The sequence below is a fragment of the Polaribacter sejongensis genome (assembly GCF_038024065.1).
GTDB classification, from domain to species: Bacteria; Bacteroidota; Bacteroidia; order Flavobacteriales; family Flavobacteriaceae; genus Polaribacter; species Polaribacter sejongensis.
Genome location: NZ_CP150667.1, coordinates 1,499,461 through 1,552,500, shown reverse-complemented (window position 1 = coordinate 1,552,500; position 53,040 = coordinate 1,499,461). Strand labels below are relative to the sequence as shown.

The 53,040-nt window shown below is 30.4% G+C and carries 40 protein-coding genes (2 of these 40 cut by a window edge); 13 read left to right on the top strand and 27 right to left on the bottom strand.

What is annotated here, in order from left to right; genetic code table 11:
* The 4 genes from WHD08_RS06515 to WHD08_RS06500 form a co-directional block, all read right to left on the bottom strand.
* Positions 1-735 carry the 5' portion of a hypothetical protein gene (locus WHD08_RS06515; protein ID WP_165729999.1) on the bottom strand. Its footprint begins 132 nt before the window's first position, so the window shows 735 of its 867 coding nt (coding positions 1-735); its start codon is at positions 733-735; the stop codon falls past the left edge of the window.
* A 32-nt stretch (positions 736-767) separates the two neighbouring features.
* Entirely contained in the window at positions 768-2,639 is a 1,872-nt protein-coding gene (locus WHD08_RS06510; protein WP_208888783.1) for a SusD/RagB family nutrient-binding outer membrane lipoprotein, read from the bottom strand.
* A gap of 5 nt (positions 2,640-2,644) precedes the next feature.
* Positions 2,645-5,725: a SusC/RagA family TonB-linked outer membrane protein gene (locus WHD08_RS06505; protein ID WP_165730003.1), complete on the bottom strand. Its 3,081-nt coding sequence runs from the start codon at positions 5,723-5,725 to the stop codon at positions 2,645-2,647.
* Positions 5,726-6,502: 777 nt separating this feature from the next.
* Entirely contained in the window at positions 6,503-8,506 is a 2,004-nt protein-coding gene (locus WHD08_RS06500; RefSeq protein WP_165730005.1) for a BCCT family transporter, read from the bottom strand.
* 489 nt (positions 8,507-8,995) lie between these two features.
* Between WHD08_RS06500 and porQ the strand changes: the two genes are divergently transcribed.
* On the top strand, positions 8,996-10,018 hold the full coding sequence (gene porQ / locus WHD08_RS06495; protein ID WP_208888784.1) for a type IX secretion system protein PorQ: 1,023 nt from the start codon (positions 8,996-8,998) through the stop codon (positions 10,016-10,018).
* A gap of 1 nt (position 10,019) precedes the next feature.
* The gene (cmk, locus tag WHD08_RS06490) at positions 10,020-10,712 is read left to right on the top strand and encodes a (d)CMP kinase (RefSeq protein ID WP_208888785.1); all 693 of its coding nucleotides are present in this window, start codon (positions 10,020-10,022) and stop codon (positions 10,710-10,712) included.
* 156 nt (positions 10,713-10,868) lie between these two features.
* On the opposite strand, the gene WHD08_RS06485 is transcribed toward cmk, so the two are convergent.
* Positions 10,869-11,498, bottom strand: a complete 630-nt coding sequence (locus WHD08_RS06485) for a 7-carboxy-7-deazaguanine synthase QueE (RefSeq protein WP_208888786.1) — start codon at positions 11,496-11,498, stop codon at positions 10,869-10,871.
* A gap of 242 nt (positions 11,499-11,740) precedes the next feature.
* Here WHD08_RS06485 and rpsA point away from each other — a divergent pair, with 242 nt between their 5' ends.
* On the top strand, positions 11,741-13,552 hold the full coding sequence (rpsA, locus tag WHD08_RS06480) for a 30S ribosomal protein S1 (RefSeq protein ID WP_165730013.1): 1,812 nt from the start codon (positions 11,741-11,743) through the stop codon (positions 13,550-13,552).
* Between the two features lie 380 nt (positions 13,553-13,932).
* Here the strand turns inward: rpsA and WHD08_RS06475 are convergent, their stop codons facing one another.
* The 4 genes from WHD08_RS06475 to WHD08_RS06460 form a co-directional block, all read right to left on the bottom strand.
* Positions 13,933-15,471 (bottom strand): PepSY-associated TM helix domain-containing protein, encoded by a 1,539-nt coding sequence (locus WHD08_RS06475; protein ID WP_208888787.1) that lies wholly within the window; start codon positions 15,469-15,471, stop codon positions 13,933-13,935.
* A 2-nt stretch (positions 15,472-15,473) separates the two neighbouring features.
* Positions 15,474-15,773, bottom strand: a complete 300-nt coding sequence (locus tag WHD08_RS06470) for a hypothetical protein (RefSeq protein ID WP_165730017.1) — start codon at positions 15,771-15,773, stop codon at positions 15,474-15,476.
* 405 nt (positions 15,774-16,178) lie between these two features.
* Entirely contained in the window at positions 16,179-16,895 is a 717-nt protein-coding gene (locus tag WHD08_RS06465) for a DUF4198 domain-containing protein (protein ID WP_165730019.1), read from the bottom strand.
* A gap of 83 nt (positions 16,896-16,978) precedes the next feature.
* Positions 16,979-19,375, bottom strand: coding sequence for a TonB-dependent receptor (locus WHD08_RS06460; protein WP_208888788.1), 2,397 nt, complete (start codon positions 19,373-19,375; stop codon positions 16,979-16,981).
* 75 nt (positions 19,376-19,450) lie between these two features.
* Here WHD08_RS06460 and WHD08_RS06455 point away from each other — a divergent pair, with 75 nt between their 5' ends.
* The 3 genes from WHD08_RS06455 (at position 19,451) to WHD08_RS06445 (ending at position 22,789) form a co-directional block, all read left to right on the top strand.
* Positions 19,451-20,458 (top strand): helix-turn-helix transcriptional regulator, encoded by a 1,008-nt coding sequence (locus WHD08_RS06455; RefSeq protein WP_165730023.1) that lies wholly within the window; start codon positions 19,451-19,453, stop codon positions 20,456-20,458.
* Between the two features lie 74 nt (positions 20,459-20,532).
* Entirely contained in the window at positions 20,533-21,924 is a 1,392-nt protein-coding gene (gene glmM / locus WHD08_RS06450; RefSeq protein ID WP_208888790.1) for a phosphoglucosamine mutase, read from the top strand.
* 40 nt (positions 21,925-21,964) lie between these two features.
* The gene (locus tag WHD08_RS06445) at positions 21,965-22,789 is read left to right on the top strand and encodes a hypothetical protein (protein ID WP_422894400.1); all 825 of its coding nucleotides are present in this window, start codon (positions 21,965-21,967) and stop codon (positions 22,787-22,789) included.
* Positions 22,790-22,820: 31 nt separating this feature from the next.
* Here the strand turns inward: WHD08_RS06445 and WHD08_RS06440 are convergent, their stop codons facing one another.
* Positions 22,821-23,711, bottom strand: coding sequence for a lysophospholipid acyltransferase family protein (locus WHD08_RS06440; RefSeq protein ID WP_208888791.1), 891 nt, complete (start codon positions 23,709-23,711; stop codon positions 22,821-22,823).
* An 11-nt stretch (positions 23,712-23,722) separates the two neighbouring features.
* Positions 23,723-24,616 carry a lysophospholipid acyltransferase family protein gene (locus WHD08_RS06435; RefSeq protein WP_165730029.1) on the bottom strand — a complete coding sequence of 298 codons (894 nt, stop codon included), beginning with the start codon at positions 24,614-24,616 and terminating at the stop codon, positions 23,723-23,725.
* Positions 24,617-24,701: 85 nt separating this feature from the next.
* Between WHD08_RS06435 and WHD08_RS06430 the strand changes: the two genes are divergently transcribed.
* The 3 genes from WHD08_RS06430 (at position 24,702) to WHD08_RS06420 (ending at position 27,229) form a co-directional block, all read left to right on the top strand.
* A complete protein-coding gene (locus WHD08_RS06430) occupies positions 24,702-25,358 on the top strand; it encodes a rhomboid family intramembrane serine protease (RefSeq protein WP_165730031.1) in 657 nt (218 codons plus the stop codon).
* 182 nt (positions 25,359-25,540) lie between these two features.
* Positions 25,541-26,086 carry a Smr/MutS family protein gene (locus tag WHD08_RS06425; RefSeq protein ID WP_208888792.1) on the top strand — a complete coding sequence of 182 codons (546 nt, stop codon included), beginning with the start codon at positions 25,541-25,543 and terminating at the stop codon, positions 26,084-26,086.
* A gap of 9 nt (positions 26,087-26,095) precedes the next feature.
* Positions 26,096-27,229: a cysteine desulfurase family protein gene (locus WHD08_RS06420; RefSeq protein ID WP_208888793.1), complete on the top strand. Its 1,134-nt coding sequence runs from the start codon at positions 26,096-26,098 to the stop codon at positions 27,227-27,229.
* Positions 27,230-27,262: 33 nt separating this feature from the next.
* On the opposite strand, the gene WHD08_RS06415 is transcribed toward WHD08_RS06420, so the two are convergent.
* From WHD08_RS06415 to dnaN, 12 genes are all read right to left on the bottom strand, one after another.
* Positions 27,263-27,847, bottom strand: coding sequence for a transposase (locus WHD08_RS06415; RefSeq protein WP_208888794.1), 585 nt, complete (start codon positions 27,845-27,847; stop codon positions 27,263-27,265).
* 92 nt (positions 27,848-27,939) lie between these two features.
* Positions 27,940-29,478, bottom strand: a complete 1,539-nt coding sequence (locus WHD08_RS06410) for a hypothetical protein (protein WP_208888795.1) — start codon at positions 29,476-29,478, stop codon at positions 27,940-27,942.
* 10 nt (positions 29,479-29,488) lie between these two features.
* A complete protein-coding gene (locus tag WHD08_RS06405; RefSeq protein WP_208888796.1) occupies positions 29,489-31,780 on the bottom strand; it encodes an FdhF/YdeP family oxidoreductase in 2,292 nt (763 codons plus the stop codon).
* On the bottom strand, positions 31,773-32,582 hold the full coding sequence (gene fdhD, locus WHD08_RS06400) for a formate dehydrogenase accessory sulfurtransferase FdhD (RefSeq protein ID WP_208888797.1): 810 nt from the start codon (positions 32,580-32,582) through the stop codon (positions 31,773-31,775). Before fdhD ends, WHD08_RS06405 begins: the two co-directional genes overlap by 8 nt.
* A 205-nt stretch (positions 32,583-32,787) precedes the next feature.
* Positions 32,788-33,972 carry a class I SAM-dependent methyltransferase gene (locus tag WHD08_RS06395; protein WP_165730045.1) on the bottom strand — a complete coding sequence of 395 codons (1,185 nt, stop codon included), beginning with the start codon at positions 33,970-33,972 and terminating at the stop codon, positions 32,788-32,790.
* A gap of 6 nt (positions 33,973-33,978) precedes the next feature.
* Entirely contained in the window at positions 33,979-35,061 is a 1,083-nt protein-coding gene (locus WHD08_RS06390; protein ID WP_208888798.1) for an AI-2E family transporter, read from the bottom strand.
* Entirely contained in the window at positions 35,061-36,344 is a 1,284-nt protein-coding gene (locus tag WHD08_RS06385; protein ID WP_208888799.1) for a hypothetical protein, read from the bottom strand. Before WHD08_RS06385 ends, WHD08_RS06390 begins: the two co-directional genes overlap by 1 nt.
* A gap of 85 nt (positions 36,345-36,429) precedes the next feature.
* A complete protein-coding gene (locus tag WHD08_RS06380) occupies positions 36,430-37,299 on the bottom strand; it encodes an RluA family pseudouridine synthase (RefSeq protein WP_208888800.1) in 870 nt (289 codons plus the stop codon).
* Positions 37,300-37,413: 114 nt separating this feature from the next.
* Positions 37,414-37,836 (bottom strand): VOC family protein, encoded by a 423-nt coding sequence (locus WHD08_RS06375; RefSeq protein ID WP_208888801.1) that lies wholly within the window; start codon positions 37,834-37,836, stop codon positions 37,414-37,416.
* A 130-nt stretch (positions 37,837-37,966) separates the two neighbouring features.
* Positions 37,967-39,658, bottom strand: coding sequence for a gamma-glutamyltransferase (ggt, locus tag WHD08_RS06370; RefSeq protein WP_208888802.1), 1,692 nt, complete (start codon positions 39,656-39,658; stop codon positions 37,967-37,969).
* A 135-nt stretch (positions 39,659-39,793) separates the two neighbouring features.
* Entirely contained in the window at positions 39,794-40,411 is a 618-nt protein-coding gene (locus tag WHD08_RS06365; RefSeq protein WP_422894395.1) for an ACP phosphodiesterase, read from the bottom strand.
* Positions 40,412-40,579: 168 nt separating this feature from the next.
* The gene (dnaN, locus tag WHD08_RS06360; RefSeq protein ID WP_165730063.1) at positions 40,580-41,698 is read right to left on the bottom strand and encodes a DNA polymerase III subunit beta; all 1,119 of its coding nucleotides are present in this window, start codon (positions 41,696-41,698) and stop codon (positions 40,580-40,582) included.
* A 264-nt stretch (positions 41,699-41,962) separates the two neighbouring features.
* Between dnaN and WHD08_RS06355 the strand changes: the two genes are divergently transcribed.
* The 3 genes from WHD08_RS06355 (at position 41,963) to WHD08_RS06345 (ending at position 47,738) form a co-directional block, all read left to right on the top strand.
* On the top strand, positions 41,963-44,458 hold the full coding sequence (locus WHD08_RS06355; RefSeq protein WP_208888803.1) for a PIG-L family deacetylase: 2,496 nt from the start codon (positions 41,963-41,965) through the stop codon (positions 44,456-44,458).
* Between the two features lie 339 nt (positions 44,459-44,797).
* Positions 44,798-46,684: a sodium:solute symporter gene (locus WHD08_RS06350; RefSeq protein ID WP_208888804.1), complete on the top strand. Its 1,887-nt coding sequence runs from the start codon at positions 44,798-44,800 to the stop codon at positions 46,682-46,684.
* Between the two features lie 82 nt (positions 46,685-46,766).
* Positions 46,767-47,738, top strand: coding sequence for a Gfo/Idh/MocA family protein (locus WHD08_RS06345; protein ID WP_208888805.1), 972 nt, complete (start codon positions 46,767-46,769; stop codon positions 47,736-47,738).
* A gap of 47 nt (positions 47,739-47,785) precedes the next feature.
* Here the strand turns inward: WHD08_RS06345 and WHD08_RS06340 are convergent, their stop codons facing one another.
* The 4 genes from WHD08_RS06340 to WHD08_RS06325 all read right to left on the bottom strand — a co-directional run bounded on the left by WHD08_RS06340 (position 47,786) and on the right by WHD08_RS06325 (position 52,095).
* Positions 47,786-48,457 carry a 3'-5' exonuclease gene (locus tag WHD08_RS06340; RefSeq protein WP_208888806.1) on the bottom strand — a complete coding sequence of 224 codons (672 nt, stop codon included), beginning with the start codon at positions 48,455-48,457 and terminating at the stop codon, positions 47,786-47,788.
* Positions 48,458-48,459: 2 nt separating this feature from the next.
* Positions 48,460-50,376, bottom strand: a complete 1,917-nt coding sequence (locus WHD08_RS06335) for a DUF294 nucleotidyltransferase-like domain-containing protein (RefSeq protein WP_208888807.1) — start codon at positions 50,374-50,376, stop codon at positions 48,460-48,462.
* Positions 50,373-50,921, bottom strand: a complete 549-nt coding sequence (locus tag WHD08_RS06330) for an NUDIX hydrolase (protein WP_208888808.1) — start codon at positions 50,919-50,921, stop codon at positions 50,373-50,375. Before WHD08_RS06330 ends, WHD08_RS06335 begins: the two co-directional genes overlap by 4 nt.
* 85 nt (positions 50,922-51,006) lie before the next feature.
* A complete protein-coding gene (locus tag WHD08_RS06325) occupies positions 51,007-52,095 on the bottom strand; it encodes a M42 family metallopeptidase (RefSeq protein WP_208888809.1) in 1,089 nt (362 codons plus the stop codon).
* A gap of 298 nt (positions 52,096-52,393) precedes the next feature.
* Here WHD08_RS06325 and WHD08_RS06320 point away from each other — a divergent pair, with 298 nt between their 5' ends.
* A protein-coding gene (locus WHD08_RS06320; protein ID WP_208888810.1) for an ABC transporter ATP-binding protein crosses the window boundary here: on the top strand, positions 52,394-53,040 show its 5' portion. Its footprint extends 241 nt past the window's final position; the window shows 647 of its 888 coding nt (coding positions 1-647); its start codon is at positions 52,394-52,396; its stop codon lies beyond the right edge, outside the window.

Sequence of the window (53,040 nt, the reverse complement as noted above, 5' to 3'; positions counted from 1 at the left end):
AAAAACTTGTAAGCTACCTTGATCAGATCCATCATCTCCAATTACTCTAATGCGGTAATAGTTATATCCATAACCAGAAGATATTTCTATTCGTTTATTTACTGTTACTGGTTCCCATCCTGTTGCTTCTCCAAATAAAACTGGTTCTCCAACATTAAACCATTCACTTCTTTCTCCGGTATCGTTATCTAAAATATATTGATACTGATACTGAAGTCTTAGTGTTGTGGGTACCCCTGGGGTTTCATAAAGTGAATTATGAAATTTAATCCATGTTGTTTCACCTGTGTTTTCTGTAGTTATTTTTGGGTATTCTCCATAATCTACTATAGTTGGGTCTTTATCAAAATCATGCACAATTAGAGTCGTTTTTCCTGCTGGCATTTCAATATTCTTGTCATAGACTAATGTTAAATCATCTACAGCTCCTATATATAGTTTTAGATTTATTAATCCAGATTCTGTAGTATAAAATTTACCACCCGTAGAAGATCTAGGTATAAAGCTATTAATAGGTAATGAATAAGTTTCATTGCTTAATAACTCATCATTTAATTCGATCCTATTTATAGTGCTTGCGGTTCCACTTGCTAGGGGAACTACATAATGTATTTGGAATTGTGCTGTTGTTTCGGTATCAATTTCTGTTGTGTCATATTCTACAACGTGTTCTTCACAGGCTGTAATTAAAAATACACAAACCAGAAAGAGTCCTATTTTAGTTATATTTTTCATGTTTTTTAGATTTCTTAAGTTGAACATATACTTTATTGAGGTAAATCTCCTGGATAGACAAACCATGGAATTGACGTGTGATAATTCTCTGCTGTTCCTGAAATAGGTTTAAGTATTTCTAAAGAAGGTATATTCCACATATATTCTGAATTGAATCGTGGTCTTATTCGGTAACTTGGTGAACCTTCATTTTGTGTGTAATAAGATCCTTTTCTTCCTTCTACTTGTGCAGGTGCTAAATAAAAACCTTTATAAACTTTAGTATCGTCGGTGTCTTTTTTCTGATCTACTAGTGCATGTACAAATCCATTACCTGTGCTAGGAACATCTCCTGAATACTCAATATCATAATTATATTTACGCATATCCACCCAAGCTTCTGAAGCTCCCCATGGGTATAAAGAAACCCATTTTTGCATCATAATATGTGATAATGTAAATTCGTTTAATGGTAATGCTCCAGCATAAGGTCCGTTTAAGTACTCTGATGCAAGTGAATTAAAAACACTTGTTGTAATTTTGTCACCTCCACTAGCACTTCCTTCACTTCCTGTACTTATATAACGAGCTGTTGTTTGCATATCTGCACTAACACCTCTTTTGAAAGCTTCAAAAGCATCTGTTTTTTGACCCAACTTCCAATAGGTTTCTGCTAAACAAAATTGAATTTCAGAGTATGTGGTTAATATATATGGTGCATCATCTCTATAAATCCATCTACCAGTACCATCATGAACTGTACCTTGGTATTGAGAAGATAAGGTTCTTCCGTAAAATGATGGAGCTTGTCCTATAGGTCCTGTACTACCAGTAAATGAACCTCCATAATATTGATACGCTTTTATACTGTCTGTATTATTTAAATTTAAATATGTTGGATTACTTTCTGTAGCCAATTTAACTGCAACTCTAGGATCATAATGACCTAATTCATTTGTTAAGGTATCAGTTATAATTTGTTTATCTGCAAGTTCAACCGGATGATAATAATTTGTAGTATTTATAATATGAATTTTATCTCCTGTTGCATCCTCATATTTAGGAACTGTACCTGTAAATACTTGTACTGCATAATCATGTTGAAAATAGCTGTAACTTAAATTACCTCTTGCCGTTCCCCAAAAATTATTATAGCTACTGTATGGTGCAGATTGTGATCCACCACCTACTGAAACAGTAGCATCATCACTAGGACTTTGGAAAGATTTACCTGCTGCAGTAATTAATTCTTGAGCATATGTTCCTGAAAAGTCTGATTTATTACTTAAAGAAGCTAAATTACGGACAATAATTGCGTATGAAAATTTCTTCCACATTTCTTTATCACCACCATAAATAAAATCATTATTAGTTAATTTATCACCATATGATTGATCGTCAGTTTTTTCTAACATTTCAATAGCTTCATAAGCCCATTCACGAACTTGAGTGTAGACATCTTTTTGATAATCATAATCATGCTGTAGTAAACTAGGTACAAATGCATCATTCATTGGTACTTCTCCATGAACTTTTGTCAATAAATCCCAACTGTAAGCTTTCATTGCTAAACCAATTCCTGCTAAGGTCCAATCTTCTGCTTCTATAGATTGATTGATTAAGTTTTCTAGATTTTGACCTTGACTCCAATAAGTCATTCTCCAAATTTCTCCTCCAGCATCGCTTCCTAAATTATAGTAATTGCTAGCAAAACTTGTGTAACTACTTGTACCCATCATTTGTGTCATCGGAGCAATTGCTCTTAGATCATAATAAATACCTTGGTATTGTTGGGTAATTCCTGCTAGGTATAAATATCCTTCTACTTCAGCAGGTGCATCTATATTATTATTTACATCGAGATATTCTTCACAGCTAGTAAAACTGAAAAAAGCTATAAGTATGTATATTAATTTATTTTTCATGATTTTTAATTTAAGGTTAAACTGATTCCTACTGAATAGCTACGAGGATTTGGAATAGACCAAATATCAATACCTTCACCACCCGTACCTCCTGCAGCTGCAGAAACTGAGTTACCCACAGCATCAATACCTGAATAATTTGTCCAAGTAAATAAGTCGTTTGCTACAAAATATAGGTTCACTTGAGAAAAAAGTTTAGATTTATTAAGTAATTCTTCATCTAGACGGTAAGAAAAACGTAATTCTTGCATACGTAAATAGTTTACATCTTTTTCTAGCCAATCTTCGTCTCCTCCTGAAAATATAGAAGAGCCATACATACTATAATCTACTGCTATTGTATTTTGAGTTGGGTTAGCTGAATTCTCATTACCATCTTGAATAACACCATTAAATATTTGTGGACCACTTTCTCTTAAGTCTACTGATTCCCAACTATTACCTCTATACATCATATCTCGTTTTGTACCATTTACAACAGTAGCTCCTAGACGTCCTGCAAATAAACTAGATAATCTAAAGTTTTTATATTTAAAACTAGTACTCATTCCAAAACGTAATTTTGGTTCTCTGTCTCCAATAATAGACCATTCACTAGCAGTGATAGGCAATCCTGTAGTTGGACTAATTAATATATCACCATTATCATTTCGTTCGTATGCTCTACCTGTTATAGTTGAAATTGATTCACCTTGCATAATACCATTTCGGATGTTTCCAGAAGTCCAAGTATAGGCATTATAATATTCTGTTACATTTTCTGGTAGAGAAACAACTTCTGAAGTTCCTTGAGATCCATTGATACCAAAATTCCAAGTAAAGTCATTATTTCTTATAATATCAACATCAATATTTGCTTCCCATCCTTTTGTTTTAAATGTACCTACATTTAATGTGTTTAATACAAATCCTGTTGCATAACTTAATCTAAAACCCCTTACTATCTGATCTGAATTTTCTGTTGTAAAATAAGTGAAACTTGTTTTTACTCTATTTTTAAACAAACCTAAGTCTATACCAATTTCATTTGCAGTTGTAATTTCTGGCTTAAGTTCTGGATTAGGACCAGTGTAACCATATTTGAAGCCTCCACCTGTTAAATTAGTTTTTTCTAATTGTGGGTCTATTTGTAAAGGACTTGCATCTTTACCTACTTGAGCCCATGAACCACGTAGTTTAAAATGATTTATAGTTTCATTATCTTTTAAGAAATTTAAATCAGATACAATTAAAGCTCCTTCTACAGCAGGATAGAAATAACTGTTGTTTTCTACAGGCAATGTTGAGGACCAGTCATTTCTTGCTCTTAAAGTAATAAAAGCTAAATTATTATATCCAAATTCGAATGAACCAGAAATTCCTTGTACTCGTCTTGTAGTATTTCTTTGGCTAGATGTTTGAGTTAAAGGATCTGTGTTGTTGATAGACTGAAAATCTGTTGCAATAAAATTACTACCATAACTACTAGTTCTAGTTACTCCATTTTCTACTTGGTGATATCCTAATTGACCTGAAAATGAAAATTTGTCGTCAAAATATGTATTACTATAACCACCAAGGATATTAATTGTTGGATCAGAAAAATTTGACTGAGTTATGTTATAACTACCTTCACCAGCATTATCATACGCATAATAAGGATGCGTAGATGTTACATAGGTTTGCATACCAACATCCCAACCAACTTGCGCTCTAACAAATGTGTTTTTCATTGGCGTCATATTCAAAGAAATATTACTGATAAATCTATCTGATTCATCATAATACTTATTGTTATTCATTCCAAAAAGAGGATTTAATAAATCTACATCAAGGTAATAATCAGGTGTTCTCATATGGCTACCGTCTTCAGCTAGATAATTACTCATATCATCTACTCTAGGCCATAACATAGCGCGATATAACGGACCTGAAGTACCTGTTCTAACCTTGTTGTTTTCTGTATTGGTATATTGCAAAGCTCCTTCAAAAGTTAACCAATCTGTAACTTCTGCTTTACCAGATAAACTTAAATTAGTTCTTTTGTATTTAGTAGTTTTTACAACACCAGTTTCGTTTAATTGCGAAAAACTACCACGAATAGTTGCTTTATCAGATCCTCCGTCTACAGAAACATTGTATCGTTGTTGAACACCTGTTTGAAGTATTGCATCAAGATTATCATAAACCTTTGTGTCTTCTGGATACAACCCTCCAAATTTACTTGTGTAATAGTAGTTTGTTGTTCCTTTAGCTCCGTTAGAATATTTGTCTTGCATTTCTGGATAACCATATGCGTTACTAAATTTTAGAAAATTACTAAATCGAACAGTTCCTTTACCAGCAGTACCTTTTTTAGTGGTAATAATAATTGCTCCGTTAGATGCATCTGAACCGTATAATGCCGCAGCACCAGCTCCTTTTAAAATTGTTATAGATTCTACATCATCAGGGTTAAAATCGTTACCTCTAGAAGAAAAGTCCATGTCACGTACAGAGAATTCTCCACCAGCCATTCCGCTCGGATCAAAAGTAGAGTTGTTCATAGGAATACCATCCACTACATAAAGCGGTTGATTATTACCAGATATAGAGGTAATATTTCTAAGAACCACATTGGTAGAGGCACCAGGATTTCCACTTGTAGATCCTACATTAAGACCAGCAACTCGACCTGCTAATGCGGTAATAAAATTTTCTCTACCAGAATCTTCAATAGTTTTTCCATCAACATGCTGAACTGAAGAACCGATACTACGTTTTACACGTTTTAAACCAAATTCTGCAGTTATAACAACTTCACCAAGAACAGAAGTGTCTTCTTCTAAAACTACCTTGGCAGTTGTGCTATTAACAACAACTTCTTTTTTTTGAAAACCAATAGAAGAGAAAACTAGCGTTTTACCTTTTGCAACTGATATATTATAATTTCCATAAAAATCAGTAGATGTTCCTTTATTACTCCCTTTAATTACAATAGTAACCCCTGGTAAAGGCGTATCAATTTTATCAACAACGGTACCTTTCACAACTATGTTTTGTGAAAATAGTACGGAAAATGAAGTTGTAAAAAAAACCAGAAGTGTTACTTTAATTTTTTTAGTCATAGTTATTATTATTGATTAGTTAAGACAAACTTAACATTTTATTACAATAATCTTGCATTTTATTTATTTTTTTTGCGTCATTTTTGCGTTTTTACTGCATTTTTGTAGTTATTTACTGTTGCTTTATTGCGGTATTTTATTTTTATTATATCTAAATATAAAGTATTGTTAATTTTATATACCTGTTTTTATGAATAATATTGATGATTGTTTATAATTGCATTTAGATAAAAAAAATATTTTTTTTATCTTTTCTTAAACGCTCAAGTTGGTGGGGAAGAAGTATATTCTCTTTTATTATTTCAAATTTTTTGAAATAAGTAGAAAATCATATAGTAAATATTACTTTTAGAATGGGAGTGATTATTGAAGCGGTAAAATGATGTCGTTAGAAAACACTTTAGAAATGAAATTTTTATTATTTTCTAATAAATAGAATATCAAGTTTAATAGTATATTCCTCTTTTACTTAAAAAAAGAAAATATGTTACTTAACATTGTTATTACTTATATAGAATTAGCGTTAAATAAGGTTATATTTTAAATATTCAGCTTTTAGACTGTGGTTTTATAAGAAAAAAGTGATTTCTAAAGCTAGATTTTTTATTTTCTTAAACTTATGATAGCCGAATATCTCTTAATAAGGTTTATATGGCTATTACTCACAAAACCTTTGAATGGTTTCGTGAGTAATAGTCATTGTTATGTCGATATTATTGTTTTGACTTCAGTATTTAAAGAGATGCATTTGTTTTAAAAGATGAATATCTCACAGATTTATTTTTTATTAGCATTACTGCTAATAAACATTTCATTTTTTTCTTCGGAAATAATAGCTAAAAGTCTTTCGTAATGTTTTAATACATCAGAAATTAGTTCATCTTTAGTAAAAAGACGTACGTCATATCCTTTTCTATAATCACCAAAATAAGTTATAGGAAGGTATGAACAATCTTCTTCAAATCCTCCAAGGTTGTCTTCATCAATTAAATATTGAGAAACTAATTTTGATTGATTTTTTACACCGTATACAAAATTATTAACGACATCATACTTAATTTCGATTTCTACACTTTTGGGTTTTTCGGAAAAATGAACAGTTGCTTCAATTCCATTATTTACAAATTCTTGATGAAGTTCTTTAAAGGCTGGTTTAACCGTGTTTTCAATAAATTCATCAACAGATTTTTGGTCATCGTATGAAATAATTTGTTTTAAACGTTCTTTCCAAAATAAACCAGACCAAGGGGTTACTTGAAAATCACGTTTGTAATAATCATTATCTATAGCGAGTGCTTTTACAAGGCTCACCACAAATAAAAGAATAATTATAGAAAACGGTAGTGCTGTAATAAGCGTCATGCTTTGTAAGGCTTCAAGCCCTCCAGCATTTAACAAAAATAGGGCTAGAACAGCAAGTAGAATTCCCCATCCTGCAGTTTGCCATTTGGGTGAATTTTGTGAGTTCTTACTAGAGATACTATTCATTACAAACATACCTGAATCTGCAGATGTTACAAAGAAAATAAGAATGATAGAAATAGCTAACAAACTAATTACCTTAGTGAATGGAAGGTATTCTAAAAAATTAAACATCAAGGCATCAGGATTACTAGATAATTCACTAAGTAGTCCATTTGCGACATTAATATCAAACCAAATAGCGCTATTTCCGAATACAGACATCCAAATAAAATTGAATAATGTTGGTATGATTAATACTGCTGAAATAAACTCTCGTATAGTTCTTCCTTTCGAGATTTTAGCAATAAAAAGGCCTACATAAGGAGACCAAGAAATCCACCATGCCCAGTAAAGTATGGTCCAATCGTAAAACCAGGGCAGTGTTTCTTCTTCATAAATATGTGTATTAAATGTTAGTTTAAAAAAGTTATGAATATAACTTCCCATTCCTTCAGTAAAACTACTTATTATATAAACAGTTGGGCCTAGAAATAAAACAAATAATAATAAAATAACAACACTAATAATATTAATATTACTCAGTATTTTAACACCTTTATCTACTCCAGTTACTGCAGAAATAATGGAAATAGAAACCAATACGCCTACTATTATAATCTGATACATAAAACTACTCTCGGGTACTATGTTTAGGGTTTCTAATCCGGAATTGATTTGAACAACACCAAATCCAAGTGTGGTTGTTATTCCAAAAAAGGTACTGCAAAGAGCGAATACGTCAATTGCATTTCCCCATTTTCCTTTAACCTTATCTTTCAGTATTGGATATAAACAGCTTCGTAATGAAAGTGGAAGTTTGTATCTATATGCGAAGTAGGATAATGATAATCCTACAGTACCATAAATAGCCCAGGCATGAATTCCCCAATGGAAAAAAGTATATAACTGAGCATTTTTTGCAGGACTAATAGTACTGTTGCCCATTAATACTTCATTGGAGTAATGTTGCATAGGTTCTGCTACACTAAAATACATTAACCCAATTCCCATACCAGCGGAAAATAGCATTGAAACCCATGAAAAGAAAGAATAGTCTGGCTTGCTATCGTTACTTCCTAGCTTAATATTTCCATACTTACTAAACATTAAATAAACCAAGAAAATAACAAATATGGTAACACACCAAACGTATACCCAGTTAAAGTTAACAAATATGAAGTTTTTAACCTTATTCAGGAGGGTTTCTGTAAATTCAGGAAAAATAGCAGAAATTAGACAAATGGAAATTATAAAAATCAGACTAGGTATAGTTACGCCTTTATCTAAAGTGGTTTTGGATCTAAAAGAATTACTCATATTGTAGTTTTCTTAAAATATATAGGTTGATTAATTTAGTGGTCTGTTTAATACTGTTTTCAAGAGGTAAACTTTAATTTGTAGTCAAGATAAAGCTAATAAGAAACAATAAATGTAGAAAAACAGTTGTATCGACAAAATTACAATAAAAATAATGAATCTAAAGGATTTCGATAGCCAATGGCCTTTGTATCTAATATGTATTCAGAATAAGCGGAAGATTCAATTTTATACTTTTTGAAGTGCCTTTTTAAGACAAAACCATGTATAATTATATTTTTAGAAAATAGGAGGTAGGAACTTATTAGCTTTATATGTCTGTTGAATCTTAATATTAATTATGATGAAATTATAAATATTTCTCAAGAATAATATTCAGGATTATTTTATAATGACATTTATATGAAAATATTTTATAGTTTTAAATAGTAATTTTTATGATGCTACTACGTTATAAAGTATATTTGTAAATTGAAACTAAATTAGTTAATGATAAAATTATTTTTTATTTCTATTTTATTTTTTTCTATCTCCTTAACTGCTCAAGTTGGAGGAGAAGAAGTGTATCAGTTTTTAAATATTTCTACTTCTGCGAGACAAGTAGCTTTAGGTGGTGAAGTTTTAACACTTTTAGATGATGTTAACCAGCCAATTTGGAATCCTTCTGTGATAAGTGTTGAAATTGATAATAAATTATCTGCAAATTACACGAGTTACTTAGCTGGTATAAACATTGGTTCTTTAGCATTTGCAAAAACTATTTCTAGAAGATTTGGAACGATACACGGAAGTATTAAATATATTGATTATGGTTCTTTAATAGGAGCTGATGAGGAAGGAAATGAAACAGGTAATTTTAATGCTAGTGATATTGCAGTTTCAGCGGGGTATGCTCTAAATATACCAAGATCAAATATTTTTGTTGGTGCTAATTTGAGGTTTATCAATTCTAATATTGATAGTTATAGTTCTGTTGGTGTTTCTGCAGATTTAGCAATTTTATATAATAGCCCTTATAAACCATATACATTTACTTTAGTTGCCAGAAATATAGGCGCTCAAATACAAACATATAATGGTGTAAAAGAAAAAATGCCGTTTAAAGTTGCATTAGGAGGTTCTTATAAATTAGAACACGTACCTTTAAAATGGTATGCGACCATTGATAATTTACAAAAATGGGATATTTCTGTAGCGAATCCGTCTGATCAAACAACCGATTTGGAAGGCAATGTTACGAATGAAGATGTAGGCTTTTTAGGAAATACTTTTAGACATTTTGTTATTGGAGGTGAATTGTTCCCTGAGAGTTTAATTAATTTAAGATTGGGATATAATTTTAGAAGAGCAGCGGAATTAAAATTACAAAACGCTAGAACTTTTAGTGGTTTCTCTTATGGATTCGGAATTCAAATGAACAGATTAAAGTTTAATTATGCGTATTCTAAATTTCATTCAGCAGCAAATGCAAGTACTTTTAGTTTATTAATAGATTTAGATAGTAGAAGGTAATATGAATAAAAAAATTATAATAGCTATTGATGGTTTTTCATCAACAGGGAAAAGTACCATTGCTAAATTAGTAGCAAAAAAGTACAATTATATTTATGTAGATACAGGTGCAATGTATAGAGCAGTTACCTTATTTGCAATGAACAATAATTTTGTGAGTAAAACTCATTTAGATGAAAAAGGACTTATTTTAAACCTAAAACATATTTCTCTTACATTTAAATTTAATGAAGATTTAGGTTTTGCTGAAATGTTTTTAAATGCTGAGAATGTAGAAAAAGAGATTAGAACTTTAGCCGTTTCTCAATTGGTTAGTAAAGTTGCTGCTATTTCTGAAGTAAGAAAAAAGTTAGTAGCCGAACAGCAACTGATGGGAAAAAATAGCGGTATTGTTATGGACGGTAGAGACATTGGTACAGTTGTTTTTCCGGATGCTGAATTAAAGTTGTTTATGACGGCTTCTGCAGACAAGAGAGCAACAAGACGTTATAAAGAATTGATTGATAGAGGTGATAAAGTAGATTTTAAAGACATACTTTTTAATGTAGAAGAAAGAGATAGAATAGATTCTACCAGAAAAGATTCTCCTTTAATGAAAGCAAAAGACGCTATTGAGTTTGATAATTCTGATATGGGAATTAACGAACAGTTTGATCGTATTTGTTCTATAGTAGATAGAAGAATCGAGGGATAGTACAAAGTTTACAAAATAGTCTAGCCCTGATTGAACCTTTCGGAAAGATCAAGACATGCTTATTGTTTGAGCTCTTTTTTATTCCTTTTTAGGATAAGAAAAGCGAGTAGTGAAAGCAGGAAATAGCTTCTAATAAAAGTATAAAATACCTGAATATTATGGAATATTCAGGTATTTATGTGTTTGTAAAGAAATTTTCCATTTTGGATTTTTCATTACATAATCTACAATTTCTGCAGTCATCTTTTCTTTTTTACTCCATTCTGGCTGTAAATAAAGCTGACATTTAGCACCGACCTTAGCGGCTTCTTGCTCTGCAAAATCAAAATCAGATTTGTTATGAATAATCATTTTTAACTCATCTGCTTCAGGATAACATTCGGCTAGAGGCATTTTTGTTTTCTTAGGCGAAAGGCAAAACCAATTCCATTTTCCCGAAAAAGAATACGCTCCAGAAGTTTCTATATGCGTTCTAATATTGTTTTTCTGAAGGTTTTCTGTAATATAATCCATAGACCACATTAAAGGCTCACCACCAGTTATAACAACGGTATTAGCATATTTTTTAACGTTATCTACAATAGTATCTGCTAAAGTAGGTGGGTGCAATTCTGCGTTCCAACTTTCTTTAACATCGCACCAATGGCAACCCACATCGCAACCACCAACTCTAATAAAATAAGCGGCAGTACCTGTATGAGCACCTTCTCCTTGTATGGTATAGAACTCTTCCATTAACGGAAGCATTATTCCTTTATCTACTAAATCTTTTGTATTTTTATCCATCTTCATTAAAATCTACCTAAAAGGTTTTAAGGGTGCAAAGGTAGTTTTTTGTATATCAACAATAAAAGGAATAATAAATTAATTGTAAAGTGTTATAAATCAAAACATTTTTGTAAATTTGCACTCCTTTTTACGAGAACAGATTTATAAAAGGAATATTTAAAACAATTTATAAAAACAACTCTTTGCGTTTATATCGTTAAAATCTGATAAACAATAAGATACAAAATTATTATTCAGAAATGTCTGAAGAAACAAAAAACACTGAAGAGCAGGTAGCTGCTACTGAAGTACAAGCAACAGCGACTCCAGCTGTAGATCCAACACAATTTTTAGCTGATTTTAACTGGCACAAATACGAACAAGGTATTGAAGCTGTTGATGAAGAAAAATTACAAGCATTTGAAAAAGCGTTAGAAGGAACTGTAGGTTTTGTAAACGAGCGTGACGTAATTGAAGGAACTGTAATCAGAATTACTGATAGAGATGCAATCATCGATATCAATTCTAAATCTGAAGGAGTTATTTCTTTAAACGAATTTCGTTACAACCAAGGTTTAAAAGAAGGAGATACTGTAGAAGTATTAGTTGACAAAAGAGAAGATTCTTCTGGTCAATTAGTATTATCTCACAAAAAAGCAAGAGTTATTAAAGCATGGGAACGTGTTAACAATGCTCATGAAACTGGTGAAGTAGTTAACGGTTTCGTTAAATGTAGAACTAGAGGTGGTATGATTGTAGATGTTTTCGGAATTGAAGCATTCTTACCAGGATCTCAAATTGACGTTAAGCCAATTAGAGATTACGATCAGTATGTTGAGAAAACAATGGAATTCAAAGTTGTTAAAATCAACCACGAATTTAAAAACGTTGTTGTATCTCATAAAGCTCTTATTGAAGCTGATATTGAATTACAGAAAAAAGAAATTATTGGTCAATTAGAAAAAGGACAAGTATTAGAAGGTATTGTTAAAAATATTACTTCTTATGGTGTCTTTGTTGATTTAGGTGGTGTAGACGGATTAGTACATATTACTGATTTATCTTGGTCTAGAATCAATCATCCAAATGAGGTTGTAGAATTAGATCAAAAATTAAACGTTGTAATTTTAGACTTTGATGATAACAAATCTAGAATTCAATTAGGATTAAAACAATTATCTGCTCATCCTTGGGAAGCTTTAAACAACGAATTAAAAGTTGGTGATAAAGTAAATGGTGAAGTTGTTGTTTTAGCTGATTATGGTGCGTTTGTAGAAGTAGAACAAGGAGTAGAAGGGTTAATTCACGTTTCTGAAATGTCTTGGTCAACTCACTTACGTTCTGCACAAGATTTCGTAAAAGTTGGAGATAAAGTTGAAGCTCAAATTTTAACTTTAGACCGTGAAGACCGTAAAATGTCTTTAGGTATCAAACAATTACACCCAGATCCTTGGACAGATATTACTACTAAATATCCTGTAGGTTCTACTCACACTGGTACAGTTCGTAACTATACTAACTTTGGTGTATTCGTAGAATTAGAAGAAGGTATTGATGGTTTAGTTTATATCTCAGACTTATCTTGGACTAAGAAAGTGAAGCATCCATCAGATTTTGTAACTGTTGGTGATAAACTAGAAGTACAAGTATTAGAATTAGATGTAGAGAACAGAAAGTTAAACTTAGGTCATAAGCAAACACAAGATAACCCTTGGGATGCACATGAAGCTACGTATGCAATCGGTTCTAAACATGAAGGAACAATCAAAGAAAAGAATGATAAAGGAGCAGTTGTAACTTTCGCTGATGGCGTAGAAGGATTTGCACCTACAAGATTCTTAGAAAAAGAAGATGGTTCTAAATTAGAAAAAGGAGACAAAATCGAATTTGTAGTTTTAGAATTCTCTAAAGAATACAGAAGAGTTGTTGTTTCTCATACATCTTTATTTAAAGAGCAAGAGAAAAGAAATGTGAAAGTTGCCGTTAAGAAAGCAGCAGACGCAGAAAAAACTACCTTAGGAGATATTGGTGGTCTTGCAGCATTAAAGAAAAAAATGGAAGAAGGTAAATAATCATTTACATTTCTAATATATTTTAAAAGCCGATACAATTTGTATCGGCTTTTTTTGTGCTTTAAAATTTCTAAGAATTTTGTAGGTTTCCAGTATTCAAAAAAAATATTTTTTGAATACTGAACACTGCCAACTCTTTTCTGGGCATTCCCCAAAAAGGTCGGGTTTTTATATTTCAATATTTTGTTCATCCTTCAAAAAATGATTTTCTATTTACCTCTTAACGTAATCTTCTTGCCAAATTTCAAGAATTATTAAAGATTAATCATTTTTAATCACAGGGAGATAGTCAAGAGGGCAATTCCCGAGCCTTGTCTAGAAATGAAAAACATTTAATCCGGAAGAATACCTCGTACACTTGGGGTGAGATTGATAATTTTTTATATTTTTTTTAATTTTAAGGATATCCAAAGTGTTAATGATGCTAGAACAAGCCAGAAAACATCTATAAATAAAAGCTGAAACAGTTGATTGCTAAACGAATTCCAAAACCAGTTACCAGTCATTATCCCGTTAGAAACAGGAATGAAAAACCCAATAATACTACCCGAAAGTAACGTGTATTTATTTATAAAGTGAAAATCTTTTTTTATGATAAAAAAGAGGGTTAATAATAACCAACCAATAAAATAGAAGTTATAAATAAAAGAAGAACTTGTTGGTTGATATACTTTTACAGCAATAAAAGATAATGCTGTTATTGGATACATACTTAAACAAATTGCTAAATAAATTCTTACAACACGTTCATTAAATCGACGTTTTTTATCAGGAACATTTTTTTTGTCTCTTGCAATTAACCAAATCATTACCCCAGAAATAATAACAAAACAAGAAACCAATCCTAAAATAAAGCTAATCAGTTTTAAAGGAATTCCACCATAATCTCCATAATGAATTCTAAACAACACATTTTTTACCCCATCTAAATAAGAAGTTTCTGTTATTGGATTTTTTTTAGAAACGATTTCACCAGTTTTTACATTAAAAATGGCTTCTCCAACTCCATTAAATTTAGAAGTGTAATCTATATGACCATTTACTAAAACATGCATATTTTCATCTTTATAATTAAAAACATGAATTTCTATGACATTAAAGTCATTCCATAATTTTTTAGTTGTTTCTACATATGAATTTACACTAAAGTCAGAAGAAATTGTTTTATTGTTAAATTGATATTGAGGATGAGTATATTCTAAATCTTCATATAATTGAGCACTATCTCCATCATATAAAACAAAAACACTAGGAGCTACTAAAAGTAGTTTAATCATAAAAAAAGCACCAGTTACAGCATATACAAACTGAAATGGTAAACCTATAAGACCTAGCGCCGTGTGTGCATCTGTCCACATCGTTTTTAGTTTTGCTAAAGGTCTAAAAACATAAAAATTAGCAATCATTTTTTTCCAATGAATAATAACTCCTGTAATAATTGCAAATAAGAAAAAGATGGCAACAAAACCAGCAAGATAATATCCAATAGGGTAGTAGATTTGAGCCAAAAAATGTAAACGATATAAAAATTCACCTAGAGTATAGGAATTATTATAGGTGTGCTCTGTTTTGTTTTTTGTGTCAATATAGAAAAATTTTGCACCTTCTAATTTTTCAGAATTTAAGGTGTCTTTTGAAGCAGACATAGAAACGGCTACTCGTTGTTCTATATAATATTTTTTAAGTTCTATATCTCTACCATTAAGATTGTATTTTTTATGTAAAGAATCTAGCGTTTCATCAAAGTCTAATTGAATATCATCAGTAATTTCTACAGATTGATTTCTTTCCCAGTTTACAATTTCATCTCTAAAAAACGAAAATGAACCAGCAAAGAAAATGATATAAAGCACAACACTTATTACAATTCCGCTAACTGTATGTGTGTGAAAAATGATATTATAAGTTCTGTTTTTCATTTTTAAGAAATAATAGGATTGTAAATTTTACCAACATAAATAATCATTGAAAATAGAATTGTTAATAGTAAATAAATACCCCAAACTTTCCATCCATTTTTTGCGAGAAAAGCTAGAATCATTAATACAGCCCAAAGAATAAAACCTGTATAAGTTGATGTAATTATAACATTTACATGATTAAAAATAAATGAGATTGCTAAATGAAATGATATTGTAACGAAATAACCACCTAAAAATCCAGCAGTAATTTTAGCGAAACGTTGCCAATTAGATGATAAGTATTTTGGATTTGCTGGCATAAATTAAAAGATGAAAAGTTCAAATATTAAAAATACTAGAAAACAATAAAAAACACTTTTGTAATTTAAATAACCCATTGGAAATAGAAGAATAATTAAACCTCCTAATGTCATTAGAATGACAAAAAAGATTAAAATTCCTGCTCCAAAACCAAATAAGTATATGTTTAATATTATTGAAATAATTAATAATATAAAAGCTATTTTTTTAGTTAATTGAATGTTTTTATCTATCCAAATATTTGATTTTTTAGGATCGTATTTTACAGTTTTTTTAGATGTATTATAAAATAAATAAAAAGATAGAAATATAATAAAAGTAGTTATAGAAACCATATTTTTTTAAATGAAAACAACTCTGAAAACAATTTATCTTCAGAGTTGTAATGATGTTTAGCTTAAAAATTATTTAATACAATAGGTTGCACAATGCCAAATAAATTGATAATCTTTTCCTTTAAATTTTCCAGGAACTTTTTCACTAAAAGTAGTTTCTAAAATGTATTTAGATTTCCAAGGAAGTTTAAATGATATAACACCACCCTTGTCTGTCTTTAAGGTTTTAGACCATAAATCTGCAACATAAATTTTTACCTCATTTTCTTTTAAAGCTTCTCCTTTATATAAAACTTGCAACTTCATTTCATTTTCATATTTAGAAATGTCTTTTACGGTAATTCCGTTTTTGTTGTCAGCTATAGTTTCAGAAGTTTTTTCACCAATTTGTATTTTAGCACTAGAATTATAATGCGTTTTAAAAATTCCGAAATCATATTGAGTATAATCGATTACATCAATTTTATCATTGTTTAAAACAATTGTATGTGTTCCATTATTTTTAGGAGTAAACTTTGCTAAATAATGATTTTCTCTAGCAGTAACTTTTAGTTGTTTTTTATTTCCTGTTGCATCTACAATCCAAAGTGTAAAATCTTTTACTTTATGAAAAGCTTCTCCATTTACCTTTTCAATAACCCCATAATTATATTCCCCAAAATAAACTTTAACTTCTTGTTCTTCATTTATTACTCCTGTTGGATTTGTTTCAATCCATAGATAATGTGCAAATGTTTGTAATGTTGCAACTAATATAAATGCGAATGTTAAAAATATCTTTTTCATTGTAATGTTTTTTTAATTTCATCCCTTGCAAATACTTTACAAGGAATGAAATACTACTAAAATTAACTTAACTCAACTAACTTTTAAAATCTATATCTCATACTAGCTGAAATACTTCTTAATTTTTGAGGTGCTACTGTACTCCATCCAGAAAAATATTTTTTATTTGCAATGTTATCTAATTTTAAAATTACAGTTACCTTCTCTTCGGTGTAGGATAAAGAAGTGTTTAAAGTTGTATAACTTGGTAATTCAAAAGAGCCAGTATTAGTGTTATTAAAAACTTTGTTTTCACTAGCATAGTTTCCTCCAAAACCAATACCAAAACCTTTTAATCTTCCTGATTGAGCAGTATAGCTTGTCCAAAAATTAAATAAATCTTCTGGACCTGCTGCTATTGGTCTCAAACCTAAGTAACCCGCTCCTTCTGTTTCTTTTAAAACTTCGCTATTATTATGGCTAAAACCAGTAATAATATTCCATCCTTTAACTGGGCTTGCAATGAAACTTAATTCAAGACCTTTACTTTCGACTTCTCCTCCTTGTAATGTGTTGTTTACATTATTTGGATCTGCCATTAATTTGTTAGAGACATTGATGTTATAATAACTTACCGTTGCAGATAATTTGTTTTTAAATAAATTTGCTTTCATCCCTACTTCAAATTGATTTGCTTTTTCTGGATCGAAAGATTTTATAGTAGGGTTTGTACCATCTGCATCTGAAACCTCTTGAGGAGACACATTAGAGAATCCATTCATATAATTTGTAAATAAAGACAACTTGTCTTTGATAGGTTGATATACTAATCCAAATTTCGGAGAAAAGGCTGTTTGGTCGTCATTTGTTTCGTCATCTCCACCTTGAAAAACATATACTTCATTTCCTTTAAATAAATCTACTCTTAAACTAACCATTGCAGATAGTGTAGGTGTTAAATTTAATACATCCGAAAAATAAGCACTATACGTCTCTTGTTCTGCTTCAGTATTTGAAACACTTGTAACTGCTAATAAATTATCTACAGCAGATTGTGATAAAATAGAGGTACTTAGTCCATCATCTAGAGTTACTTGCCCAAGTAAATTCCAACCAGTAGCATTATTTCTTAAGTTAGTATTAAAATAATCTAACCCTACTACTAAACGATTTCTTAATTTACCGATTTTAAAATCACCAATAAAATTTTGTTGAATATCAATTGTTTTTGTTTCATTATTTAATTTTGAGATATAATGATTAATGGCATTTCCATCAGTAGAACCCCATAAATAAGAGTAGTAACCGTCTGCAGTAGTTTTACCTGTAGAAAATACAGTTTGAGAAGTCCAAGTATCTGATAATTTGTAAAGTGCTTGAGCTTGTAAGTTAAATGTAGGGTTCTCAATAGATAAATTGTTACTTGTAAATGAATTTTTGTAGTTTTTCTCAAAAATATCAATATTGTTATCCAATATAGCTGTAGAACCACTTAAAAAAAGCATAGGTGCATTTACAGATTTTCTTTTTAATATTTCTGTATTTACAATAAAACTTAATTTTTCATTTGCAATAAATTTTAGAGAAGGTGCAAAATAAAAAGAGTTATTCATACCCGCATCTTGAAAGCTGTTTTCAGTATGATAGGCAGTATTAATTCTTAAAAAAGTATCATTACTATCTCCAAGTGGAGTGTTTATATCTGCCGTAACTCTATTTAACCCATAGGTCCCGGAAGTATATGATATTTCTCCTCCAAAAGTTTCATAAGGTTGTTTTGTTACTACATTGATTAATCCTCCATACGAAATTAAACTACTTCCATAAAGTGTTCCTGACGGACCTTTAATAACTTCAATTCGTTCAATATTTGAAGGATCTAAACCTCCATTATTTAATCCAGGTAACCCATTTAATAATGTAGGTTGTACTGCAAATCCACGTAAAGAATAATATTCTGCTCCATCACCTCCACGCCCAGTAGACTCCCATAATCTGGTAACTCCTGTTGCATTTTTAATAGCATCATTTAAATTGGTAACTACTTGCTCTTTTAATAATTCACTAGAAATTGAATTATATACTTGCGGGTTTTCTATATCTGCTAAAGGCATTTTAGAGACATAAACACTTTCTTTTGTAGAAAATTTGTTTTTCTTATTACTATTAACAATTATTTGATTTAATTGTTCTTGATTTTGAATCAAAATAATTTTTGGTAATTTCAATTTTTGCCCCTCTTCAACTGTAAAAGGAATCAGTTTTGATTTGTAACCAATATATGTAATTGATAAATTATAATTACCGGATTGTACATTCTCTATTTTAAATGCTCCTGAATGATTACTTATAGTTCCTTTATTTGTCTTTTTTATTATTATGTTAACATTAGAAATTGGGCTGTTTTTTTGTGTTACAATTTTACCTGTAATAGATCCTTTTTGAGCACTTATTAGTGATGTAGAAAATAGTATTACTAAAATTATTAATTTTTTTATCATTTTTATTTGTTATTTGTATTTAGTCTAAATAAATTTACCACAAATGTAAACAAGTAATAGAATTTAAAAAGACGCATGCAGAATAAAAAAAGACGTGATTTTGAAAATTGTAAAATTTTGGATTTAGAAGCTCTAAAATCAAATTTTATTAATAAGATAGCTGTTGAAAAATCTAAGAATAAATATTGTGGTTTTCTCTGTATCGAATATGAAATTTTACAAGAATTTGGTGTTGGATCAATTATCGAATTACAATTTAATTGTATGTCTATATTAATTAGTAATTTTTTATTAAGTTCAGACTTAGTTGTTTTAGAGAAAATTGAAGAAAGAAGATTACAATTGTCCTTCCTTATAGAAGGAGAAAAAATAATGTCATTTGATAATAGTAGCGATGATATTTTATATGAAAGTCAAGAGTCTTATATGGCATTCATTAAAAGTTTTGATGGTTTTTACAGAATAACAAAAAGTAAACCATACAGAGAGGTTGAAATAAAACTATCAAATGAGTTTTTAGATCAACATGGATTAAATAAAGGATTAATTTATAAAAAGATTACAGATAAGGATCTCATTATTCCAATTACAGAAGATATAATAATATTATTATCAAACCTGGAGCTAAAGTATTCAGAAGAGATTTCTTTTAAAATTTTATTGGAAGCTAAAATTTTAGAAATTTTAGCAAGTCAAATAAATAATTATAAGAATATAAATTCGAATCAAACACCTGTAAAAAGTGATAAATTACTAAAAACACTTTATAAGGTAAGGTTATTTTTAAAAAACAATTTAGATAAAAATTATTCATTAAGTCAATTATCACTTCAGTTTGGCTTGAATGAAAATTTATTAAAAACAAAATTTAAGAAAATTTTTGATACTACACTAAATGAATTCTATCATGAAGAAAAAATGAAAAAAGCTAAAAAGTTATTAAAAACAACACAAATTCCTATTTATGAAATTTCGGAACAGGTTGGTTATAAAAATGCAACTCATTTTAGTGCAGCGTTTAAACGTTATTTTAAGGAAACTCCTAATGCTTTTAGAAACACATTAGGTGTTTATCATTTATAAAAAAAGCCTCAATAAAAAAGGCTTATTATTTATAATAATTTATATTTGTTCCGCTTAAAAAGACAATAAAAAATATGACATTAATAAAATCAATTTCAGGAATTAGAGGAACCATTGGCGGAAAAACTGCTGATAATTTAACACCAATAGACGCTGTAAAATTTGCTTCTGCTTACGGAGCATTTATTAAGGCAAGAAATTCTGGTAAGAAAAAAATAAAAGTAGTAGTTGGTAGAGATGCTCGTATTTCTGGTAAAATGATTTCTAGTTTAGTAGCTAATACTTTAGTAGGGTTAGGAATCGATGTAATTGATTTAGGTTTATCTACAACACCAACGGTAGAAGTTGCTGTTCCTTTAGAAAAAGCGGATGGAGGAATTATTTTAACAGCATCTCACAATCCAAAACAATGGAATGCTTTAAAATTATTAAATGAAAAAGGAGAATTCTTAAACGGAGCAGAAGGAGAAAAAATTTTAGCTTTAGCAGAAAGTGAAGATTTTTCATTTGCAGAAGTAGATGATTTAGGTTCTTATAAAAAGAATAAAAAATACTTAAAAAAACATATTAAAGAGGTTTTAAATCTAGATTTAGTAGATGTTAAAGCGATTAAAAAAGCAAAATTTAAAGTAGTTGTAGATGGTGTAAATTCTACAGGAGGAATTTTTATTCCTGCTTTATTAAAGAAATTAGGTGTTAAATGTATAGAATTATATTGTACTCCAAATGGTGAGTTTCCTCACAATCCAGAACCTTTAAAAGAACACTTAACAGATATCTCTGAATTGGTGGTAAAGAAAAAAGCAGATTTCGGAATTGTAGTAGATCCAGATGTAGATCGTTTGGCTTTAATTTCTGAAGACGGTTCTATGTTCGGAGAAGAATATACTTTAGTTGCTTGTGCAGATTATGTTTTAGGGAAATTAGGTGGTGGAAACACGGTTTCTAATTTATCATCTTCTAGAGCATTAAGAGATGTAACAGAAAAGCATGGAGGAACGTATACAGCTTCAGCAGTTGGAGAAGTAAATGTGGTTATCAAAATGAAAGAAACCAATACAGTAATTGGAGGAGAAGGAAATGGTGGAATCATTTATCCTGCATCTCATTATGGTAGAGATTCTCTAGTAGGAGTTGCTTTGTTTTTATCGCATTTAGCAAATAAGAAAATATCTTGTAAAGAATTAAGAGATTCGTACCCAAGTTATTTTATGAGTAAAAATAAAATTCAGTTAACGCCAGAAATAGATGTTGACAAGATTTTAGAAACAATGGCTTCTACCTATTCGAACGAAGATGTAAATACCATAGATGGTGTAAAAATTGATTTTGCTGACGAATGGATTCACTTAAGAAAATCGAATACAGAGCCAATTATTAGAATCTACACAGAAGCAAAATCTCAGCAAGCTGCAGACGACTTAGCTGTAAGATTTATCAATGAAATTAAAGCAATAATAGCATAGTATTTTGAAAACAAAAGTAATTATAGGTTCATTTTTATTAATGAGCATCTGTTCTTTTTCACAAGAAAATAGTACAGAAAATATTGATAATTTAAAAAATGTAGAGAAAATAACTAATAAAGGAAAATTCTTTTTTTATTGGGGATGGAATAGGGCTAATTACTCTGATTCTGATATTCACTTTACTGGAGATAATGGTAGTTATGATTTTACTTTACGCAATGTAAAAGCAAAAGACAGGCAAACGCCATTTAGTTTTAATGATTATTTAAATCCGGGTAGAATTACCATTCCTCAAAACAATTATAGAATAGGGTATTTTTTAAAAGAAAATTATACAATTTCTATAGGTGTAGACCACATGAAATATGTAATGGTTGCAGATCAAACGGTAAAAATTGATGGAGAGATAAATGCAGGAACTCCATTTGATGGTGTTTATAATAATGATAATCAAATATTATCTGAAGATTTTTTACAGCTAGAACATACCGATGGTTTAAATTATGTAAATGTTGAGTTTAGAAGATTTGATGAAATTGGTCATTTAATTGGTTTAAACCATAAGAACTTTCAAATAAACCTTACGGAAGGTTTAGGAGCAGGAATTTTGTATCCAAGAACAGATATAAAGTTATTTGATCAAGAAAGACATGATGAGTTTCATATTGCTGGTTACGGTACTTCAGCTGTTGTAGGTCTTAATTTAACGTTCTTTAAATATTTCTATATACAATCAGATTTAAAGTTTGGTTATATTTATATGCCAGATGTTAAAACGACTTATAATCCAAACGATGGAGCTTCTCAAAGTTTTACTTTTTTCCAAAGAAATATACTTATTGGAGGAAGGTTTCACCTTTAAGAATTTAAAAAAAAAGAAAGTGCCAAAAGATTTATAAAAACTCTTTTGGTACTTTATCACTATGTTTAAAACGTTTGTGAGACCATAAGTATAACTCTGGTTGTAGTCTTATATTTTCTTCTGTTATTTTGGTGTATTTATCCGTAATTTGATAATCATCAAAATCTTTAGGAGTTTCGGTTATTAATTGAAATTCAACTTCATAATATCCTCTTTTTACTTTTCTTGCCACATAGTTAATTACAACAAAGTCGAATTTTTTTGCAAGCATTTCTGCACCCGTATGTATGGGTACTTTTACACCAAAAAACTTGCTCCAATAATATGTTTTGTGCGGTTGTGGAGATTGGTCACTTAGTAAAATATAAGCAGCTTGAAGCTTATTATCAATATTTTTTTGAATATTAAGAATTGTTTCAGAGGTTTTATAACCATCAATACCAAAACGCTTTCTACTCTTTTTAATAGCTTTTTCGTAATACTTGTTTTGTATTTTAGTGTATGCGCCTAAAATGGTTGTTTCTAAAGCAAGTGGCATACTTGTAGACCATTCCCAGTTTGCTTGATGTGCTCCAACAATTATAATACCTTTTTTCTTCTTACTATAATTATCTACTAATTCTGGGTTTAGAAATTTGTAACGTTTTTGTATCTCTTTCTCACTAATGGAAAAATATTTGACGCTTTCTACAACTAAATCAGTAAAATGTTTAAAGAATTTTTTAGAAATTAATGCTATTTCATCTTCCGATTTTTCAGGGAAGGCAAGATGTAGGTTTGCTAAAACGACTTCTTTTCTGTAGCGAAAAACATAATATACTAGAAAGAAAAAAAAGTCCGAAATAATATATAAAACTCTCATCGGTAATACAGAGAGTAGTAAAATTAATGGATATGTAAGTACAAAACTTAATAATTGCATATAGTTGTTATTTATGATGGTAATATCGGAACTTTATTCCTATGTTTAAAACGTTTATGAGACCATAAATAAACTTCAGGTTGATTTCTAATATTTCTTTCTGTTATTTCAATAAATTTATCTGTAAGTTCGTAATTTTTATACTCTTTTGGGTTTTCTGTAATCAATTCAAATTCAACTTCATAATAACCTCTTTTAATTTTTCTGGTCGTCCAGTATACAAAAGACATATCGTATCTTTTAGCTAGAGTTTCTGCACCAGTATGAATAGGTACTTTTATCCCCATAAATTCAGCCCAATAATGAGTATTCTTTATTTGTGGAGATTGATCGCTTAACAAAATATAAATACCTTGTTTTTTATTTACAAAATTTCTATGAAGATTTCTAATAGTATCAGAGGTTCTATATAGGGTTCCACCAAATTTTGAACGAGACATTTTAATTACTTTTTCGAAGTGCTTATTTTGTACTTTGGTATACGCAGCATAAAAATCTGGTTTTTTAATTTGTAAAGGTAAGCCTGTAAGCCATTCCCAGTTTGCTTGATGAATTCCAACTAAAGAAATACTTTTTCCATTTTTAGCAACCTCTTTTAGTAAATCAATGTTTTTATATTTTATTCTTTTAGAAATTTCTTTTTCAGAAATTGTAAATGTCTTTATACTTTCTACAATAAAATCGGTTAAATGTTTAAGAAAACCTTTACTAATTTTTATAATTTCTTTCTCACTTTTTTCAGGAAAAGCCAAATGTAAATTCTCTAAAACTACTTTTTTTCTATAGCCAATAATGTAATAATTTAAGAGATATAGTCCATCCGAAATTATGTATAATATCTTCATAGGGAGTTTAGAAATCAACCAAATAAACGGGTATATAAGACTAAAAACAATTAAATGCATGGAGTATTATTTTAAGTATGCAAATATCGGATATAAATTTAAAATGGAGTAGCATTAGTAAATCAGATTTCAGTAATTTTGCTTTATGATGAACAATATAAATCAAGCAGTATTAATACTGATTATTGCCAATGTTTTGGTGTCTATGAAAGGGTTTAATGATTACTCTTTTTTAGATAAATATAAGTTTCAAGTAGGTAAAGTTTTATCTGGTGAAAAAATAAGAACCTTAACTTCTGGTTTTTTACATGTAGACTGGCTGCATTTAGGTTTTAATATGTATGCTTTATATCTTTTTGGAGATATTGTTGCTCAGATTCTAGGGATTCCAGGTTTTTTAGTAATCTATTTTGGAAGTTTATTATCAGGTAGTTTGTATTCACTTAAATATCATAAGGATGAACCTTATTATAGTGCTGTAGGAGCTTCTGGAGCCGTTTCTGGTATTGTGTATGCTTCGATACTTTTATATCCTGCAATGGAATTGTATTTGTTTTTTATTCCAATACCAATTCCTGGTTATATTTTTGGAGTTGGGTATTTATTGTATTCAATTTACGGAATGAAAAAGCAATTGGGTAACGTTGGGCATTCTGCACATTTAGGTGGAGCAATTGGAGGTTTTGCAATTACATTGTTGCTAAATCCGTCTTTATTTGAAACAAATAAGATTTTAGTAATAGCATTAGGTGTTCCAATTATACTATTATTACTTTTTGGTGATAAATTAAAAAGTTTATAAAAAAGAGGCGATTGCTTACTGTGATGAACTCCAGATTTACTGAACTTGTTTTAGTGTCTTACTTAACGTGTTAAGGAATCAGAATTTATAACTATTTTAGAGAGAAAACTTTTTCAGCTTGTTACTTTTGTAATAAATATACTTTCTAAAAAAACGATAATAAAATTAAGTCAAAATATAGAATGAGTTTAAAAATTGGAAATAAAGTAGCTGTTTTAGATGATGTTCTAAAAGGAAAAGTCATCGGTATTAATGGTGCTGAAATTTCTGTGGAAACTACCGATGGTATGATTTTTAAATTCAATGCATCAGAATTAGTACGAATTGATGTTGAACAGCATGAGTTATCTAAGTTTAGTGATATTAATAATTCACTTTTAAAAGATAAGATTGCACAGAATAAACCAAAGAAAAGTTTATTTAAAAAAGAAAAGAAAGAAGTTATTTTAGAAGTCGATTTACACATTAGTAAACTGACGAAGTCTACAAGAAACATGGATAATTACGACATGTTAAACCTACAATTAGATACTGCAAAAAGTAAAATTGAGTTTGCCATATCTAAAAGAATTGCTAAGGTTGTTTTTATACATGGAGTTGGAGAAGGTGTTTTAAGATCTGAACTTTTAAGATTATTAAATAAATATCCTGTAAAATTTTACGATGCTTCTTACAAGAAATATGGCTTAGGAGCTACAGAAGTTTATATTTTTCAAAACCCTATTTAATTTTAAGTTATGAAAACTGTTTATTTAGATAACGCAGCAACCACACAAATAGATGACCAAGTTATAGAGGTAATGCATACATCTATGAAAGGTAATTATGGTAATCCATCATCTATTCATCAATTTGGTAGAAAAGCAAAATCTGCCGTAGAAACTGCAAGAAAAAATATAGCAAAGCATTTTAATGTAACGGCCAGCGAAATTATTTTTACTGCTGGTGGTACAGAAGCAGATAATTTAATATTGCACAATGCTGTTTTTAACCTCGGTGTTAAAAGAATTATTACGACGAAAATAGAGCATCATGCCGTTTTACATACGTGTTTTCATTTAGAAAAAAATCATAACATACTTGTCGATTATGTAAACCTTGATGAATTTGGATCTGTGGATATTGTTCATCTAGAGCAACTTTTATCAGGATCAGAAGACAAGACACTGGTAAGTTTAATGTTGGTTAATAATGAAATTGGTAACATTTTAGATATTGATGCAGTTGCAGGGATTTGTAAAAAAAATAATGCATTATTTCATTCGGATACCGTACAAGCGATAGGACATTATAATATTGATTTACAGAAAACATCCTTAGACTTTATGGTAGCGAGTGCGCATAAGTTTCACGGACCAAAAGGAGTAGGGTTTGCTTTTTTTAGAAAAGGATTTGGAATTTTACCAATGCTTCATGGAGGAGAACAAGAAATGGGAGCAAGGTCTAGTACCGAAAATGTTCATGCTATTTTGGGCATGGAAAAAGCATTAGAATTAGCTGTTTCTAATCTGAAAAAAGATCAAAAAGAAATAGGGGGGGTAAAAGAGTATTTTATATCAGAATTAAAAGGACTTTCAAAAGATATTGAGTTTAACGGACTTTCATCAGACATAGAAAAAAGTAGTTATACCATTTTAAATTTACGTTTTCCTTTTATCAACGACATGCTTTTATTCAGTTTAGATATGGCAGGAATTGCTATTTCTGGTGGAAGTGCTTGCCAAAGTGGTAGCAATAAAGGTTCGCATGTTTTAAAAGAAATTTTAAACGATATAGATGCAGATAAAACTTCGGTTCGTTTTTCTTTTTCTAAATACACTACAAAACAAGAAATTGATTTTGTTGTAAATTATTTAAAAGAAAATATTTAGTTAGCAATGCAACTAACGTATTTGACGATTAAATTATTTATAAAATTTATCTTCATTCCACATTAAAGGGTTGTTTGTAATGTAATTCTGAACTTTATTGAAAGAGATATTATTGCAAATAATATGATCATGAAAACGAGATTGCCAACCAAAATATTGGTCAATTTTTCGAGCATTTTTTGATACAACAGATTTATAAGATCGTATAATGGTAGAAATATAACCGGGTTTTGGTGAAATTTTTGCCATTTGTTCATTTTTGGCACCAATATTTTTATCCCCCGTAGAAACGTTGCACTGCAACGTTTCAATTTGTTTGTCAATAATTTGTTTGTCAATAATTAGAATTCTATGGGTATGATTGGGCATTATCACAAAATTACCCAGTTCCACAAATGGAAAATGTTGAGGGATTTCTAACCAATATTTTTCTGCCAATTTTCCTATTTCATTTAATTGCATTGTAGGTAAATTGCTGGGCAATTTTTTTACAATTTCACCAAATAAATGTTTTCGATTGGCGGTACAAATTGTTATAAAATACGCACCATTATTCCTATAATCCCAAGATTGCAAACGGGTAGAGGAAACGCGGTATTTATTTTTAAATTTGTCCAATTTTTTGATTGATGTTTAATTTGATTTTAATCATAGAGACATTGCAATGTTTCCAAGAGAGAGAGACCTTGCAATGCAAGGTCTTTACGATATTATTTCAACTTTAAAAAAGAGATATTATACTTTAAACCAAGGTTGATAAACGGGCTGCTTAGTTCTCCTCCTTTTGCTTTTACATAACCAGCAGCTGCTCTTAAATTTAAGGTTTTAGAAAGCTCATAATCGAATCCTAAACTTGGTTTTATAATTAAACCTTGTCCTGTAGCAATACCTCCGCCACCTGCAGCACCTCCTAATAGTTGTGCAAATAAAGAAGTAGAATCATTAAATAAAGGATCCATTTTTAAACCTACACCTACCAAACCTTCACCATAAGCGCCTGCATTACCAAAATTTGCAAAAGAAGTTTGACCTGCAACATATACATTTTTATTTAAATCTAAATTTATTTGTAAAGAAATTTGATGCATGTGTTCTGTAGGATCTTCCATTCTTTTTGCATTAAAGTACATGTCTTGTTTTACGATGACTTCAAAACCTTTAAATTTTCCTTTTGTAAAAGTTGTGTTGTCTGTATTTATTCCATTTCTCTCTATATAATATTTAATACCAATCCCAAAAGTAGAGGTGTAAAAATCCTTATTCGGAGTTAATAAATATCCCTTATTAACAGAGATATAAATGTCCTTAAATAATTGTTGTTCTATAGATAAATCAGGATATAATAAGAATCCACCTTTACTATCTACACCACCACCACCACCAGCACCAATACCAAATTTCGCTAAAATATTGGTTCTATTTCTGTTCATTGATAAGTGATATCCTCCACCAAGTAAAACATCCATATAACCTGCTCTAATACCATCGTAAGCGCCATCTACTTTTAAAAAAGTAAACCAATTATTGCTCAAGTAAGATGTATATTCAAATCCGGCTAATTTTATGGTTTTACCCTCTAAAACTTGATCATCTGTAGATTTAGCCTTGCTTAAAACTTTTAAATTGTTAAAATGAACCATTAAAGAATTTCTTTTTGGATTTTGATTCCAACTAGTATTTGCAAATTCATTTAAATCTATTTCTTTTTCTGCTGATTTATAATCTGAATATTCAAAATCTAAAGGAATTTCTAGAGCAACATTTAGTTGATGCCCTTTAATTTCTCCTCTATCAAAAAAGTTAACATAGCTCCAACCTCCGTTTATTGAAAAGTTTTTAAAGTCATAACCTAAATTAAAATGAGGTAATATAAAAGCACCACCGCCATCAAGAGCACCTGCACCACCACCGCCACCAAAGTGAAAACCGGTATCTACATATAATTTATTAGAAAAATATTTTTTAAGTCCTGCGTTTACTCCCAAAGTAAAAAAACCACCTCGTATTCCTGCAATAGAACCATAAAGTCCAACTCCTGTATAGAATTCATCACCTAAAAATAGATTATAATGAATCCCTGTTAATCCCATATTACGTTCTTTGTAAGTTTCTATCATAGGCATGTCAATAGAAAGGAAATCTATTTTAGCAAAGCCCTTTTGTGTAATTTTCTTCGGAATATTTTCTGATTGAGAAAATAATACTTGGTTAGAAATAAGAAGTATGAGTAAAAAAGTAATCTTTTTCATAAGGTAATTTTTATCTTTTTTTAATGGTAATAATTACTGTTTTGGAAGCTGGAGTATTGCTAATATCTGCTTTACTTTTTAAGGGAACTAATACATTCGCTTCTGGGAAATAAGTGGCGGTACATTGTGTAGGAATCTGATATGGAACTACTAAAAAACCTTTAGCTTCTCTTTCTTCATTATTAAAATGACTCGTTAAATCTACCAAATCTAATTTTTTTAAATGTAGAGATTTCATATCATCTTCATTCATAAAAATAACCCTTCTTTCATTTAAAACACCTCTGTACCTATCGTCTAAACCGTAAATAGTGGTGTTGTATTGATCATGAGTTCTAATGGTCATCATCATAAATTGATTCTTTTCTAAATCAATTTCTGAAGGTTTATTAATACTAAAATTAGCTTTACCTGTCTTTGTTGGAGTAAAATCATTTTCTCGAGCATTGTTTGGTAAATAAAATCCGCCTTTAATTCTTACTCGAGTATTAAAATCTGTAAAACCAGGAATGGTTGCTTCAATTTTATCACGAATAAGATCATAATTAGAAATTAACGCTGTCCAATTTGTAGTTGAGTTTTGTAATGTTGCATTTGCAACTCCTGCTACAATTGCAGCTTCACTTAATAAATTTTTAGAACAAGGAGTTAATGTACCATGAGATTGTTGTACAACTCCCATAGAATTTTCTATAGAAACAAATTGCTCTCCTTTTGTTTGAAAGTCTTTTTCTGTTCTTCCTAAGCATGGTAAAATCAATGCTTTTTTACCTGTTATTAAATGACTGCGATTCAATTTGGTTGATACTTGTACTGTTAAGCTGCAGTTTTGTAAAGCTTTTGCAGTAAAAACAGTATCTGGTGTTGCGGAAATAAAATTACCACCCATTCCAAAAAACACTTTGGCCTCTTTTTTATGCATGGCATCAATAGCCTCTACCACGTCGAAACCAAATTTTCTTGGTGCTTTAAACTTAAATTCTTTCTCTAAATTATCTAGAAAAGAAGCTGGTGGTCTTTCCCAAATCCCCATAGTTCTATCACCTTGTACATTTGAGTGTCCACGAACAGGACAAGTACCTGCTCCTTTTTTACCAATACTGCCTTTTAATAATAAAATGTTTACAATTTCACGGATATTATCAACCCCATTTTTATGTTGAGTTAAACCCATTGCCCAACAAATAATAATATTTTTATTGTTGATAATGAGTGCTGTTGTTTCTTTAATTTGATCTAAAGTTAGTCCTGTTTGCGGTAATAACTCGGCTATAGAATAGGTGTCTAAATCTTTTAAAAGAGATTCTAAGCCCGCTGTTTTTTCTTTTATAAATTGATGATCGAAAACACTATTTGGTTCAGCATTTTCTTTTTCTTTCATCAACTTTAAGATGATTTTTAATAAAGCGACATCACCATTTATTTTTACAGGTAAAAATAAATCGGTTAAATCTTGACCAGATCCAATCCATTTTAAAGGATTTTGAGGATCTTTATAATTCATTAAACCAACTTCTGGTAACGGATTTATCGTAATTATTTTTCCACCTTGTTTTTTTGTTTCTCCTAAAGCGGTTAACATTCTTGGGTGATTTGTACCCGGGTTTTGTCCAATAACAATCACTAAATCAGCATGATTAAAATCGTCTAATGTAACGGAACCTTTTCCTATGCCGAGTGTTTGTGAAAGTGCCACACCACTAGATTCGTGACACATGTTAGAACAGTCTGGTAAATTGTTTGTCCCAAATTGACGTACAAATAATTGATATAAAAAAGCAGCTTCATTACTGGTTCTTCCGGAAGTATAAAAGATTGCTTCGTCAGGAGAATCTAAAGAATTTAATTCTTCACCAATCATTTTAAAAGCATTTTCCCAAGAAATCTCTTCATAATGTGTTCCGCCTTCTGGCAAATACATTGGGTGTGTAATTCTTCCACTTTTTCCAATTTCGTAATCAGAAAATTCAGAAAGTTCTTGTACAGAATGTGTTGCAAAGAATATGGGAGAAACTTTGTTTTTAGTAGCTTCTTCTGCAACAGCTTTTGCTCCATTTTCGCAATACTCAGCTAAAAAAGCTCTTTTTTCATCAGGATCTGGCCATGCGCAGCCAGGGCAATCAAAACCATCTTTTTGATTTAATTTTGATAATAACTGAATTCCTTTGCTAACTCCAACTTCATCCTTAATATGTGTTAAAGCAGAAACAATCGCTTTTACGCCAACTGCAGATTTAGGAACTTCTGTTAATTGAATCCCTGTTAGTTTTTCTGGCGGTTGTACTTTTCTGTTTTTAGACATAGCTTTTCGTTTTTTCAACAAATGATGGATTTGAATAAATGGTCATTTTTTGCTCTCTTGTAAAACCGATTAGGCAAATACCAAATTCTTTTGCAAAATCGACTGCTAAAGAAGAGCAGGCAGAGACTGCTACAATAATCGGTATTTTTGCAATAAATGCTTTTGAAACAATTTCGTAAGAAACGCGTCCACTTACCAATAAGTATTTGGCATGCTTTAAATAGTCTTTTATCAACAAATCTCCAATTACTTTATCTACAGCATTATGTCTACCAATATCTTCTTTAACGGTTAAAAACTCATGGTTTTTATTAAAAAGTGCTGCTGCATGACTACCACCAGAGTTTTTAAAGGTATGCTGAAAACTATTCATTTTTAAAAACATTTCATGTAAAATAGTACTAGAAAAAGTAGTTGTTTGAGTTAGTTTCTCCCCTTCAACATTAATATCTTTTAGCTCTTTTTTTCCACAAATTCCGCAGGAAGAAACAGAGAGTAATGTTCTTTTATTTAAATATCCTTTACCTAATATCTCTTTAGAAATAGTAACGTTTATAATCGTCGGAATTTCATTTTCTTCTTCAACTACTTCAAAAATTAAAGTTTTGTCACTTTTATAAATATCTTCAGCAAAAAGAAATCCTCTTATTAATGCTTTGTCATTATCTGGTGTTCTCATAACCACAGTATAAGGCTCATCATTAATGTTAATTTGTAAAGCAGCTTCTACAACCAAAACATCCTGAATTGAAGTCTGTGTATTTTGATTAATTTTTAGTGCTTGATAAGTGCTTGTTTGCATGTTTAGAAAGTTAAGCTTTCCATACAAAATTACTGAAAAAAGTAGTGTAAAAAAACAAAAGCCTCGAAAGTGAATTCGAGACTTTTTATTTAAGTGTTTTAAGCCCCTAATCAAAAAACACTTAAAGTGTTCGTAAACTTAGTAAAAAAACTGAATAAAATGTTAAGAAATGGATTTAATTTATTAACATTTAGTTGTTTAGGCTCTATTTGTGCTGTTTTTTCTTACAAAGAATAACAATATACTCAGTAGTGTTAAGCGTTGTAAAGAATAAATATGTATTTCCTCCATCTTTAATTTTGGTATCTTTTCTAATTTGAGCAACCGTTTTTGGGAAATTTCTTGTGGTAATATTTGCTTTGTTTTCTACAACTAATTTTTTAAGTTTCTTTTTATCGTAACTTAAAACGTTCTCTATTTTAAAGACCCTTCCAGGAAAATCAATAATTTCATCAGAAGTATATAAATGAGAATGTTGTTGTAATTTAAAAACCTTTAATTGTTGTGAAATTTCATGAAAACCTCCAGATTTTAGGATTGCAGCGTTTGGCTCATACAAATAGGTGAGTGGCTCAGAATATTCAGAATTTACTGCTTCTTTATAATTAAAATTAAAAGTTTGTATCTCTTTTTTACCAATATTTACGGTTCTGATTTTTATTGGATCACTGTACTCTTTTTCTAATAAAAACAACAATTCTTTCACTTCATTATTCACGGCAATAATATGAATTTCTTTTACAAATTTTAATTCATTAATAGTGCTTGTAATATCTAAAATAGGTGAGTTTTTAATGAGGATTTGATTGGTTTTGGTAAAAAGAAAATCGATGTTTTCGGGTACATTCGGCAAACAATCATTTAGTAAGAACACCTTTCCTTTTAGATCATTTCTTCTTGATGGATCTATGTAAATACAATCAAATTTTGCTTTGTGATTTTTTAGATATTCAAGTCCATCACCCGAAAATGTAGTTATATTTTTTACTTGTAGTTTCTGATAGTTGTGTTTTACAATTTCAGATAGATCCTCATTAATTTCACAATGAATAACTTCTTTAAACTTTTTTGAAAAATAAAAACAATCTACTCCAAAACCTCCTGTGATATCTATAATTGAATTTCCTGAAACCAAGTTGTTTTTATAAGCAGCCGTAATTTCTGAAGAGGTTTGCTCAATACTTATTTTGGGCGGATAATATATGTTTTCTGTAGAAAACCAGCTAGCAAGTTTGTGTTCAGATTTTTGTTTAGCCACAATTTGGTTGGCTAATTCTTGTACAGAAATATCTCTAAATGGACTTCCTTTTAAAATCAGTTTTGTAATGTTTGATTTTAAATTATCAGTAATAAATTGCTGAATTTCTGGACTTAAAATGGCTTTATTCAAAAGAAATTAGAGATCTTTAGTTAATGATTTTACTATTTTATTATCAGCCAAAAACTCTTTTAAAATTACTTTTAACGCAGTGTATAAAGGTACGGCAGTAATCATACCTACAACACCAAAAAGTAGGCCTCCAATAATTATTATTAAGAAAATTTCTAACGGATGAGATTTTGTTGTCTTAGAAAATATAATTGGCTGACTCGCAAAATTGTCAATTAATTGTGCAATTAGATAACCAGTCATTACATACATTGTTGTTGGTAAAATTTCTGATTGAAAATCTAGTCCAATATTACTCGTCATCGACAAAATAAACATAATTACAGCGCCAATTAACGGCCCTACATACGGAATTAGGTTTAACAAAGCACATAAAAAAGCAATGACGACGGCGTTATTAATTCCAAAAATTAGTAAGATAACAGTGTATATGATAAACAGGATTGTAATTTGGGAAATTAATCCAATAAAATATCTAGACAGTAAATTATTAATGGTATCTAAAGATTTAGAGAATCTGCTTTCATTGCCTTCTGGGACTATTGCCATCACGCCATTTTTAAGCAAGTGACTATCTTTCATAAAAAAGAAAGAGATAAATAATACAGAAAATAAACCAACACTTATAGTACCTACAGCGCCTAAAACAGCATTTAAGAAATCAGGGATTTCTTTAAATTGAGAAATAAAATCTACATTTTTTAATTCCCCCAAAACATCTATTCCTCTAGAAGAAAAATAGCCTGTAATTTGATTAAAAATTTCCTGAATATTTGCTTCCAGTTTATCCACCTCAAGCAAAGATAAATTTTGGCCTTGCTCAGTAATTAAAGGGATAAACATTAAAATTAAACCTGTTAATAGGCTTAACATAAAAATCATGGTAAATACAACAGCAAGCGTGTTTGGAAACTTTAGTTTTTCTCTTAGAAAAATAATGATAGGTCTGGCAACCAACGATAAAATGCTTGCAATTATAATATAGATAATTACAGATTGAATGGTGTATAAGAAATAGCCAAGAAGAAAAATACCTAAAAGTATTCCTATAGCCCTTAAAATTCCGCTGGCAATTGTTTTAGATTTCATTAATTATATCCTTTTACTGTACCCATACTTAAAATATTACCATTACCAAAAACGTGGTTTGTTGGTAATAAAGTACTACTTTCTGTGGTTATCCAGTCTTGCCAAGTAGCAGGGACTCCGTTCATCTTTTTACTAGGTACAAACATTTTATAGCTTTTAGGAATGTAGTTTTCATCTACAAACCAAAGATAAGAGTCACCAGGAGTTGTACCACCAGTTGTATATTTTACCAATAATACTTCTTTGTCATCGACTTTTTGAATACTTCTAATGGTTCCATTATCAAATAATTTATGAGGAGCAACCAACCAAAAAGAGTCATTATTAAAAATATCCCAAGCTTTTTTTACAACTTCAGTATTTGCAATTTCTTGTTTCTTGTTGTTGATAAACACACTGCTATTTTCTTTATTTCTTGGATATAATTGTACACGAATGCTATCCCAAGAAACATCTACAATATGTTTTTCTTTGTCCCATTTAAAATGTCTTTTTCCTCCAAAACTCCATTCTATAAAACGAGTGTTTTTGTAAGCTTCATGTTTTATCGCTTTTAAAATATTATTAGCAAGAATATCTGCTTTACTATTTTCCGATGTTACTTCTCCCATATTTATTTCTAAACCAAATAAAGAAAGTTTGTGTTTAGTTGGTAATTTGATTCCTGTTTTGGTGTCTTTTAAATCAGACCAAGTGGCAGAAACACCACCAATAGGAATTATTGAAGTCCACATTTTAAAAGAAGTTGGTAAATAGTTTTCATCTAAAAACCATAAATAAGAATCTCCTGGGGTAGAGCCTCCCGAAGTGTATGTTATTAATAAGGCATCTTTATCATTGTACTTTACTAGGCGTCTTTCTGTTCCTGCATCAAAAACTTTGTAAGGAGCTACTAACCAAAAAGAATCGTTATTAAAAAAGTCTTGTGCCTGTTTTATAATTTTTGGATCAGGATTTTTAACCTCAATTCCTTTAACGTCCACAAGGCTTTTTTGCGGTTCATTTAAAAATAAATGAACGGTATTTTCATCCCATTTTACAACAACAACATTCGATCTTTTAATCCATTTATAATGATGTTCATTTCTAAAACTCCATTCTAGTATTTCTGTGTTCTTGTAAGCATCAATGTTTAACGCATTTAACATGTTTTCTGCTAAAGCATCGGCTTCTTTACCTTGTTTTCCTTCCGGTAAAGGTTCACTTGTAGTAAAATAATAGATTCCTGCCGATACAATTATTAGTAATAAAATAATTCCAATAATTTTAAAAAGCTTCTTCATTTTGTGATTTTATAATAAGTGGCTAAATTAATCTTTTTAGAATGAAGAAACTATGTGTTGGCTTTATTAAAAGTTAATGAGGTTTTTAAAACGATAGTTCATTAAATATTTTATTAAATTTTTTAGGCAATGCTTTTGATATAGAAATAGGTGTTTTTGTAAAAGGATGCATAAAATCTAAAGTTGCTGCATGTAAATACAAACCTTTTCCGTTTAAAACTTTACCTTCTAAAAAGTACTCTTTATCACCTAAAATAGGATTTCCTATAGAAAATAAATGTTTTCTAAGTTGGTGTTTTCTTCCTGTTTTTGGTGATAATTTCACCAAGTTTAAATACTCAAAACGTTCTGAAATTACAGATTGTAAAACTTGAAAATCTGTTTCAGATTCCTTTTCTTCAATAGGTAGTTTTATAGTTCCTTCTGAGTTCATTTTACCAATAGTTACAGCAAAATAGGTCTTCTTAATTTCTTTTTCTTTAAATAATTTCCCTAATACAGTAATAGCTGTGCTTGTTTTACCTATTAATAAAAGTCCGCTTGTAGGATAATCTAACCGATGAATTGGTTGTGGTTTTACAGCATCAGCTAAAGTGCTTTTTTTAAGGTTTTGTGCCAACCCGTTTGCAATGGTCACAAACTTATTACCACTCACTAAAATACCTGCAGGTTTGTAAACAATGGCTAACGTTTCGTCTTCAAATAAAACTTCAATATCTAGTTCTAACCTTTCAAATGTTGATGAGTTTTCAGATTCAAAAAGTTCTATTTTTTCTCCTCCAGAAATGTATTTGGATGTGGTTGCCAAACTTCCATCAATAAAAATAAGTCCCTTTTTAATAGCTTTTTTAATACCAGATTTTGTGGGGATTGTGTTAAAAATACCAACGCTATATTCTTGAAAACGAATTGGTTTTTCTAACTTTTCAACAATATGAGTTTCTGATATATGCATTATTTGAGATGTCTGGTTTAGCGCAGTTGAAACGGATTTATATGTTGTTACTTGTAAATTAACCTCTCGACTGCGCTCGAGGGAACATTTTATAATCTATTTTAAGAACCTTTTTTATTTAGCAAACAATTGGTTCATATCTTGAAATGCTTTAAACTCTAAAGCATTGTTTTCTGGATCTTTAAAAAACATGGTTGCTTGTTCACCTACTTTTCCTTTAAAACGTATACAAGGAGCAATTTCGAACTTTGTATTTGCAGCCTTTAAACGATCTGCTAAAGAATGCCAATCTTCCCAAGTTAAAACAACGCCAAAATGCGGAACAGGAACATCGTGTCCATCAACAGGATTTGTAACTGATTCTGTTGGTATATAACCTTCTTTTTGATGAATCACCAATTGATGTCCGAAGAAATTAAAATCTACCCATTGTTCTGTGCTTCTGCCTTCTTCACAATTTAAAGTATCTCTGTAAAAAATTCTACATTTTTCTAAGTCCTGAACAGGAATCGCTAAGTGAAATGGTTGTATTTGCATAAGTTTCAAAGTTTCAAAGTTTCAAAGTTTCAAAGTTTCAAAGTTTCAAAGTTTCAAAGTTCGATTGTTTACCTTAATATAAAATTTTATCGATAATTTTTTTAATTTCAATATTTTTGCTAACTGTCAATTAAAACCCTATAGCAGTATCATCTCCACGTTTGTCTGCTCCACCTTCTAAAGTAGCGTCGGGTAACACTAAAATTGCTGAAACTTTACCAATAATTCTAGAAGTAGTTTCATCAATGGTGTATCCAAGGTCTTTTAATTCTGAGATCACTTGTTTGTCAAAGCTATTCGGTTCCATTTTAACTACATCTGGCAACCATTGGTGGTGAAATCTCGCTGCATTTACCGCTTCTTGCATTCCCATTTTATATTCATGTACATTTAAAATAGTTTGTAAAACAGACGTTATAATGGTCGATCCACCAGGAGTTCCGACTACCATAAAAAGTTTGCCGTTTTTTTCTACAATAGTTGGTGTCATAGAACTCAACATTCTTTTTTCTGGATGAATTTCATTGGCTTTTGCACCAATTAAACCAAACATATTTGGCACACCAGGTTTGCTGCTAAAATCGTCCATTTCATTATTGAAAAAGAAACCTAATTCAGGTGAATATAATTTAGAACCATACGCTCCGTTTAAGGTTGTAGTTACAGAAACGGCATTACCAAACTGATCTACAATTGAATAATGGGTAGTTTCATCACTTTCTATAATTTCTATATTTCCATGAGAAACATCGGCAGATTTTGTTGCTTTTTCAAAAGAAAAATCTGCCATTCTTTCTGTTGCATATGCTTTAGAAATTAATTTTTGTTGTGGTACAGTAACAAAGTCTGGATCTCCTAAAAAGAAACTTCTATCTGCATACGCACGTCTTTCTGCTTCTGTAATAACTTGAATAGATTTTGTTGTGTTATGCCCAAATTTATCTAGATCAAAAGGCTCAATAGCTTTCATTATTTGTGCTAATGCAACACCTCCGCTAGATGGGGGAGACATCGAAATTACTTTTAAATCGTCATAGGTAAAAGTAACTGGAATTCTCCATTTAGCCTCGTATTTTGCTAAATCCTCTAAAGTGATGATTCCTCCATTGGCTTGAATAAAATTGACTATTTTTTGAGCAGTTTCTCCGTTGTAAAATTCATCTAATCCATTTTGTTGAATACGGAGTAATGTTTCTGCTAACGCAGGATATTTAATAGTGTCATTTTCTTTCCAGCTTTTATTAAAAGGAATGGAATCTTTATTTGCTTTTAAAAATAAAGATTGATAATTTTTGATTCTATCTTCTTGCTTTTTAGTTACAACAACACCTCGTTTAGCTAAAGCGATAACAGGCTTTAAAATTTCTGACATCGGCATTGTCCCAAACTTTTTATGAGCAGTAAAAATACCTGCTAATGTACCGGGAACTCCAACAGCCATTGCGCCTAAAGTGCTTTTTTCTGATATAACATTGCCTTCGTTATCTAAATACATATCTCTGCTGGCAGCTAACGGTGCTTTTTCTCTATAATCTAACGCGCCAATTTCTCCATCAGCTTTTCGGTATACCATAAAACCACCACCACCAAGGTTTCCTGCAAATGGGTACGCAACAGCCAAAGCTAAATCTGTTGCCGCCATTGCATCAAAAGCATTTCCGCCTTTTTTAAGAATGTCAGAACCTATTTTAGATGCTTCAATTCTTGCAGAAACAACCATTGCCTTTTGAGTAATTAAACCTGTAGTATGCTCTTTTTTTTCTGCAGTCTTACAGTTTATCATGAAGAGTGAAAGACTTAAAAGTAAAATTATTTTTTTCATAAGGTTGGTGTTAAGTTCTTTAATTTTTATTTAGATAGTCATTTTAATGGGCTACCTTCTTTGATTTTTTTAGAAGGAGTAATTCTTCAATTTAAAATTCTTCGTATTAGTTATGCAAAATGTATTCAACAAAAATTACTCTTGAATTTCATTGGTATCAGAAACGCTAGTCAGTTCTATAAATTTCTGATTTGTATGTGCAATTAAATCTTTAAAAAATAAAGTAAAATCTTCTTGAAGTTCATCCTCTAAAAGTACTAAATCTTCGATAGCTAAATTCATTTGAGATTTTCCTTTGGTTCTGGTATTCATTCCGTTTAAAACCTTTGCAATTCCGTCTTTATATTGATAATTGAACAAAATATTATATTCAATCATATACTTAATAAAGTTTTGAGACTTTACAGGTAAATCGTCTGAAATACTACTAAATAAATCATAAACGTTTTTAGTATATGTTTCTAAAGGAACGTCTGAATAATTCGCCCAATTTTTTGCTAAGAAATAATCATAAAAAATATCGATAATTACGCCATCGTAATGTCTGTAGCGTTCGTGTAAACGTCTTTTACTTTTTCTTACAACTTCGTGAGCATCTGTAAACGTATCAATTTCTCTGTGTAAGAAAATTCCTTGCTGAATTTCTTTAGAAAAGCTCAAATAATTATTCCCTCTAATATGGTCGGCAATAAAATTACCAATCATAATATTGGTGTTGTTTTGTGATAAATATAAATGGGCTAGGAAATTCATGAAGGTAAAAGTAAGGTAAAAATTTACAAACCTCAAAAGATTTAAAACCTTTAAGAATTGTAAATATTCTTATACTAAAAAGCATAAAAAAACCACAACTAAAAGCTGTGGTTTTCTAAATATTTATGTTTGGATTCCTACGTTCGTAGGAATGACAAATTATTTGTGTTAACTATTTAACATTACTGGCATTACCAACATGGTAACTTGTTCACCTTCGTCAGTTCCATCAATAGGAGTTAAAATTCCTGCTCTGTTAGGTAAAGACATTTCAATTAAAACATCGTTAGAACTTAAATTGTTTAACATTTCGCTTAAAAAACGAGAGTTAAAACCAATTTGCATATCGTCACCTTGGTAATCACAACTTAAACGTTCGTCTGCTTTGTTAGAGAAATCTAAATCTTCTGCAGAAATATTTAATTCAGTACCCGCCATTTTTAAACGAATCTGGTGTGTTGTTTTACTAGAGAAAATAGAAACACGTCTTACAGAGTTTAAGAAAGAAGCTCTGTCTACAGTTAATTTATTTGGATTCTCTTTTGGAATAACAGCTTCGTAATTTGGATATTTACCATCAATTAAACGACACACTAAAACTACATTATCAAATGTAAATTTTGCATTAGCATCGTTGTACTCAATAGTAACATCACTATCAGAACCACCTAAAATACCTTTTAATAAGTTTAAAGGTTTCTTTGGCATAATAAATTCTGCCGTTTGGTCTGCAGTAACATCTGTTCTTGTATATTTTACTAATTTGTGAGCATCTGTTGCAACAAAAGTTAAACTTTGCGAGCTAAATTGAAAAAATACACCACTCATTACTGGACGTAAATCATCATTTCCAGCAGCAAATATTGTTTTAGAAATTGCAGTTCCTAAAATGCTTGCAGGCACTACTGTTTTACTTGGTGATGGTAAAGAAACCGCTTTAGGGAATTCATCTCCACCAAAATAAGCCATGTCGTATTTACCTTGATCAGAACTAATTTCAATTGCATTGTCACCTTCCGTTTTAAACGTTAAAGGTTGGTCTGGAAACGTCTTTAAGGTATCTAATAATAAACGTGCAGAAACAGCTATAGAACCAGAACTATCACTTTCTACATCTATTACAGAACTCATTGTTGTTTCTAAATCTGATGCAGAAACTTTTAATTGGTTTTCAGATAATTCAAACAAAAAGTTATCTAAAATTGGTAAGGTATTGTTGCTGTTTATAACGCCGCCTAAAACTTGTAATTGTTTTAATAATTGCGAACTCGATACAATAAATTTCATTGATTTTTTATCTTTATTAGTCTTACAAATATAACCTTATTAAGTGATTCTGAAAATTAATTTATTAACAGGTTATGAGCATTTTGTTAATGAAAAAAGAAACGTTATAATTATGTTAACAAATTTTAAAAACCCTCATAAAAAACTACATTTGTTTTTATGTCAATCTACTATTTTTTAAAAGATTGCCTTCTCGTTCGCAGTTAAGAGTTTTTATGAAGTCTCTAGTGCGCTCAACATACAAAAATTGACCAATACAAAAACATGAAGAAATTTTTACTTTCTACACTTGCATTTTTACTGATTTCTGTTTCAGTATTCGCACAAAAACCTCAAAAATTAACGTCGAATCAGATTTACGAGAAAGTTCAAAAACTGAATTTTCTAGGAACTGCGCTTTATATTGCTGCGCATCCAGATGATGAAAATACACGCTTAATATCTTATTTATCAAATAATGTAAAAGCAAGAACAGGTTATTTGTCCTTAACAAGAGGAGATGGAGGTCAGAATTTAATAGGACCAGAACTTAGAGAGTTATTAGGAGTTATTAGAACACAAGAATTATTAGCGGCAAGAAGTGTAGATGGTGGAGAACAATTATTTACAAGAGCCAATGATTTTGGGTATTCTAAACACCCAGATGAAACCTTAGAAATTTGGAATGAAGAAGCCGTTTTAAGTGATGTTGTTTGGGCAATAAGAAATTTTAAGCCAGATGTTATTATCAATAGATTCGATCATAGAACGCCAGGTACTACACATGGGCATCATACCGCTTCTGCTATTTTAAGTGTGGCGGCTTTTGATATTGCCAATGATTCTACAAAATATGCAGATCAACTTAAATATACCAAAACTTGGCAACCAAAACGTTTGTTTCATAATATTTCTACGTATTCTTTTAAAAGTCAAGCAGCCTTTAATGATGCAACAAAAGATTTAATGTCTGTTGATATTGGCGAGTATTATGCTTTAAAAGGTTTGTCTAATAACGAGATTGCATCTATAGCAAGTAGCCAACATTTGAGTCAAGGTTTCGGACGCTTAAGCACAAGAGGATCTCAAAAAGAGTATGTAGAGTTTTTAAAAGGAGATTCTTTAATAGTAGAAAACGATGTTTTTTCTGGAATTAATACTACTTGGAGTCGTTTAAAAAAAGGAGCTTCTATTGGTAAGATTTTAAAGGATGTTGAAGATAATTTCAATTTTGTAAATCCGTCTAAACACTTATCTAAATTAATGTTAGCGTATAGCATGATGAGCGATTTAGAAGACAATCATTGGAAAACAATTAAAGAAAAGCAAATTAAAGAAATTATTGAAGCTTGTGCAGGTTTGTATATAGAATCTTCTGCAAACAGTTCTTCTGGAACACCAAATTCTAAAATTGATATAAATTTTGAAGTATTAAATAGAAGTGATGTAAACATGCAATTAACATCTATTGTTTCTGAATTGGATAGCATCGAAATTTTTAAAGGATTTAATTTAACAAAGAATGAGAAATTTACATTTAAAGAAACATTTTCTTTAAAAACAGATTCTTATACAGATCCTTATTGGTTGCGTAAAGAGGCTACTTTAGGAATGTATACTGTAGATGATCAAGCATTAATTGGACTGCCAGAAACACCAGGAATTTCTAAAATAACGTATAAATTAATCATAGATTTTATTCCGATTACCATTACAAAGAATGTTATTAGACGATATGCTGAAAGAGATAAAGGAGAAATTTATGAACCTTATGAGGTTTTACCAGAAGTAACTACAAAAATTAAAAACAAAGTGCTTATTTTTTCTGATAGCATTTCTAAGAGTATCAATGTAGCAATTAGAGCTGGTATTCCTTTTGTGCAAGGAAAAGTAAGTTTAAAAGTTCCTGAAGGTTGGCGAGTAACTCCTGCAGAAATTAACTTTAATATTGAACAAAAGGAAGATGTACAAAATGTTTCGTTTTTAGTAACTCCCTCTAAAGATCCATCTGAAGGAAAATTAGAAGTTATTGCGGTTTCTAAAGGAGAAAGTTATACTAAAGAATTGGTTGAGATTAATTACAATCATATTCCTAAACAAAGTGTTTTGTTAAATTCTGAAGCAAAAGTTGTTCGTTTAGATATTCAAAAAGTAGGAAATACAATTGGTTATATAAAAGGAGCAGGAGATGCGGTTCCAGAAAGTTTACGTCAGATTGGTTATAGCGTTGAAATTATAAACCCTATAGATATTAATGAAGAAAACTTATTAAAGTATGATGCTATTGTTTTAGGTATCAGAGCTTATAATGTTGTTGATGAATTAAAATTTAAACAAAAATTCTTGTTAGAATATGTGGCACAAGGAGGAAATATGATTGTGCAATATAACACCAATAGAAATGTAGATGTTGCAGCACCTTTCCCTTTAAAGTTGTCTAGAGATAGAGTAACAGACGAGTCTGCGGATGTTTTAATATTAGCAGAAGACAATCCTTTAATGAATTTTCCTAATAAAATTACCAACGAAGATTTTAATGGTTGGGTACAAGAACGTGGTTTGTATTTTCCTAATATTTGGCATGAAGCTTATGTACCTGTTTTATCTATGAATGATAAAGGTGAAAACATGAAATTGGGTAGTTTATTGATTGCAAAATATGGAAAAGGAAATTATATCTATACCGGTTTAAGTTTCTTTAGAGAATTGCCTGCTGGAGTTTCTGGAGCATATAGATTATTTGCAAATATGTTGTCTGTAGGGAAAGAGGTTTCAAAGTAAGTTTTAAGTTTTCATGTTTCAAGTTTGAGGTTTAAAGTTGGAATATTAAAATGAAGTTTAAAAATGACAAAAGTAGACAAACAAGTTTAGCCCTGATAGAGTTATTTGTTTGAGCTCTTTTTTACTGTCAGTTTGAGTGAATTTGAGAAGAATGAGCAAATTTGTATCGAGAACAGAAGTAAAAAAAGCGAGTAACGAAAGCAGGAAATAGCTTCTAATAAAAATAGAATGAAAGAAGAAAAATATACTTGGAAAAAAGAATATTCATTGGTCTTAATAGCGAATGTAATTTATATTATTGCGTTTTATTTAATTACAAATTATTTTACAGTTTAGTCTATGGAAATTGAAAGTAAATTACATGCAATAGATTGGATTATTCTGTCTGTAACCTTAATTTTTATAGTAGCGTATGGTACGTATGTAACTAGAAAAAACGACAATGTAACCGATTATATTAAGGGTGGGAGCGACTCTAAATGGTGGACGATTGGTCTGTCTGTAATGGCAACGCAAGCCAGTGCAATTACGTTTTTATCAACACCAGGGCAAGCGTTTCATAGTGGTATGGGGTTTGTACAGTTTTACTTCGGATTGCCTATTGCAATGATTATAATTTGTGTGGTTTTTATACCGATTTATCATAAATTAAAAGTCTACACAGCTTACGAATTTTTAGAAGGAAGATTCGATTTAAAAACGAGGAGTTTAGCGGCAATTTTGTTTCTAATTCAGCGTGGCTTAGCTGCCGGAATTACCATTTTTGCACCTGCCATTATTTTAAGTGCAGTGCTAGATTGGGACTTGTTAACGCTGAATATTATCATTGGTTTTTTAGTGATTATTTATACGGTTTCTGGAGGTACAAAAGCAGTAAACGTGACGCAAAAACAACAAATGATTATCATTTTTATTGGAATGCTAATTGCGTTTTTTATGATTATGAGTCAGCTTCCAGAGAATATTACATTTACCAATGCATTAGAAATAGCAGGTGCAAGTAATAAAATGGAAGTGTTAGATTTTTCTTTCGATTTAAGCAATAGATACACTGTTTGGACCGGTATTTTAGGAGGAACATTTTTAATGTTATCGTATTTTGGAACAGACCAAAGTCAGGTGCAACGTTATTTGTCAGGAAAATCGGTTAGAGAGAGTCAGTTGGGTTTAATTTTTAACGGATTGTTAAAAGTGCCAATGCAGTTTTTTATTCTGTTAATTGGGGTTATGGTTTTTGTTTTTTATCAATTTAATGCATCGCCTTTAAATTTTAATCCAACAGCAAATGATGCGGTTCAAAACTCTGAATTTGTTGGTGAATACCAGAAGTTAGAAGCAGAACATACCATTATAGAAAATGATAAAAGATTGTTGTTTTCTGATGGTTTTCAGATGGAAGAAGCGACTCGAATTCAGGAATTAAACGAAAGAGATTTAGCCTTAAAAGAATCAGCTAAAGAAATCATTAAAAAAGTAAATGAGAAATCCATTAAAAAAATAGAATCGAACGACAAGGATTATGTGTTTATTCATTTTATTTTAAACAATTTACCAAGAGGGCTAATCGGACTTTTATTGGCGGTTATTTTATCTGCAGCAATGTCTTCTACGGCATCAGAATTAAACGCTTTGGCAAGCACAACCGCTATAGATTTATACAAGCGAAATGTAAGAGAAGACAAAGACGAAGAGCACTATGTAAAGGCTTCTAAATGGTTTACATTACTTTGGGGAATCATTGCCATTTCGGTGGCGTGTGTGGCCAATTTATTCGATAATTTAATTCAGCTTGTAAATATTATTGGGTCTATTTTCTACGGAAACGTCTTGGGTATTTTCTTGTTAGCATTCTTCTTTAAAAAGGTAAATGGAAATGCTGTTTTTAGAGCAGCATTAATTACGCAAATATTAATTTGTTCTATTTATTATTTCGGAATTTACAACTTAGAAACACAAGGTTTAGAACCGATAATTAGTTATTTATGGCTGAATTTTATTGGATGTGTTTTGGTGATATTCTTCTCACTATTATTCGTTTTTAAAGCGATAAATAAGCAAAGTAAAGTCGCCTTAATAATTAGTTTATTGGCTATTTTAAAAATTACATATGATGTATTGAACGATGTTTCTTTAAACATAACTCATGTTGTTTCTCTAATTGTACTATTTTCTTTTTTAGGGTTCTTTAATATTGATAAGACGATTTTAAATGAAAAAGAAAATTAATTGAGAGTACTTTAGATAAATAAGTGTAGACAGTATTTGATACCTTTTTAGATTCTATTTTTAAATAATTAAAAAAGTTACTATGGAAAAGAAAATAATAAAATGGGGAATTATTGGCCTTGGAAAAATAGCTGCAAAATTTGCTACCGATTTAGCAACGGTAGAAAATGCAGAATTAGTTGCTGTGGCTTCTAGAAGTGAAGGGAAAGCCACTGATTTTGCAAAGAAATTCGGTGCTAAAAATGCATATAAATCATACGAAGCATTGGCTAAAGACGCTGAGGTAGATGCAGTATATATAGCGACTCCGCATAGTTTTCATAAAGAACATGCTATACTTTGTTTAGAAAATAAAAAAGCAGTTTTATGTGAGAAACCTTTTGCAATGAATTTGCAAGAAGTAGAAGAAATGATTGCAGTTGCAAAAGAAAATAATGTTTTGTTGATGGAAGCATTATGGACGTATTTTTTACCACATTTTACGTATGTTTTAGACCTTGTGAAGACGAAGAAGTATGGAGAGCTAAAAAAGCTAGAAGCAGATTTTGGTTTTTATAATACGTATGATACAGATCGAAGATTATTTAAAAAAGAAGTGGGAGGAGGAAGCTTGTTAGATATTGGTATTTATCCAATTTTTGCAGCTTTATCTACTTTGGGAACTCCAGTTACTATTGAAGCCGATGCTATTTTCTTTAAAAATGGTGCAGATGCGGAATGTAATATGCTTTTTAATTATAAAAATGCGACTGCTCATTTAAAAAGCACGTTGTTAGAGAATACACCAACGGAAGCCGTTTTTACTTTTGACACTGCAATTGTAAAAATAAACACACAATTTCATGCGCCTTCTTCTGTAACTATTTTAAAAAATGATACAGAAGAAACCATTAATTTCGATTATAAAACCATTGGTTATAGTTTCGAAACAGAGCATTTCAATACACTTTTAAGAGAAAACAAAAAACAAAGTAACGTTATGTCTTTTGATTTTTCTAGAAGTTTGATCAGTATTTTAGACACTGTTAGAGAAAGTATCAATCTAACGTATTAAAGATGCTTTTTTTGAGTATTTGGAATTTTAAATAAGAAAAAATGCTCTTATGAGTTTAGCAAGTCTTTCACGGTTAAATCGTTGTTTTTATCTAAACGAGCTATTATTTTTAAGAACAGTATAGCTGTAATAAAAGCATCTCCACTTGCGGTATGTCTATCACTTTTAGATACATTTAGTTCATCACATAATTGATCTAAAGTATACCGCTCTTTTGGTAATGTATTTTGATAAACGGTATGCTTAGAGGTTCTATATAAATGTTCTGTATCTAAGGTCTTATTTTTAATTTCTGGTAGTTCGTTTCTTACTAAAATTTGGTTCATCATCATAATGTCAAAGTTTATATGATGCCCAACCAGAATTGAATTACCGATGTATTTTAAGAAACTTTTTAGTGCTTCTAGTTCGGAAATTTTAGTAATGTTACCTTCTTTTAAAATACCGTGAATGTGTACCGTTTCTGGATTAAATATTTCTTGTTTTAAATACACTTCAAAACTGTCATTTACATTTAAAGTGTTATTAATTAAAGAAACAGCACCAATAGATAATACACGATCTCTCATTCTATTAAATCCCGTAGTTTCTGTGTCAAAAACAACAAATCGAGTTTCGTTTATAGCGAGTTTTGGTGCGTTTAAAAAACTATCTTCATACTCTAAAAAGTAATCCGGAAGTATCTTGTTTTCCTTTTTATTAAACCAGTTAAACTTCATAATTATCTCATATTTGATAAGTTAAATTTAATAGTAAGTACTTCTTGAATTTCTCTAATGGGTTTAAAGCATCTTTTTAGTTTTAACTTTTCTTCTTTTGTTAAAGACTCTAATTTAATAAACTTACCAGAATCGTTGTGTAATATTCCTTGTTTGGTTTTAAATTTTAGCAGGGCTTTAAAAGCATAAGAACAAGATTGGTATAGCTCTTTATTCTGAGGTTCTATTTCTGCTAATCTTTCAAAACGGTGTGCAGTATTGTTAATTTCAAAAATATTATTAGAGAGTGTTAAAAGTCTTGCGGCATTAATTAAAGGCATTAAAGCTCTTTGTTTTATGTTAAAAGAATCTTTATGGTCTCCATTATTCTCTACTAGAAATTGTTTAAAAAAACCTAGAGGAGAGGGACTTGCAATAGCTTCTTTTGCTAAAAAAGTAAATAAAAGAGTTCTTTCATTCAATGTTTTAAAAATGCTTTTGGTTAGTTCTCTTGCCATAGAAACTTCACCATAAATAGCGTTAAAATCGAAGAAAATAGACGATAATAAAATGGCTTCTCCATCAACATTAAAAATCCACTCGTTAAACTGATCTTTCCATTCAGATAAAGATAAACACCATTTAGGATTGCTTGCCATCATTTCTGCAGGGCAATATTCATAACCAATTTTATGTAGCGATTTTGTAATATGACCTGCTAGTTTTAAAAAATATTCTTTCGTTTCTGTATACTGTTCTTTGCTAACATCTTCAAAAATAATAGCATTGTCTTGGTCTGTATATAAGAGTTGTTCTTTTCTACCTTGACTTCCTAATGCTAGCCAAGTAAATTTAGCAGGCGGAGGCGTTGTCATTTTTTTTAAAGAAATCTCAATAACTCTTATGGCTACACTATCATTTATTTCAGATATAATTTTAGAAATATGCGATAACGGTATATTTTGCTCTAAATAAGATTTTAAAAGTAGGTTTGCTTTGTTTCTAATTTCACGAATTTCTTTCGTTTTTTTAGCACGTTTAATCTCTTTTAAAATTACTGTTGGGTTATTTCCTAATGAAGCTAAAACATCATGATTTGTTAAAATTCCTATCAGTTTAGAGTTACTCGTTCCGTCTACAGTAATACACAAATGACCTACCTTTTGCTTTATCATTTGTAACTGAGCGTCTAAAACAGTAAGGTTTTTAGATTGTGTAATTACCGGAGAAGACATGATTTCTTTTACGGAGGTGTCTACTGGAAATAGGCCTGTAGCTATTTTGTTTTTAAGATCGCTATTTGTAATAATTCCTAAAGGAACGCAGGCATCGTCTACTACTATAATACAACCCACTTTTTGATTGCTCATTTTTATAGCGGCTTCTTTTGCTGTAGCATTCGCTGTACAGGTTAATGGCTTTTTAGTGTAATTTACAGAGTGTAAATTAGAATAAGCTAAATTGTCATTTTCTATATAATCTGTAAAAACATTGCTGTTTTGCTCGTTTGTATAAGGATCAAAAGAATTAGAAGCAAAAGAAGTTAGTAAGTATTTATTAATTTTTAAACTTCTTTCTGATACTGCTTCAAAAATTTCAATAGGAATGGCGTACACAATAGATTCTTCATTGGCAATGGCGTCTAATAAATAGTTTTCTTTACTAATTAAAGGTCTTAAACCGAAAATATCTCCACCATCACAAATATCTATTAATGCTTTTTTGTCATTAGAATTTTTGTACAAGCTAATTCCTCCATTTCTTACAATGTAAAATTGTTTGTGAATTTCATCATTCTCGTTAAAAATAACTTTTCCTTTTTCTAAATAGATGATAGAAACTTGAGAAGCAATTTCTAATATTTTTTTAGTCGCTAATAAGTTGAAAGGCGGATAGTTTTTTAAAAAATCGTAAACGCGTTCTGCAATTGAATTTTTCATCTTTTATGTATTTGTTGATGAATTTTGTTATAAACCGAACAGTAATACTCATGAAATCTAGGTAGTAAAACATTTTCCAGGTTTTCTGTGCTTTTTAAAGTTGATAAATCAAATAATTTGATAGCATCAACTTCTTCTTCTTGAATGGTTAATGTTGACATCGGAACTTTTAATTCCGCGATAAAAACATGATGATGCTCGTTATCTTGAATTCCGTTTGCATGAGAAACTTGATGAATCCTTGTACCAATTTTGATGAGGTCTTTTTCTTCTATTTTAAGTCCGATTTCCTCAAAAACTTCTCTTTTTGCTGATTTAATAATAGTTTCTCCGGCAGCAATATGTCCTGCAACAGAAATATCCCATAAGCCTGGAAATACTTTTTTGGTCAATGCTCTTTTTTGAAGTAGTATTTTTTCATCCGAAGTAAAAAGCCAAATATGAACAGTTGCATGAAACCACCCGTTTTTATGGGCTTCAGATTTTAAAGCCGTTTTTCCTGTAGGTTTTCCATCAGGAGTTAAAATGTCTATGAGTTCATCCATAATTATAAGACACGAATTTCACTTATTATCACCAAATAAAAATTTTTATCAGTGTAAATCCGTGAAATTCGTGTCTGTATTTTATTTATTCAAAATAAGAAAAAGTTTCTCCTCCTTTAATATTCAATAATGTTTCATAAATCATTTTGATTACATTTTCTACATCATCTCTGTGTACCATTTCTACAGTAGTGTGCATGTAACGTAACGGTAAAGAAATTAGGGCAGAGGCAACACCTCCGTTGCTATAAGCAAAAGCATCTGTATCTGTACCTGTTGCTCTAGAAAGTGCAGAACGTTGAAAAGGAATTTCTTTTGCTTCGGCAGTTTCAGTAATTAAATCACGTAATTTTTGTTGAACAGCTGGTGCATAAGCAATAACCGGACCTTTACCTAATTCTAAAAGACCAGCAGTTTTTTGCTCGATCATTGGTGTAGTTGTATCGTGTGTTACATCGGTAACAATTGCCACATTTGGCTTAATGGTTTGTGTAATCATTTCTGCACCACGTAAACCAATTTCTTCCTGTACAGAGTTTGTAATGTACAATCCGAATGGTAATTCTTTTTTATTTTCTTTCAATAAACGAGCTACTTCGGCAATCATAAAACCACCCATTCTGTTGTCTAATGCTCTACAAACAAATTTGTCTCCGTTTAAGATATGAAATTCATCTGGGTAGGTAATTACACAACCAACATGAACGCCTAAAGCTTCTACTTCTGCTTTTGTTGCACAACCTGTATCAATAAAAATATTGTCTGGTTTTGGTGCTTGCTCATTTGCTTTGTCTCTTGTATGAATTGCTGGCCATCCAAAAACACCTTTTACAATTCCGTTTTTAGTATGAATGTTTACAATTTTACTTGGTGCAATTTGATGATCTGATCCTCCGTTTCTAATTACGTAAATCAATCCGTTATCAGAAATGTAATTTACATACCAAGAAATTTCATCTGCATGTCCTTCAATAACTACTTTGTATTTTGCATCTGGGTTTATAACACCTACTGCAGAACCATAAGTATCTGTAATAAATGTGTCTACATACGGTTTTAGGTAGTCCATCCAAATTTTCTGACCTTCCCATTCGTACCCGGTTGGTGCAGCATTATTTAAGTATTTTTCTAAAAATGTAAGTGACGCTTTATTTAAAATTGATTTTTGTGCCATTATAAAAGTTTATAAAGTTTTAATATGAAAAGTTCTAAAGTTAAATGTTAGTTCGGTTGTTTTTTCTATTGTAAAAGTGATCAGAAAAAATATCGAGTACATTTTATACTTCCAATGGTAAAAATAATACGATTTTTTAGGAACTCCATAAAAAAAATCACAAAAAAGTGTAACAAAAGTGCTTACTTTTACACTAATCACTGATTCCCGTTTTCACGGGAATGGCAATTCTATAGGAAACCTCTAGCTAAAGCTATAGGAATCACTTTTTCAAGTAAATATCACTAAAACCAACAATATGAAGTTAGTAATTGAAAATTTAACCAAAACATACAAAAACGGCGTAAAACCTATTGATAATTTAAGCATTGAAATAGGTACAGGAATGTTTGGTTTGTTAGGTCCAAATGGAGCAGGGAAATCTTCTTTAATGAGAACGATTGCAACATTACAAAGTCCAGATTCTGGTTCAATTACTTTTGGTGATATTAATGTTTTAGAAGACAACATGTCTTTACGTAAAGTTTTAGGGTATTTGCCACAATCTTTTGGAGTGTATCCTAAAATGTCTGCCGAAGAGTTGTTAGATTATTTTGCTACTTTAAAAGGAATATCAAAAAAATCTGAAAGAAAAGCAATTGTAAAAGAGGTTTTAGATATTACTAATTTATATGAAGTTAGACACAAACATGTTGCTGGGTATTCTGGCGGAATGAAGCAGCGTTTTGGTATTGCTCAATTGCTTTTAAACAATCCAAAATTAATTATTGTTGATGAGCCTACTGCTGGTTTAGATCCTGCAGAGAGACATCGTTTTTTAAATGTTTTAAGAGAGGTTGGTAGTAATTGTACGGTTATTTTTTCTACACATATTGTAGAAGATGTGAAAGAACTGTGTAATGAAATGGCTATTTTAAACGGAGGTAGAATTTTAAAACATTCTAC

Bases quoted from the DNA above. Each gene is read 5' to 3' on its own strand.
- WHD08_RS06510 (WP_208888783.1), bottom strand. From the start codon at position 2,639: ATGAAAAATAAATTAATATACATACTTATAGCTTTTTTCAGTTTTACT.
- WHD08_RS06505 (WP_165730003.1), bottom strand. From the start codon at position 5,725: ATGACTAAAAAAATTAAAGTAACACTTCTGGTTTTTTTTACAACTTCA.
- WHD08_RS06500 (WP_165730005.1), bottom strand. From the start codon at position 8,506: ATGAGTAATTCTTTTAGATCCAAAACCACTTTAGATAAAGGCGTAACT.
- porQ (WP_208888784.1), top strand. From the start codon at position 8,996: ATGATAAAATTATTTTTTATTTCTATTTTATTTTTTTCTATCTCCTTA.
- cmk (WP_208888785.1), top strand. From the start codon at position 10,020: ATGAATAAAAAAATTATAATAGCTATTGATGGTTTTTCATCAACAGGG.
- WHD08_RS06485 (WP_208888786.1), bottom strand. From the start codon at position 11,498: ATGGATAAAAATACAAAAGATTTAGTAGATAAAGGAATAATGCTTCCG.
- rpsA (WP_165730013.1), top strand. From the start codon at position 11,741: ATGTCTGAAGAAACAAAAAACACTGAAGAGCAGGTAGCTGCTACTGAA.
- WHD08_RS06475 (WP_208888787.1), bottom strand. From the start codon at position 15,471: ATGAAAAACAGAACTTATAATATCATTTTTCACACACATACAGTTAGC.
- WHD08_RS06470 (WP_165730017.1), bottom strand. From the start codon at position 15,773: ATGCCAGCAAATCCAAAATACTTATCATCTAATTGGCAACGTTTCGCT.
- WHD08_RS06465 (WP_165730019.1), bottom strand. From the start codon at position 16,895: ATGAAAAAGATATTTTTAACATTCGCATTTATATTAGTTGCAACATTA.
- WHD08_RS06460 (WP_208888788.1), bottom strand. From the start codon at position 19,375: ATGATAAAAAAATTAATAATTTTAGTAATACTATTTTCTACATCACTA.
- WHD08_RS06455 (WP_165730023.1), top strand. From the start codon at position 19,451: ATGCAGAATAAAAAAAGACGTGATTTTGAAAATTGTAAAATTTTGGAT.
- glmM (WP_208888790.1), top strand. From the start codon at position 20,533: ATGACATTAATAAAATCAATTTCAGGAATTAGAGGAACCATTGGCGGA.
- WHD08_RS06445 (WP_422894400.1), top strand. From the start codon at position 21,965: ATGAGCATCTGTTCTTTTTCACAAGAAAATAGTACAGAAAATATTGAT.
- WHD08_RS06440 (WP_208888791.1), bottom strand. From the start codon at position 23,711: ATGCAATTATTAAGTTTTGTACTTACATATCCATTAATTTTACTACTC.
- WHD08_RS06435 (WP_165730029.1), bottom strand. From the start codon at position 24,616: ATGCATTTAATTGTTTTTAGTCTTATATACCCGTTTATTTGGTTGATT.
- WHD08_RS06430 (WP_165730031.1), top strand. From the start codon at position 24,702: ATGATGAACAATATAAATCAAGCAGTATTAATACTGATTATTGCCAAT.
- WHD08_RS06425 (WP_208888792.1), top strand. From the start codon at position 25,541: ATGAGTTTAAAAATTGGAAATAAAGTAGCTGTTTTAGATGATGTTCTA.
- WHD08_RS06420 (WP_208888793.1), top strand. From the start codon at position 26,096: ATGAAAACTGTTTATTTAGATAACGCAGCAACCACACAAATAGATGAC.
- WHD08_RS06410 (WP_208888795.1), bottom strand. From the start codon at position 29,478: ATGAAAAAGATTACTTTTTTACTCATACTTCTTATTTCTAACCAAGTA.
- WHD08_RS06405 (WP_208888796.1), bottom strand. From the start codon at position 31,780: ATGTCTAAAAACAGAAAAGTACAACCGCCAGAAAAACTAACAGGGATT.
- fdhD (WP_208888797.1), bottom strand. From the start codon at position 32,582: ATGCAAACAAGCACTTATCAAGCACTAAAAATTAATCAAAATACACAG.
- WHD08_RS06390 (WP_208888798.1), bottom strand. From the start codon at position 35,061: ATGAAATCTAAAACAATTGCCAGCGGAATTTTAAGGGCTATAGGAATA.
- WHD08_RS06385 (WP_208888799.1), bottom strand. From the start codon at position 36,344: ATGAAGAAGCTTTTTAAAATTATTGGAATTATTTTATTACTAATAATT.
- WHD08_RS06380 (WP_208888800.1), bottom strand. From the start codon at position 37,299: ATGCATATATCAGAAACTCATATTGTTGAAAAGTTAGAAAAACCAATT.
- WHD08_RS06375 (WP_208888801.1), bottom strand. From the start codon at position 37,836: ATGCAAATACAACCATTTCACTTAGCGATTCCTGTTCAGGACTTAGAA.
- ggt (WP_208888802.1), bottom strand. From the start codon at position 39,658: ATGAAAAAAATAATTTTACTTTTAAGTCTTTCACTCTTCATGATAAAC.
- WHD08_RS06365 (WP_422894395.1), bottom strand. From the start codon at position 40,411: ATGAATTTCCTAGCCCATTTATATTTATCACAAAACAACACCAATATT.
- dnaN (WP_165730063.1), bottom strand. From the start codon at position 41,698: ATGAAATTTATTGTATCGAGTTCGCAATTATTAAAACAATTACAAGTT.
- WHD08_RS06355 (WP_208888803.1), top strand. From the start codon at position 41,963: ATGAAGAAATTTTTACTTTCTACACTTGCATTTTTACTGATTTCTGTT.
- WHD08_RS06350 (WP_208888804.1), top strand. From the start codon at position 44,798: ATGGAAATTGAAAGTAAATTACATGCAATAGATTGGATTATTCTGTCT.
- WHD08_RS06345 (WP_208888805.1), top strand. From the start codon at position 46,767: ATGGAAAAGAAAATAATAAAATGGGGAATTATTGGCCTTGGAAAAATA.
- WHD08_RS06340 (WP_208888806.1), bottom strand. From the start codon at position 48,457: ATGAAGTTTAACTGGTTTAATAAAAAGGAAAACAAGATACTTCCGGAT.
- WHD08_RS06335 (WP_208888807.1), bottom strand. From the start codon at position 50,376: ATGAAAAATTCAATTGCAGAACGCGTTTACGATTTTTTAAAAAACTAT.
- WHD08_RS06330 (WP_208888808.1), bottom strand. From the start codon at position 50,921: ATGGATGAACTCATAGACATTTTAACTCCTGATGGAAAACCTACAGGA.
- WHD08_RS06325 (WP_208888809.1), bottom strand. From the start codon at position 52,095: ATGGCACAAAAATCAATTTTAAATAAAGCGTCACTTACATTTTTAGAA.